This window comes from Streptomyces sp. SAJ15 (assembly GCF_007595705.1).
Classification (GTDB): Bacteria; Actinomycetota; Actinomycetes; order Streptomycetales; family Streptomycetaceae; genus Streptomyces.
The window spans coordinates 1-57671 of record NZ_NISY01000018.1; the positions used below are offsets into that span (position 1 = coordinate 1).

42 protein-coding genes and 2 pseudogenes (1 of these 44 running past the window's edge) are annotated in these 57671 nt (G+C 71.5%); 23 read left to right on the forward strand and 21 right to left on the reverse strand.

Translation table 11 applies throughout. From position 1 onward, the window contains the following. The coding region (locus CD790_RS30415; RefSeq protein ID WP_144385609.1) for an integrase core domain-containing protein at nucleotides 1-196 on the forward strand (196 nt) is incomplete at its 5' end. On the opposite strand, the gene CD790_RS30420 is transcribed toward CD790_RS30415, so the two are convergent. Further along, entirely contained in the window at nucleotides 197-2152 is a 1956-nt protein-coding gene (locus tag CD790_RS30420; RefSeq protein WP_144386612.1) for an APC family permease, read from the reverse strand. 365 nt (nucleotides 2153-2517) lie between these two features. On the opposite strand from CD790_RS30420, the gene CD790_RS30425 reads away from it, so the two are divergent. The 3 genes from CD790_RS30425 (at nucleotide 2518) to CD790_RS30435 (ending at nucleotide 8315) form a co-directional block, all read left to right on the forward strand. Then, complete coding sequence (locus tag CD790_RS30425; protein ID WP_144386613.1) at nucleotides 2518-3654, forward strand: hypothetical protein; 1137 nt, start codon at nucleotides 2518-2520, stop codon at nucleotides 3652-3654. Nucleotides 3655-3847: 193 nt separating this feature from the next. Next, nucleotides 3848-4981: a hypothetical protein gene (locus CD790_RS30430; RefSeq protein ID WP_144386614.1), complete on the forward strand. Its 1134-nt coding sequence runs from the start codon at nucleotides 3848-3850 to the stop codon at nucleotides 4979-4981. A 160-nt stretch (nucleotides 4982-5141) separates the two neighbouring features. Continuing rightward, nucleotides 5142-8315, forward strand: coding sequence for an ABC transporter substrate-binding protein (locus CD790_RS30435; protein WP_144386615.1), 3174 nt, complete (start codon nucleotides 5142-5144; stop codon nucleotides 8313-8315). A 30-nt stretch (nucleotides 8316-8345) separates the two neighbouring features. On the opposite strand, the gene CD790_RS30440 is transcribed toward CD790_RS30435, so the two are convergent. Beyond that, nucleotides 8346-9392, reverse strand: coding sequence for an LLM class flavin-dependent oxidoreductase (locus tag CD790_RS30440; RefSeq protein WP_144386616.1), 1047 nt, complete (start codon nucleotides 9390-9392; stop codon nucleotides 8346-8348). Nucleotides 9393-9770: 378 nt separating this feature from the next. Further along, nucleotides 9771-11249: a PLP-dependent aminotransferase family protein gene (locus CD790_RS30445; RefSeq protein WP_144386617.1), complete on the reverse strand. Its 1479-nt coding sequence runs from the start codon at nucleotides 11247-11249 to the stop codon at nucleotides 9771-9773. 95 nt (nucleotides 11250-11344) lie between these two features. Between CD790_RS30445 and CD790_RS30450 the strand changes: the two genes are divergently transcribed. After that, complete coding sequence (locus CD790_RS30450) at nucleotides 11345-12889, forward strand: DUF885 family protein (protein WP_186319311.1); 1545 nt, start codon at nucleotides 11345-11347, stop codon at nucleotides 12887-12889. Between the two features lie 2 nt (nucleotides 12890-12891). Further along, nucleotides 12892-13527: a LysE family translocator gene (locus CD790_RS30455; RefSeq protein ID WP_260868020.1), complete on the forward strand. Its 636-nt coding sequence runs from the start codon at nucleotides 12892-12894 to the stop codon at nucleotides 13525-13527. Between the two features lie 180 nt (nucleotides 13528-13707). Here the strand turns inward: CD790_RS30455 and CD790_RS30460 are convergent, their stop codons facing one another. The 6 genes from CD790_RS30460 to CD790_RS30480 form a co-directional block, all read right to left on the reverse strand. Next, nucleotides 13708-14157 (reverse strand): DUF523 domain-containing protein, encoded by a 450-nt coding sequence (locus CD790_RS30460; RefSeq protein WP_144386620.1) that lies wholly within the window; start codon nucleotides 14155-14157, stop codon nucleotides 13708-13710. Nucleotides 14158-14250: 93 nt separating this feature from the next. Further along, a complete protein-coding gene (locus CD790_RS30465; protein WP_186319313.1) occupies nucleotides 14251-15207 on the reverse strand; it encodes a sigma-70 family RNA polymerase sigma factor in 957 nt (318 codons plus the stop codon). Nucleotides 15208-15229: 22 nt separating this feature from the next. Further along, complete coding sequence (locus CD790_RS34975; RefSeq protein WP_186319314.1) at nucleotides 15230-15391, reverse strand: hypothetical protein; 162 nt, start codon at nucleotides 15389-15391, stop codon at nucleotides 15230-15232. A gap of 46 nt (nucleotides 15392-15437) precedes the next feature. Continuing rightward, nucleotides 15438-16658, reverse strand: coding sequence for an NAD(P)/FAD-dependent oxidoreductase (locus tag CD790_RS30470; RefSeq protein WP_144386622.1), 1221 nt, complete (start codon nucleotides 16656-16658; stop codon nucleotides 15438-15440). 380 nt (nucleotides 16659-17038) lie between these two features. Continuing rightward, nucleotides 17039-18463: an RtcB family protein gene (locus CD790_RS30475; RefSeq protein ID WP_144386623.1), complete on the reverse strand. Its 1425-nt coding sequence runs from the start codon at nucleotides 18461-18463 to the stop codon at nucleotides 17039-17041. A gap of 72 nt (nucleotides 18464-18535) precedes the next feature. Beyond that, on the reverse strand, nucleotides 18536-18904 hold the full coding sequence (locus tag CD790_RS30480) for an archease (protein ID WP_399218499.1): 369 nt from the start codon (nucleotides 18902-18904) through the stop codon (nucleotides 18536-18538). A gap of 388 nt (nucleotides 18905-19292) precedes the next feature. Here CD790_RS30480 and CD790_RS30485 point away from each other — a divergent pair, with 388 nt between their 5' ends. Continuing rightward, nucleotides 19293-20162, forward strand: coding sequence for a universal stress protein (locus tag CD790_RS30485; protein WP_144386625.1), 870 nt, complete (start codon nucleotides 19293-19295; stop codon nucleotides 20160-20162). Between the two features lie 174 nt (nucleotides 20163-20336). Here the strand turns inward: CD790_RS30485 and CD790_RS30490 are convergent, their stop codons facing one another. Next, entirely contained in the window at nucleotides 20337-21056 is a 720-nt protein-coding gene (locus CD790_RS30490) for a TrkA family potassium uptake protein (protein ID WP_260868015.1), read from the reverse strand. Beyond that, nucleotides 21049-22419 (reverse strand): TrkH family potassium uptake protein, encoded by a 1371-nt coding sequence (locus CD790_RS30495; RefSeq protein WP_144386626.1) that lies wholly within the window; start codon nucleotides 22417-22419, stop codon nucleotides 21049-21051. Before CD790_RS30495 ends, CD790_RS30490 begins: the two co-directional genes overlap by 8 nt. Nucleotides 22420-22738: 319 nt before the next feature. Between CD790_RS30495 and CD790_RS30500 the strand changes: the two genes are divergently transcribed. From CD790_RS30500 to CD790_RS30510, 3 genes are read left to right on the forward strand one after another with little or no spacing between them, the layout of a single operon-like run. Next, nucleotides 22739-23092: a hypothetical protein gene (locus tag CD790_RS30500; protein ID WP_144386627.1), complete on the forward strand. Its 354-nt coding sequence runs from the start codon at nucleotides 22739-22741 to the stop codon at nucleotides 23090-23092. Nucleotides 23093-23108: 16 nt separating this feature from the next. Continuing rightward, complete coding sequence (locus tag CD790_RS30505) at nucleotides 23109-25262, forward strand: hypothetical protein (protein ID WP_144386628.1); 2154 nt, start codon at nucleotides 23109-23111, stop codon at nucleotides 25260-25262. A 28-nt stretch (nucleotides 25263-25290) separates the two neighbouring features. Beyond that, nucleotides 25291-26472 carry a hypothetical protein gene (locus CD790_RS30510; RefSeq protein ID WP_144386629.1) on the forward strand — a complete coding sequence of 394 codons (1182 nt, stop codon included), beginning with the start codon at nucleotides 25291-25293 and terminating at the stop codon, nucleotides 26470-26472. A 49-nt stretch (nucleotides 26473-26521) separates the two neighbouring features. On the opposite strand, the gene CD790_RS30515 is transcribed toward CD790_RS30510, so the two are convergent. Continuing rightward, on the reverse strand, nucleotides 26522-27811 hold the full coding sequence (locus tag CD790_RS30515; protein WP_144386630.1) for an erythromycin esterase family protein: 1290 nt from the start codon (nucleotides 27809-27811) through the stop codon (nucleotides 26522-26524). Between the two features lie 52 nt (nucleotides 27812-27863). Beyond that, nucleotides 27864-28217 (reverse strand): annotated as a pseudogene (locus CD790_RS30520) (CatB-related O-acetyltransferase); the annotation flags it as partial. A gap of 16 nt (nucleotides 28218-28233) precedes the next feature. Here CD790_RS30520 and CD790_RS30525 point away from each other — a divergent pair. Continuing rightward, the gene (locus CD790_RS30525; RefSeq protein WP_260868016.1) at nucleotides 28234-28593 is read left to right on the forward strand and encodes a TetR-like C-terminal domain-containing protein; all 360 of its coding nucleotides are present in this window, start codon (nucleotides 28234-28236) and stop codon (nucleotides 28591-28593) included. A 77-nt stretch (nucleotides 28594-28670) separates the two neighbouring features. Here the strand turns inward: CD790_RS30525 and CD790_RS37030 are convergent. After that, nucleotides 28671-28787: pseudogene (locus CD790_RS37030) on the reverse strand (translocation protein TolB); the annotation flags it as partial. 222 nt (nucleotides 28788-29009) lie between these two features. On the opposite strand from CD790_RS37030, the gene CD790_RS30530 reads away from it, so the two are divergent. After that, entirely contained in the window at nucleotides 29010-29708 is a 699-nt protein-coding gene (locus CD790_RS30530; protein ID WP_260868017.1) for a hypothetical protein, read from the forward strand. 60 nt (nucleotides 29709-29768) lie between these two features. Here the strand turns inward: CD790_RS30530 and CD790_RS30535 are convergent, their stop codons facing one another. After that, nucleotides 29769-33242: an ATP-binding domain-containing protein gene (locus CD790_RS30535; RefSeq protein WP_144386632.1), complete on the reverse strand. Its 3474-nt coding sequence runs from the start codon at nucleotides 33240-33242 to the stop codon at nucleotides 29769-29771. A 263-nt stretch (nucleotides 33243-33505) separates the two neighbouring features. Between CD790_RS30535 and CD790_RS30540 the strand changes: the two genes are divergently transcribed. Together CD790_RS30540 and CD790_RS30545 are read left to right on the forward strand one after the other, a co-directional pair. Next, nucleotides 33506-34381, forward strand: a complete 876-nt coding sequence (locus tag CD790_RS30540; RefSeq protein WP_144386633.1) for a DUF4231 domain-containing protein — start codon at nucleotides 33506-33508, stop codon at nucleotides 34379-34381. Between the two features lie 9 nt (nucleotides 34382-34390). Continuing rightward, a complete protein-coding gene (locus tag CD790_RS30545) occupies nucleotides 34391-37288 on the forward strand; it encodes a TIR domain-containing protein (protein WP_144386634.1) in 2898 nt (965 codons plus the stop codon). Between the two features lie 46 nt (nucleotides 37289-37334). Here CD790_RS30545 and CD790_RS30550 read toward each other — a convergent pair whose 3' ends face one another. Next, nucleotides 37335-37760: a hypothetical protein gene (locus CD790_RS30550; protein ID WP_144386635.1), complete on the reverse strand. Its 426-nt coding sequence runs from the start codon at nucleotides 37758-37760 to the stop codon at nucleotides 37335-37337. Nucleotides 37761-37902: 142 nt separating this feature from the next. Further along, nucleotides 37903-39117 carry a hypothetical protein gene (locus CD790_RS30555; RefSeq protein WP_144386636.1) on the reverse strand — a complete coding sequence of 405 codons (1215 nt, stop codon included), beginning with the start codon at nucleotides 39115-39117 and terminating at the stop codon, nucleotides 37903-37905. A gap of 147 nt (nucleotides 39118-39264) precedes the next feature. Here CD790_RS30555 and CD790_RS30560 point away from each other — a divergent pair, with 147 nt between their 5' ends. Both CD790_RS30560 and CD790_RS37035 read left to right on the forward strand, forming a co-directional pair. Beyond that, on the forward strand, nucleotides 39265-43218 hold the full coding sequence (locus CD790_RS30560) for a helix-turn-helix domain-containing protein (RefSeq protein ID WP_144386637.1): 3954 nt from the start codon (nucleotides 39265-39267) through the stop codon (nucleotides 43216-43218). Between the two features lie 101 nt (nucleotides 43219-43319). Further along, complete coding sequence (locus tag CD790_RS37035) at nucleotides 43320-43751, forward strand: hypothetical protein (protein WP_399218506.1); 432 nt, start codon at nucleotides 43320-43322, stop codon at nucleotides 43749-43751. Nucleotides 43752-43862: 111 nt separating this feature from the next. Here CD790_RS37035 and CD790_RS30570 read toward each other — a convergent pair whose 3' ends face one another. Further along, nucleotides 43863-44297 carry a hypothetical protein gene (locus CD790_RS30570; RefSeq protein ID WP_144386638.1) on the reverse strand — a complete coding sequence of 145 codons (435 nt, stop codon included), beginning with the start codon at nucleotides 44295-44297 and terminating at the stop codon, nucleotides 43863-43865. 231 nt (nucleotides 44298-44528) lie between these two features. Continuing rightward, nucleotides 44529-45005 (reverse strand): hypothetical protein, encoded by a 477-nt coding sequence (locus CD790_RS30575; RefSeq protein ID WP_144386639.1) that lies wholly within the window; start codon nucleotides 45003-45005, stop codon nucleotides 44529-44531. Nucleotides 45006-45070: 65 nt separating this feature from the next. Between CD790_RS30575 and CD790_RS30580 the strand changes: the two genes are divergently transcribed. The 3 genes from CD790_RS30580 to CD790_RS30600 all read left to right on the forward strand — a co-directional run bounded on the left by CD790_RS30580 (nucleotide 45071) and on the right by CD790_RS30600 (nucleotide 50761). Continuing rightward, nucleotides 45071-46042, forward strand: coding sequence for a YafY family protein (locus tag CD790_RS30580; RefSeq protein WP_144386640.1), 972 nt, complete (start codon nucleotides 45071-45073; stop codon nucleotides 46040-46042). A gap of 181 nt (nucleotides 46043-46223) precedes the next feature. Continuing rightward, nucleotides 46224-46646 carry a hypothetical protein gene (locus CD790_RS34980; RefSeq protein WP_186319315.1) on the forward strand — a complete coding sequence of 141 codons (423 nt, stop codon included), beginning with the start codon at nucleotides 46224-46226 and terminating at the stop codon, nucleotides 46644-46646. Beyond that, complete coding sequence (locus tag CD790_RS30600; RefSeq protein WP_186319316.1) at nucleotides 46643-50761, forward strand: tetratricopeptide repeat protein; 4119 nt, start codon at nucleotides 46643-46645, stop codon at nucleotides 50759-50761. The genes CD790_RS34980 and CD790_RS30600 overlap by 4 nt, the downstream gene beginning before the upstream one ends. 69 nt (nucleotides 50762-50830) lie before the next feature. Here the strand turns inward: CD790_RS30600 and CD790_RS30605 are convergent, their stop codons facing one another. Then, a complete protein-coding gene (locus CD790_RS30605; protein ID WP_144386645.1) occupies nucleotides 50831-51253 on the reverse strand; it encodes a MarR family winged helix-turn-helix transcriptional regulator in 423 nt (140 codons plus the stop codon). 176 nt (nucleotides 51254-51429) lie between these two features. On the opposite strand from CD790_RS30605, the gene eno reads away from it, so the two are divergent. From eno to CD790_RS30620, 3 genes are all read left to right on the forward strand, one after another. Then, a complete protein-coding gene (gene eno, locus CD790_RS30610; protein ID WP_144386646.1) occupies nucleotides 51430-52746 on the forward strand; it encodes a phosphopyruvate hydratase in 1317 nt (438 codons plus the stop codon). Between the two features lie 260 nt (nucleotides 52747-53006). Continuing rightward, the gene (locus tag CD790_RS30615) at nucleotides 53007-54917 is read left to right on the forward strand and encodes a glycoside hydrolase family 5 protein (protein ID WP_144386647.1); all 1911 of its coding nucleotides are present in this window, start codon (nucleotides 53007-53009) and stop codon (nucleotides 54915-54917) included. 336 nt (nucleotides 54918-55253) lie between these two features. Continuing rightward, complete coding sequence (locus tag CD790_RS30620) at nucleotides 55254-56285, forward strand: endonuclease/exonuclease/phosphatase family protein (protein WP_222108325.1); 1032 nt, start codon at nucleotides 55254-55256, stop codon at nucleotides 56283-56285. A gap of 9 nt (nucleotides 56286-56294) precedes the next feature. Here CD790_RS30620 and CD790_RS30625 read toward each other — a convergent pair whose 3' ends face one another. Beyond that, entirely contained in the window at nucleotides 56295-57278 is a 984-nt protein-coding gene (locus tag CD790_RS30625; protein WP_144386649.1) for a LysR family transcriptional regulator, read from the reverse strand. A gap of 140 nt (nucleotides 57279-57418) precedes the next feature. Between CD790_RS30625 and CD790_RS30630 the strand changes: the two genes are divergently transcribed. Further along, nucleotides 57419-57671 carry the 5' portion of a M6 family metalloprotease domain-containing protein gene (locus CD790_RS30630; protein WP_144386650.1) on the forward strand. The gene runs 992 nt beyond the window's last position, so 253 of the gene's 1245 nt are visible here — the first part of the coding sequence; the start codon lies at nucleotides 57419-57421; the stop codon falls past the right edge of the window.

A 57671-nucleotide genomic window follows, 5' to 3' on the forward strand; every position in this document is an offset into this window, starting at 1 on the left:
CAACGGCAAGGTCGAACGCTTCAACCGCACCCTGCTGGAGGAGTGGGCCTACGCCCGCCCCTACCACTCAGAGCAAGAACGACGCGCGGCTTTCGGCGAATGGCTGCACACCTACAATCACCACCGCGGACACACCGCGCTGAAAGGCCAACCACCCGCCAGCCGCGTCCCCAACCTCACAGGGCAATACAGCTAGCTAGCCGACGTGGACGCGGGGGCGGCGGTCCCGGTCGGACTCCGCCTCGCGCAGTATCTCGCGGGTGACCGGGGCGATCTCGCCCTGGCCGAAGAGGAAGAAGCGGAGGAAGTTCACGAACGGGTTGCCCTCGGTCCACTCGAAGTAGACGTGCGGGCGGGTGCCGGTCATGTCGCGGGCGTGGATGAGAAGGGCGGCCAGCGCGTTGGGGACGGAGGAGCTCTCCACGGTGAGGACGCGGTAGCGGTCGTGGAGGACCTCGCCGCGGACGGTCAGCCCGGCCTCGAACTCGGACGGGTCCGTCACGGTGACCTCGATGAAGACGAAGTCCTCGGTGGTCGGGAGGTCGTTGTCGGTGCGGATCTGGTCGATCTTCTCTCGGTACTCGGTGATGTCCCGCTGGTCCGGCTCGTTGGCGATGAACCGCGGGGTGCGGCTGGAGATGTCGCGGATGAACCGCTCGGCCATGTCGTCGAGCTCGACATGCGTCACCCGCAGCTCGAACGCCCGGCCGAGCCGGGAAAGCAGGGAGATCAGGATGATGCCGGCGATGAAGCAGGCACCGATCTTCACGCCGTCCGGGCGCTCGATGATGTTGACGACCGTGGTGTAGAGGAAGACGGCGGAGATCACGCCGAACCCGATCGTCCAGCCGCGCTGCCCGGCCTTGCGGGCGGCGATGGTCACGGCGATGGCCGCGGAGCAGATCAGGACCAGGACACCGGTCGCGTAGGCCCCGCCCTGGGCGTCCACGTCCGCGTCGAAGATCCAGGTCACGAGGAACGCGACCAGCGTGAAGACGATCACCATGGGGCGCACCGCGCGGGCCCAGTGCGGCGCCATGCCGTACTTGGGCAGGTAGCGGGGCATCAGGTTGAGCAGGCCGGCCATGGCGGACGCGCCCGCGAACCACAGGATCAGGATGGTCGACACGTCGTAGACCGTGCCGAAGCCGCTGCCCAGGTACTCGTGGGCGAGGTAGGCGAGAGCGCGGCCGTTGGCGCTGCCGCCCGACTCGAACTCCTCGTGCGGGATGAGAACGGTCGTGATGAAGCTCGTGCAGATCAGGAACACGCTCATGATCAGCGCGGCCGTGGTCAGCAGCTTCTTCGTGTCGCGGATACGGCCCGCGGGCTTCGCCTCCGTGTCACCCGGGTCGCCCTGCACGTGCGGCATGACCGCCACACCCGTCTCGAAGCCTGACAGGCCGAGCGCCAGCTTCGGGAAGACGATCAGCGCCACGCCGATCATGACGAAGACGTTGCCGTGCTCCTGGGTCAGAGCGGCGGTCCAGTCGGTGACGACATGGCCCTCGGTCAAGACGTGCCACACGCCGGTGACCACCACGACCGCGTTCAACGCGAGATAGACCCCGACGAGCGCCACGGCGACGCCGATCGCCTCCAGGAAGCCCTTGAGGAACACCGCCCCGAGCAGCGCGATCAGGACCATGGTGATCAGCACCTGCTTGTCGTGCAGGGCCGACTCCAGGTGCGGGTTCTCCACCAGATGGGTCGAGGCGTCCGCCGCCGACAGCGTGATGGTGATGAGGAAGTCGGTCGCGGCGAAACCCAGAAGGGTCAGGACGAAGAGCTTGCCCTTCCAGAACGACAGCAGCCGCGACAGCATCGCGATCGATCCCTCGCCGCGCGGGCTCTCCTCCGCCACCCGCCGATAGACCGGCAGCGCGCCCGCCAGCGTCACGATCACGAGCACGATCGTCGCGATGGGGGAGAGCAGGCCGGCGGCCAGAGCGGCGATACCCGGCTGGTAACCGAGGGTCGAGAAGTAGTCGACACCGGTCAGGCACATGACCCGCCACCACCGCTGCCCCTGGTGCGCGGCCTCCGGGGCGCTCTCCACGGGGCGCGAGGGTTTGCCCTTGCCCATGTCGGACAGGCCCTCCAGCATCCACGCCCGCAATCGGGTGGTACGAGAGTTGTTCGTGGTGCCCATCGGATGTCCTGGGTGTTCGTAGGCGATCGTTTCCGGCCATCACGCGGACGGCCGGGCAAGCCTAAGCAGAGCACCCGTCGCAGACCTCAGGTCCGGCGTCAGGAAAGCGTCAAGATGGCTCGGACGGGCGTCGGATACGTCACACCATCGGTTCGGCGTTCATCTGTCCGTGCGCTCGACGGTCCCGCGAGCGAAGGGGCGGCGGGCCGGTGTCCGGGTTCGGGAACTGTCGGGTGGTCTGCCTGTCCCGTACTGTGCGGTAGCAAGGGGGGTGCCGTCGCTGTCGGCAGCGCGTCACGAGGCGTGGGGTCCGTTGGCGGCGGCAGCCACGAACACGACCACAGGGGGGTCTGGTGTTACGTGCGATGGCGAGTGCGGCTCTGGCGGGAGCGCTGGTGCTGGTTCCTGGTCCGGCCGCCCAGGCGGACGCGGGCGCCGTGGTGGGGAAGGTGATGCACCAGCTGAAGGGGCCCGAGGGCTATCCGACAACAGGAGCGCATTTGCTGAACAACGCCGGCCAGGTCGTCGGCACCGCTCAGGGCGCTCAGGGCCCGATCCTCAACCTCCGGTGGGAGGCCGACGGGTCGTTCACACGGCTGGCTGACCTCGGGGGCCTCGCACACGGCACGGCTATGCACGCCGAAGCTCTCAACGATCACGGGGTCATCGCGGGCCACGCTTACACCCCCGATCTGAGACAGCATGCCGCGACCTGGGACGCGACCGGCGCGATCCGGCGTCTGGAGGAGCCGGCCGACTTCCTGGAGAGCGCGGCCACGGACATCAACGACAGTGGTGTCGCCGTGGGGTACGTCGGCAGGTACAGCACGAACCGCGCGGTCCGCTGGGACCGTGACGGACGGGCGACTTTCCTGGAGGAGCTGCCCGACGCCCTGCGCAGCCACGTCTATCGCATCAACGACAACGGCGAGGCCATCGGCGAGATCGCCTTTTCCATGTACCACTCGGTCGGGGTGCGCTGGGACGCCGAGGGCAAGCTCAAGGTCCTCAAGAGCAAGGACGGACCGGCTGGCGGGTCGGACATCAACAACCGCGGCACGATCGCCGGCGTGTCGTTCGACCCGGCCACCCACACGTACGTGGCCGCCCGGGCACTGCGGTGCTGCGACTTCCGCCCGATGCAGGGCGCGAGCCCCGACAGCCGGATCATCGACGTCAACAACCGCGACGTCTTCCTCGGCAGCAACAAGATCGACGGCAAGGTCGAGACCGTACGCTGGGACAACACCGGCGGTATGACCGTCCTGCGACCCGCCCCGGGTACCACGGACAAGTCCGTGTATCAGCTGAACGACGCCGGTGTCGCGGTCGGGAGCTCGGACCGTCATGCCGCCTACTGGGATGCCAGCGGCGTGGGACAGCACCTGCCGGTCGAGTCCGACATCCGGCAGTCCTATGGCACCGCGATCAACAACAGTGGTCACGTCCTCGGTATGACCGTGGACTGGGACGGGATACGCCTCGCCACAGTGTGGAAATAGGGCGCCCGGGCACTACTGATGCCGTGACGAGCAGCGCCCGGCCGGAGTAAGGCCCATGGCCGCCGGATCGGCCTTCCCACAGTCCACGGCCCGGTAACGGACCTCCGGCCCGTGCGAGCGCAGCCGCGAAGGTGTTTCGTGAAACTTGAGTCACATGCTGTCGGAGAAGAGGCGGAGTTCAGTGTTACGTGCTGTGACGAAGGCAGGGCTGGCGGCTGTCCTGGTGGTCTCATCGGGGACCGCGGGGCAGGCTGCGGAGAGCGGCGCGTCGGCCGGCCGGGTGATGTACGAGCTGCCGGTGCCCGACGGGTACGGGGATTCCCACGCCGAGCTGTTCGGCAACTCCGGCCACGCTGCCGGGTGGGCCCGTGACAGTCAGGGAGAGCTCAGACACATACGCTGGAACCCCGACGGATCCTCGGTCGCCCTGGTAGGTCTCGGCGGGAACTGGGACATGTTGAAGGCCGTGAACGACGACGGGATCGTCGCTGGTGTCTCCAGCACGAGCGACACCGTCAGCCACGCCGTAACCTGGGACGCCTCGGGCGTACCGAAGCGCCTTCGGGAGCCGGAAGGCTACCTGGCGAGCAACGCCGAGGACATCAACAACGCCCACGTCGCAGTCGGTTTCGCTTCGATCGACAACACCGCCTGGGCGGTGCGATGGGAGCGGGACGGCGCGCCGGCCTTCCTGGAGAAACTGCCGCACTCGAGCGGCAGCTCCGCCTCCCGTATCAACGACAACGGCGAAGTCATCGGCAAGGCGTGGTTCAGGGGCGGCACTGAGGTGGCGGTGCGCTGGGACGCCGCTGGCAAGGCCATGAACCTCGGCATCAAGGGACAGGCCGCTGTGGCCGCCGACATCAACAACCGCGGCACCGTGGCGGGCCAGGCCTTCGACCTGGCTTCCGAAAAGCACTACGCCGCGCGTGCGCTGCGCTGCTGCGTCTTTCGCGCCATGGATGGCCCGAGTGAGAACGGCTGGCTGTTCGATGTGAACAATCGCGATGTCTTCCTCGGCAGCGCCACCGTCGACGGCCGTCCCGAGAACGTGCGATGGGATGGCAACGGCCTCGTCGTCCTGCGGCCCGTTCCCGGGACCACAGAGTCCACGGTGACCTCACTCAACGACACAGGCCTCTCCGTGGGCAGTTCAGGCCGCCGCGCGGCGATCTGGGACGCGAGCGGGCAGGGCACCCACCTTCCGGACGAGAAACCCGGCGACATCACAACGAGCTCCCATGCCCTTCTGATCAACAACGCGGGCCAGATCCTCGGTGATCGGAACACGATGAACGGACCGCGTCGCGCTGTGGTCTGGCGCTGAACGGCCGGCGGCACTCTGGCCGCCCCCCTTCGCTGGCATCAATCCGTTCGTCCAGGTGATGGAGGAGTTCGTGAGCGGGGCACCGGGGTCTGATGTAATCGTCCCCGGGTGATCCCCGGAGCTGGGATCACCGGAGGCAGGATCACCGGCTGGGGGGACGTTGGAAGAGCTGGGCGCCGCAGACCCGCGGCAGGTGGGGCGCTACCGGATCCTCGCGCGCCTCGGCGCGGGCGGCATGGGCCGGGTGTATCTGGGCCGTTCCACCAGCGGCCGCATGGTCGCCGTGAAGGTGGTGCGCGCCGAACTCGCGGAGGACCCCGACTTCCGGCGCCGGTTCGCCCGGGAGGTCGAGGCGGCCCGACGGGTGACCGGGTTCTTCACCGCGGCGGTCGTCGACGCCGACCCCGAGGGCTCCCCCGCCTGGCTCGCCACCGCCTACGTCCCCGGCCTGCCGCTCGACGCGGCGATCCGTGCTCACGGGGCGTGGCCCCGACGGTCGTTACTCGTCCTGGGGGCCGGCCTGGTCGAGGCGCTGGAGGCCATTCACGCCACGGGGCTGATCCACCGGGACCTGAAGCCGTCGAACGTGCTGATCGCCGCCGACGGTCCGCGTGTCATCGACTTCGGCATCTCCATCGCCACGGAGGCGAGCGTCCTCACCCGGACGGGCATGGTGATCGGCACGCCCGGCTTCATGTCGCCCGAGCAGGTGACGGGGCGACAGATAGGCCCCGCCAGCGATGTGTTCTCGCTCGGCGCGGTCCTCGCCTTCGCCGGAACGGGTGCGCCGCCGTTCGGTATCGGATCGCCGCACTCGGTGAACTTCCGCGCCGTGTACGAGGCCCCCGACCTCCAAAGGCTGCCCGCAGACACCGACTTCATCGGCCGGTGTCTGGAGAAGGACCCCCGCGATCGGCCCACGGTGCCGGAACTCCTCGCGGAGTACGCCCGGTTGCTCGGCGAGTCGGATGGACAGACCTACGGGGGCGGGCTGCCCAAGGAGACCGCCTGGCTGCCGGAGGCGGTGGCCTTGGCGGTCACCCGCCCGGCCGGTTCCGGTGCCTCGCCTGCGGACGCGCCGGCGGGCGCGCCGGCGGACACCCCGGGCGGTGCGGACGGTGCCGAGGCTGCCGGCGCGGAGGGCGGTGCCGGGTCGGCCCCCACTCCGCCCGACCCCCGGGACGCCCTGGCCAAGAAGCCCACGCCGGCCCCGGCCATGCCCGCCACGCCGGCCCCCGTCACGCCCGCCATGCCGGTCCCGACCAGGCCCGCCGTGACGCCGGCCGCACCGCTGCCGCCTCCGCCGCTGCCCTCGACCTCACCGCCCGTACCGACGCGGCCACCGGACCGGACGCCGGACCTGGCACCGGAGCGGAGTCCGGCCCCGGCCTTCCGCCCGGCGGCCGCCGCGACGCCCCCGCAGCACCTCGTTGGTGAGTCGGCCCTCGCCTCCCCGTGGACGCCCGCCTCTCCCGCCGCCACCCCCGGCCGTCCCGCCGCCCGCCCGGGCGGCCGGGCCCGGGCTCACCGCATCGTCGCGATCGCCGTCGCGGCGGTGCTGGTCGGCGGCGGCATCAGCGCCCTCGTCGTCAACCTGGGCAAGGACAAGAACAACAACACCGGTACCGGGAAAAGCAGAGGGTCGAGCTCGCCCTCCGGCGACACCACCCCCGCCGCCGGCTTCGACGCCGCCGTCGACACGGTGGTCAACCCCTCCTCGAAGAAGGGCGGCACGCTCCGCCTCGCGACCGCCATCGACGCCGACTCCTGGGACCCGGCCCGCGCCTACTACGGCTGGGTCTGGAACATGCAGCGGCTCTACAGCCGCACGCTGCTCACCTACGACGCCAAGCCCGGCGCGAAGGGCCTCGAGCTCGTCCCGGACCTGGCCGAGGCGCAGCCCGACGTGTCGCCCGACGGAAAGACGTACACCGTCAGGATCAAGTCCGGGCTGACGTTCGAGGACGGCACGCCCATCACCTCCCAGGACGTCAAGTACGCGATCGAACGGACCTTCGCGCTGGACGTCATCGACGGTGGACCCACCTATCTCATGGAGCTTCTGGACCAGGGCCAGAACTACCGGGGCCCGTACAAGGACAGCGGCGGCACCGGTCTGAAGTCGGTCGAGGCGCCGGACGAGCGGACACTCGTCTTCCGTCTCGACGCGCCCGACTCGCGGTTCCCGCACCTGCTGGCCATGGGCGCGACCGCCCCGGTGCCCAAGTCCAAGGACACCGGCGCCCGTTACGGCTTGAAGCCGGTCGCGTCGGGGCCGTACCGGTTCGACTCGTACAGCCCGGGCAAGTCGCTCGTCCTGGTGCGCAACCCCCGCTGGAACCCAGCGACCGACCCGGTGCGCAAGGCGCTGCCCGACCGCATCGAGCTGACCGTCTCCGCCGCCCCGGAGCAGGTGGCCGCGCACCTCATGGCGGGCACCGCCGACTTGGACGCGTCACAGGCCGGCCTGCCCCCGGCCGCCTCCGCCAAGCTCATGGCCGACCCGAAACTGAAGGCCAACGCGGACGCCCCCTTCTCGGGCGTGATCCGAACCGTCGCGATGGTGTCCAACACGGCACCCTTCGACAACAAGCACTGCCGCAAGGCCGTCCTGTACGCGGCCGACACCACCGCCCTCCAGACCGCGCAGGGCGGTCCGACCACGGGCACCCGCCACGGCAACATGCTGCCCCCGACCGTTCCGGGCAGCGATGCCTACGACCCCTTCGACCTCACCACGGGCAAGCCCCGGCTCGCGAAGGCCAAGGAGGAGCTCGTCGCCTGCGGACGCCCGAACGGCTTCACCACCAAGCTCGTCGTACGCAACAACAGGCCCAAGGACGTGGCCTCCGCCGAGGTGCTCCAGCAGGCTCTGAAGGCCGCGGGCATCCAGGTCGAGATCGAACAGCTGGAGTTCAGGACGTACCTCGACACCGTCGGCAACCCCAGCGCGGTCGAGAAGAAGGGCTACGGCCTCATCATGACCAACTGGGGCTCCGACTTCCCCCACGGATCCGGCTTCCTGCCGCCGCTGGCCGACGGCCGCCTGATCCTCCCGAGTGGCAACACCAACCACGCCCAGGTCGACGAGCCGGCGATCAACACCCTGTTCGACCAGGCGACGGCGGAGACCGACCCCGACAAGGTGACCGAGCTCTACCGCAACCTCAACCACAAACTCACCGACGGCGCCCATTACCTCCCGGTCGTCGCCGTGAGATCCCTCAACTACCGCAACCCCCGCCTCACCAATGTGTACGTCAGCCGGGCCTACGGCATGGTCGACGTCCAGGCGGTCGGGGTCGACGGGGGCGACGGGGGCGACGCGGGCTGAGCCCTGCCGACGGCCGTCCTTCGCCGCGTGTCAGGCCAGCAGCCGTGCGAACTCCGCCATTTCGGTCTCCGGGTCCACCACGGGCTGGATCACCAGCTCATCGACTCCCGACTCCTCCAGCACGTTGATCCGCTCGGTGACCTCGCCCCTGGTACCGACCAGGCCGAATCTGTCCACCAGGGAGGGCACGATGAGCTCGCGGTCCTCGGGGGACAGCCGACCCAGGTAGTTGCGGTAGAGCGCCTGGTGAAGCTTGGGATCGGTGGGGGTGGTGCCGCGCGACTGGAGCAGACGGTCGACAGCCGCGGCCTCTTCTGGAGGGAGGGCCGCGCGGAAGGCGGGGTCCTCCGCGCCGAGGATCAGTGCGCTCAGCGCGATGTGCCCCATCGAGTCCTTGACCGGATCGCCGTAGCGGTCCTCGCCGTCGGCGAGGACATGCAGGGAGGACATGAGATACGAACGCGTCTTCTCGGCGCTGCCCGCCTCCCGCGCCGCCGCCCGCCGGGCCTGGCCGAGGGCGGACCACGCCGCGGGATCGTGCATCCCGAAGGAGATCACTCCCGCGCCGAGCCGGCCGGCGACCGCGGCAGCCTTCAGGCCGAACGCGGCCACGACGAACTCCACGGGCGCCTCGGTGTTGACGTACGGCCCGACGTGCAGGAATCGCACCCTGCTGGACCGGGTCCCCTCGCGGTAGTCCGACTCGCGGCCCGCCGTGAGATCCTGTAGGGCGGCCGTGAACGACTCCAGTTCCGCCATCTTCGCAGGCCGCATGCCGAGCGTACGGCGCGCCGTGTTGCCGGTGCCGACCCCGCAGACGATACGACCGGGGGCGAGGGCGTTGAGGCTGCTGACGGCCGCCGCCGCGGCGGGCGCGGAACGCAGTGCCGGTGAGGTGACGCCGATGCCGAGCCTGATCCGGTGGGTGGACTTGGCGCAGAGTGCGAGACTCACGAACGGATCGCCGTGGAGCATCGGCGTGTCGTACACCCAGAAACTGTCGAAGCCGAGTTCCTCCGCGCGGGCGGCCAGGTGTTCCACACCCGGCCCTGCTGTCATGACGATGCCGGTCCGCATGGCGACTCTCCTCGCCGTCGAGTGAGGTGGCTGAACCACTCCCGTTGCAGTGCGCTGTCGTCCACGGTCAAGAGCACGCTCCCCAGTGCGCCGGTGGGCCTACCGCAGCGGTTTCAGGATCGGGGAGGTGCCGCGCGCACACGGGGGCTTTCGTGCGGAGGACCCGCGGGTGGCGCAACGAGCGGGCACCGGTGAGGAGTTGTCGAGTCGGCTGATCATCACCGGCGAAACGGTCGACGGGGTGCCGACCGAGTCCGGGGGTGGACGACGAACCTGGCCTTCCCGCCCCGGCCCGTTTCCACACATCGGGGCGTCGACGGCGCTCTCGTTGTCCCAGCGAAGCCCCGTGGTGTTCGCCCGACCAGCGCCCCGGTCACCTCACACCAGCAGTTCGGAACCGCCCGGGGTGGGGCCGTGGCGGCGTAGGTCGGCCCAGGCGCGGGCGAGCCGGCCCACGGCTTCGGTGAGGACGTCGACCGGATAGGTGAAGGGCAGGCGGATGTAGGTGTCGTGGCGGCCGCTGGGGTCGGTGGCGCGCCCCGGCACCACCTCCACCCCGTGGCGCAGGGCGACCTGCGCGAACACGCGGGCGTCGACGCCCGGCAGCTCGATCCACAGCGCCGACCCGCCGTCGGGCGGATCCCATCGCCAGTCCGGGACCGACCCCGCCAGCAGCCCGGTCAGATGACGCAGCCGGCGGGCGGCGGACTGCGCGCGGGTGTGTTCCAGTTCCGCCAGCCGAGGCAGCAGCCGGGCCGCGATCGCCTGGTCCAGGGCGGGGGTGCCGAGGTCGGCCAGCGCCTTGTGCCGAGCCAGTCGGGCGGCGACGGGCACGTCCGCGCGGACCCAGCCCACCCGAAGTCCTCCCCAGACCGACTTGGACAACGAGCCGATCGTCAACACCTCGTCGTCCGGGGCGGCGAACGCGGACATCGGGGGCGGGAGTTCGGCGGCCGGGCCGAGCCGCCCCGAATAGGCAAGGTCCTCGATGACGACCACACCGTGCCGCCCGGCCAGTTCGACGATCCGGCGGCGGCGTGCCGCGCTCATCAGACGGCCGGTGGGGTTGTGGTAGCAGGGCATGACGAACAGCAGATCCGGCCGGCACTCGTCGAGCGTGGCGGCGAGCAGGTCCGGCCGCATCCCCTCCTCGTCGAGCGGTACGCCGACGACGCGGGCGCCGAGTCCGGAGAACAGGTCGAAGCAGCCGGGCCAGCTGGGGGACTCGACCACGACCGTGCTGCCTGCCCGTAGGTACATCCGGGCGGCCAGCGCGATCGCCTGGTGCGCGCCGGTGGTCACCACCACCGCCTCCGGCGCGGTGGGCAGGCCCAGGCCCGTGAGGTGGGCGGCGATCCGCTCACGCAACCCGGGGAGTCCGCGTGGGTGGTAGCCGGCGCCCTCCAGCAGATGGGGGAGATCCTGTGCCATCACCTCCTGGAGCGCGTCGACGAGTTCGGGTGCCCCCGCGTCCGCGGCGTACGCCAGGGAGATGACGCTTCCGGGACCCTGGGACAGCCGCGCGAAGACGGAGTCCGCCGCTCCCCGAAGGAGTCGGTGATCGGGTCGGGAACGGCCTCCGCCCGCCTGCCGCACGACCCGGGTCCCACTGCCCCGACGGCTGACGAGGACCCCGGCGGCGCGCAGCTCGTCGTAGGCGGCGACGACGGTCGAGCGGCTCACCGACAGCGCCGCCGCGAGCCCGCGCTCCGACGGCAACCGGGCGTCGGGCACCAGGTCGTCCTCGTCGATCAGACGGGCCAGCGCGTCCGCGAGACCCCGGTACAGGGCTCCGTGGTGCGCCCAGTTGTCGGGCAGCAGCTCGACCAGCCGTGCCGGCTCCCGCGAAAGGTCCACTTCGGCTCCTATTGGCCCGGGTGGTCCGCGCCCACCTCGGATTGGCTTGGTCACAGACCTACCACATGGCCATCCAACAGCAGGGAGAACTCCCGATGCCTCTCGCCGTCCCGGCCCGTCTGCGTGCCGTCCTGGACGCGTCCGTACCGGCCGCCCGGCACGAAGCCGGACGACATGAGTACGACGGCTGTCCACAGGACCTCTCCGAGGCGGGCGTCGGACGCGCGCTGCGGAACATCGACGCCGCCGGCCGCCTGGCGCCGATGGAGCCAGACCCGCTCGATGAGGGGACGCTCGCGGCGTTCGAACGGGCGGCGCGCGTCCGTTTCGGCGACCTGGCGATGCACCGCCGCGACGCGTCTCTGCACATCGACAACCTGGACCTGAGCGGCTACGACCATCCGTATGCCCCCGCCGACCTGCGGGCCCGGGCCCGGCGGGCCCATCTGGACGCCTGGCCCGACCTGGTGGCCAACGCCGTGGCCACGCTCGACCGGGTGCCCGCGGAGCAGGCTCGCGCGGCCCTGCCCGCGGTCGAGGGCCTGCGCCACCTGCTGCGTCCCGCCGGAGAGGACCCCGCACCGGAGCAGCCGGCCGCCCGGGCGCTCGATCGGCTGCGGCACCATCTGCGGCGGGCGGCAGAGACGGAGGGCGAGTCGCCGGTCCTGGGGGAGGAGGGGCTCACCCGGATGTTGATGGCCACCGAAGGCACCGAGGTGGACCTCCAGCGGCTGGCCGAGCGCGCCGACACCGAGCGTCTCCGCCTCCGGGAGCTGTTGGAGGAGAGCTGCCGCCGCATCCGCGCCGACGCCACCGTGGCCGACACGCTGAGCACATTGGACGAGGACCACCCCACCGCCGACGGCCTGCTCGCCGCCACCCGCGAGGCGGTGCGAACAGTGCGGGCCTGGGCGGCCGGTGCCGGGCTGGTGCCGGGCGAGGTGGGCGAGTGCACGGTCGGCCTGCTCCCGGAGTCGCAGGGGCACCAGGTCGCCACCATGACGGCTGCGGCGCCCGAGGAGCCGGACCGGCCCGGCCGGTTCCTGGTCCGGTGCCCGCCCGCCACGTGGTCGGCCGCCGACCGCGACCGCTGGCTGCGCACCTACAGCCGCTTCCAGCTGCTGAACATCGCCGTTCACGAGGTCGCCCCCGGTCACCTGACGCACGGCCGTGTCCTGCGGCGCAATCCCAGCGTGGTGCGCCGCGGCCTGCGGTCGTACGCGACGAGCGAGGGATGGGCGCACTATTGCGAGGAGATGGCGCTGGAAGCCGGATTCGGTGACGGCGACCCCCGGTACGCGGCGGCCGTCGCCCGCGACGCACTGCTCCGGCTCACCCGTCTGAGATGCGTCATCGGGATGCACACCGGGGAGCTCACCCGGGCGGAGGCGGCCGGGTGCTTCCGGACCGACGCGTTCTCCCCGCCCGGGCTCGCCGCCCAGCAGGCCCTTCGCTGCCTGCTCGATCCGCAGGCGGGCGACTACGCCCGCGGGAAGTTCGCAATCCTCGACCTGCGGGACGAGGCCCGCCGGCGCTGGGGCTCCGGCTTCTCCCCGAAGCGCTTCCACACCGCTCTGCTCGGCCTCGGAGCACCGCCGCTCGGCCTGCTCCCGGCGCTGCTCGGGGAGGCGGGGCGTTGAAGGTGCTCACCGACCCCGGGCACCTGCTGCTCTTCGTCGCCGCATCCGTCGCGCTCATCGGGCTGCCCGGGCCGAACGTCCTCTACATCTGCACCCGCAGCATGACCCAGGGAACCGCCGCCGGGCTGGTCTCCGCGCTCGGCGTGGAGACCGGCACACTGGTGCACGTCCTGGCCACCGCCTTCGGGGTCGCGGCACTGGTCTCCGCCCAACCGTGGGCGCTGGAGGCCCTCACCCTCCTCGGTGCCGGCTACCTCGCCCACCTGGGAGCCCGGTCACTGGCCGAGGCACGCTCCACCGACCGCGCGGACGGCACAGCCGCCCCGACCCACCGGCTGCCGCGCGTGTACGGCCAGGGAGTCCTCGTCAACGTGCTCAACCCGAAGGTCATGCTGTTCTTCCTCGCCTTCCTCCCCCAGTGGGTGAGCGAGGGGGCCACCGGCACCCAAGCCCGTACGGAGATGCTCGTCCTGGGCGCCATCACCTTCCTCCTCGGTCTGGTCATGGACCTGGCGTACGCGTCGGCCGCCGGTGTGCTGGGACATCGGCTGCCCACCCGGGCCCTCACCGGTCGCTCCGCCAAGTACACCGTGGCCGCCGTGTACTTCGGCCTCGCGATCACCACTGTACTCACCTGACATCGCCCACGCGCGTGGCGCGGCGCCGCCGGCCGCTCTCCGCGGGCGGTGTCCGGGCGAAGTACGCCGCGGGCGACACCGACGCGGCCGAGCTCTGTCAGCAGGGCGTGCCCCGCGGATTTCGTGGCGGCTACCCGACCCTCACCCGCTGCCACCGGCTGACCGCCAGGACAGGCGACTTCACACGCCGGGTGCGGGCCGCACGGCGACCCCGTTGCGCTCAAGCAGCGCCGCCGTCACCCCGTCACCCGGCACCAGCTCCCCGGCGAATGACCCGTCGTACACCACACCCCGGCCGCACGAGGGACTGCGTGGCATCAACAGGGCCTCCGTGCAGCCCGCGTGCCGCGCCGCCGCGAGTGCGCGCCGTGCTCCGTCCACGAACTCCGCTGTCACGTCACGCCCGGTGTCTTCAACGACCCGCGCCGTCCCGTCGAGCACGTCGTGCCCGTCGCCGCCCACCAACTCCGCCGGCCGCCGCGGTGTCGCGAGCCCGCCCGCGACCTCCGGGCAGAAGGAGACGACTTCGCGACCGGCCACCGCCTCCTCGATCTCCGAGGACGCCTTGTGACGCCCGTCGAACCGGCACGGCACTCCGCGCAGACACGCGCTGACCAGGATTGCTTCCATACCGCCAGGCTAGCCATGCGGTGGGCTGGCGCGGTCGTCGGCCTACGGGGCGAACAACCCGCTGAGCGGGCGCTGCGCCCGGCCCCGGTCGGGTCACCACTGAGCGATGAGCGGAGTGTCCGGTCCGTGCTGCCGCCAGGCTTCGGTGAGGCGGACGAGGCGCGCGGGGGCGGAGATGCCGCGCACGGTCGCGATCTTGCCCCCTGCGACGTCGAACGTCACGGCGCCGACAACCTGGTCACCGAGCACGAAGAGGATGGCGGGGGCGCCGTTGACGAGCGCGTAGTGGATCGCCGGTGTGCCGCCGGCCAGTCGCCGCTTCGCGGGTGTGGGTTTGAAGCCGGCCCGTACGACGGCGGCGACGCGCTGCGGAGTGTCGTACCGCAGCAGCTTCTCGGCCAGGCCGCCAGCGCCGTCGGAGATCGCGATCACGTCGTCGGTGAGCAGCGCCACCAGCCGTTCGGTGCGGCCCGAGGAGGCAGCGGCGAGGAATTCCTCGACGATCCTGCGGGCGGATGCCGGGTCTGCTTCGCCGCCGCCGCGGCGAGCGGCGGTGATGCGGCGCCGGGCCCGGTGGAGGTGCTGCTGGCTTGCGGACTCGGTGATGTCGAGGATCTCGGCGATCTCGGCATGGTGGTAGGCGAACGCTTCGCGCAGCACATAGACGGCCCGTTCAAGGGGGGAGAGGCGCTCCATGAGCGTCAGCACGGCCAGGGAGACCGACTCACGCTGCTCGAAGGTGTCGGCCGGGCCGAGCAACGCATCGCCGTCAAGGAGCGGTTCGGGCAGCCAGGCGCCGACGGCGCGCTCGCGGCGGGCCTGTGCCGAGCGGAGCCGGTCCAGGCACAGGTTGGTGACGACCTTGGTCAGCCATGCTTCGGGCACCTTGAGCCGCTGCCGGTCCGCGGCCTGCCAGTGCAGAAACGCGTCCTGCACCGCGTCTTCGGCGTCGGTGGCGGAGCCCAGCAGCCGGTACGCCAGCGAGGCCAGCCGGGTCCGGCTGGCCTCGAACCGACCGGTGTCGAAGCGATCGATGGCGGTGCTGTCCACGCGGACCACCCTAAGCATGTTTTCAGAAGCGGATCGAGGGGTCGGCTGTTCTGGATGTGCGGACGTGACAGAGGCCGCTCAGGCGGGCCGTCTCGGCACGCGCTGCCGGGACGCCGTCGAGTTCGCCGGTCAGGGGGATGAGCGACGGGTTGCCGTTTGCGACGATGGATTCACCGGTGACCACGGGGTCGAGTGACTCAAGGTCGTGAAGCACGGCCTGGGTGCACGGCTCAGTGCGGTTGGGGACGCGACCACGCGACTGCCTTCTCGGCGGATGCGTCCTGCGCGTCGGCCAGGCGGTGCTTGCGCTTGGGCAGGCCGAAGGTCGGGTGCGAGGTGGCCCACAGCGACATCCTGAGGATGCCCGCCTTGATCCGCGCGGCCTTCCGGCCACCCACGTACTTCGGCTTCGCCTGCCCTTCGTCGTCGACCATCTGCAGGATCCCGTCCCGCCGCCCGAGGCTGATGTGGTTGCCCACGTACTCAAGCCTGGTGTTCGCGATCTTACGGCCGGTCAGAGGTCCCACGATCGCGTCCACGGCCTGCCGGCCGGTGTAGCCGGCCGAAGCGCAGGACATCGGCAACGGCCGGCCGTTGTCGCCGATGGCGTAGGCGCTGTCGCCGACGGCGTAGACATTCGGGTGCGAGACCGACCGCATCATGCGGTCGACGACGATCCGCCCGTTCTCCGTGACCTCAAGACCGCCGGCGGCGGCGATGGGACTGACTGCGAACCCGCCCGCCCACACGGTCGCGTCGGAGGCCAGGGCGGTGCCGTCGGCGCAGAGCACCCGCGCGGCTTCCACGGCCTCGACGGTGGTGTGCTCCCAGACGGTGATGCCCATCCGCTCGCAGGCCCGGTGCAGGTGGCCGCGGGCTCCAGCGGAGAGCGGGGCGCCCAGCTCGCCGCGGGCGACCAGCGTCACCGACAGGCCGGGCCGGGATTCGGCGATCTCGGTGGCGGTCTCGATGCCGGTCAGCCCGTCGCCGACGACCAGCACACTCCGGCCTCCGTCCCGCCTGCTCAGGCTGTCCAGGCGCTCCCGCAGACGCAGCGCGGAGGGCCGGCCGGCGACGTCGAAGGCGTGCTCGGCCACGCCGGGGACGCCGTGGTCGGCACCGTGACTGCCGAGCGCGTGGACAAGCGTGTCGTACTCGATCTCGCCACCGCCGGCGGCGTCGGCCACGGCGACCACCCGGCGCTCGGGGTCGACGGCGGTGACACGGGCCAGGCGCAGCCGTATCCCCGTGCCCGCGAAGACGTCGGCGAGCTTCGGAGCCTCGATCTCCTGGCCGGCCGCGAGCTGGTGCAGCCGCAGCCGCTGGACGAAGTCCGGCTCGGCGTTGACCACGGTGATCTCGGTGTCCGCCGGGGACAGCCGGCGGGCCAGGGTGCCGGCCACGTAGGCGCCGGCATAGCCGGCGCCGAGGACGACGACGCGGTGCTTCATGTGATGCTCCTGTCGGTTCGCTTCGCTCTTCGTGAGTTGAGCGGGACAGCGCCCCGATTCCTGACAGGGATCGCATATGGCGTGCGTCACAGAACGGCGGCCGCGGAAACGCGAGAGGACCCCGGCGCCTCGCCGGAGTCCTCTCGCCGTTCGTGTGCGTGTCAGTGACTGCCGGCGAGTTCGCCGGTGAGCTTGCCGTGGATGTCGGCACTCGGCTCGTTCAGCCCGCTCTTGCCTGCACCTTCGGCCGCGACCAGCGCCCCAAGCGGGTCCGGCCGCGGACCCGCCGCAGCAGGGGCCGGGCAGGCTCGCGAGGCGAACCCGACGGCGATTCACGCAGGTGCCGGGGTGCGACTCAGGACGTGTACGCCCGACGGTGTTCACCCTTTGACGACGCCGAGCGGAACCAGGCGGACGACCAGCCGGGCCAGCCCGGCCCCCTCGGCGGCGACGGCCACGGCGTCGACGTCCTTGTAGGCGGCGGGGGCTTCCTCGGCGAGCCCGCGCCAGGAGGACGACCGGACGGCGATGCCGTGGGCCTCCAACTCGTCGCACAGTTGCTCGCCGCGGACCTGGTGCAACGCATGGTGGCGGCTCCACACGCGTCCGGCGCCGTGGCAGGCGGAGCGGAACGCGTCGTTCTCCGGGGTGCCGACCATCACGTAGGAGGCGGTGCCCATGGTGCCCGGCACCAGTACGGGCTGCCCGGCCTCGGTGAGGTCGGCCGGCAGGTCCGGATGGCCGGGCGGGAGGGCCAGGGTGGCGCCCTTGCGGTGGACGCACAGCCGGCGCGGGACGCCGTCCACCTCATGGGTCTCGATCTTGGCCATGTTGTGCGAGACGTCGAACACCAGGTCCAGGCCCACCCCGGACGCGACGGCGAACGCGTGCCGCGTGGCCTGGGTGAGAAGTTGCCGGTTGGCTCGGCCGTAGTTGGCGGCGGCGGCCATCGCGCCGAGGTATTCGCGGCCCGACGGGGACACGACCGGGGCGCACGCCAGCTGTCGGTCGGGGACGCGGATGCCGTAGGCACGCAGCGAGTGGTCCATGGCCCGGACATGGTCGGTGCACACCTGGTGCCCCAGGCCGCGTGAACCGCAGTGGATCATCACGCACACCTGACCGGCACGCAGTCCGAAGGCGGCAGCGGTGGTCGTGTCGTACACCTCCTCCACAGCCTGCACCTCCAGGAAGTGGTTGCCCGCGCCCAGACTCCCCACCTGCTGGAGGCCCCGGTCCACGGCCCGCTGCCCGACCTGTGAGGGGTCGGCCTCCGCCAGCGCGCCGTGGTCCTCGCAGCGCGCCAGATCCCGTGGCACCCCGTGACCACATTCGACCGCGTACTCGGCCCCGCCCATGAGCAGCTTCTCCATCTGCGGGCGTCCGGACAGCTTCCACAGGCCGCCGCGGCCCACGCCGCGCGGGATCGTGTCGCCGAGAACGTCCATGAGCGTGCGCAGTCGGGGCGCGAGCTGGCCTCGGTCGGTGTCGGCGGCGAGCAGTCGGACGCCGCAGGATATGTCGAACCCCACTCCGCCGGGCGAGACGACACCGCCGTCCTCGATGTCCGTGGCGGCCACCCCGCCGATCGGGAAGCCGTACCCCCAGTGCACGTCGGGCATGGCGAAGGAGGCGCGGACGATGCCGGGGAGCGTGGCCACGTTCGCCACCTGCTCCAGCGCCTTGTCCCCGGCGGCCTGCGGCAGCAGCTCCCGCGTCGCGAAGACGACCCCCGGCACGCGCATCGGGCTCCGTCGCTCGATACGGAACCGGAACGGACCCTCTTCCACCAGCGCGATGTCCATGTCCGTCACCTTCCACGCCTCGGCCGCGCACGCGCCCGGGAAAAGCGGCCAGGGTCCCTGCTCAGCCGGGGCTCACACGTCGAGCGTCACCGAGCAGGTCCAGCCGTCCGGCCCGCGGGTGAACTCCAGCTCGTGCAGCGTGACCGCCTTCGGCGCGGCGCCGGTCACCGGAAGCGAACCGGCATCAGCCATGTGCAGACCGGCGCGCAAGCCGCCGGGTACGGTGGTCAGCTCCATGTCGACGGGGACTTCGCCCTCGGTGTCGAGCCAGTACACGACCTCCTCCAGCAGGCCGACCAGCACGTCCTCGTCCCTGTCCGCCCGCACCACGACGTCCCGCGTGCGGACGCCGACGGCCCCCGTCAGGTTCAGGAACGACTCGCCGACACCCCGCACCGCCTGCGCCAGGCATTCCTCACGGGTCGGTGCCCAGGCCTCCACCCGCAGGTCCGCGGTATGCGGAACGCCACGGTGCCCGGCGCGCTGCGCGGAACCTTCCGGCCGCATCACCCTCCAGGTTTCCCCTCACGAGTTCGTATGCACGAACCATGCCTCCATCGTCGCCCCGCCCGGGCGGGCACGCGCGTCGAACCTCCTCAGGACCGTGCCAGAGGCGACCGGTCCAGCGGCGCGCCAGATCGAGCACCAGACGCGGCGACTGCCAGGTGGGTGCCCCGCTCGCAGCGGAGGCCGGCGGCGCGTCGCGGGGCTGGTGCACATCCGCGCGACCTGCGTAGCGTGCTGAGACGTAGGTGGTCGCAGCCGAGGCTGACGTAGGTGGTCGCAGCGGAGGCTGCCGCCACCCGGGACGCAGACCGGTGGAGGAGTGATGACAGACACCCGTGTACTCCCGGTCGTCTTCGGCGTCGACGCCGCGAACCAGGACGCCGCCCTGGACTGGGCGACCGACGAGGCCGCCCGCCGCGGGGTGCCTCTGCAGTTGGTCCACGCGGTGCTGCCGGCGACCCATCACGTGCGCGGCGTCGAGGAGACCGCCCGACACAAGGCCCTGCGACAGCTGGGGGACGTGGCGGTCGACAGGGCCACGGTCCGTGCCCGTGCTCGGCGGCCGGAGCTTGAGGTGACCACGTTCATCGAGGACGCCAACCCCGCGCAGGCGCTGGTTCGGCGGTCCGCACAGGCGGGACTGGTGGTCCTCGGCTCGCGTCGGCTGGGACGGCTGGCGGAGGTGCTCAGTGCGGCGTCCACGACCGTTCCCGTCAGCGCGAACGCCGCCTGCCCGGTGGTCGTCGTACCGGAAGCCGAGCGCACGGTGGAGGAGCCGGCGTACCTCGTGGTCGGGGTGGACGGCAGCCCGTCGGCCGGCGCGGCCCTGGATTACGCCCTGGAAGACGCCTCCTCGCGAGGTGTCTCAGTGCGTGCGGTGTGGGTGTGGCAGCGCCCCCTGCTGGGATCCCTCGACGAGCATGCCGCTCTCGAGGTCTGCCGTGGGCAGCTCCATGAAGCGACTGCGGGGCCGTCCGCCGCCCACCAGGACGTGCCGCTGAGCCACACGGTGCTGCGGGGACATCCGGTCGAGACGCTGGCCGGGGCCGCCGAGCACGCCCTCGTCGTGGTCGTCGGCCGCGGTGGCAGGGAGGGCTTCACCGGCATGCGACTCGGCTCCGTACCGCACGGCCTGCTACACAGGGCCGTATGCCCCGTGGCCACCGTGCCCCCTTCCGCCCCACCGGAGTGAGCAGCGGACAGAGGCCGAGCGTGAGAGCGCCTCGGCCGGGGCGGCGCGGGGAGGAGGGGGGCGGGGCGGTCCCTCGCGTCGTGCCCGGTCGGGGGGCGTTAGGAAGCGCACGGCGGCGGCGGAAGCCGAGGCCGACCCGGCCACGCTGAACGTGATGGTCGGCGTCGGCCGGGCTCAGTCGAGCGCGCAGAACGACTCCACGGCCGTGGTCTTCCCGGTGAGGACGATGACATCGCCCTTCTGTACCACCGTCTCCGCCGTGGCGTGGGTGAAGTCCTCTCCCATGCGTTTGATGCCGACCACGGTGACGCCGTAGGTGCTGCGCAGTCGGCTCTCTCCGAGCGGAATGCCGCGTACGACGCTGGGCGCGATGGTCTTGACCAGGGCGTAGTCGCTGTCGAACTGGATGAAGTCCAGCATGCGCCCGGTCACGAGGTGGGCGACGCGTTCGCCCATCTCGTGCTCGGGGAGCACCACGTGGTGAGCGCCGAGTCGCTCCAGGATCTGGCCGTGCTGTCGGCTGACGGCCTTCGCCCAGATGTTGGAGACGCCGGCGTCCAGCAGGTTGGCGGTGACCAGCATGCTGGCCTCGATGTCCGTGCCGATGGAGACGACGGCGCTGGTGAACTCGTTGACGCCGAGCTGGACGAGCGCTTCGGGGTCGGTGCAGTCGGCGACCGCCGTGTGGGTGAGGGTGTCGCTGTACTTCTGGACGAGACGGTCGTCGCTGTCGACGCCGAGGACGTCCCAGCCACGCCGCATGAGCTCACCGGCCAGGGAGTGGCCGAACCGGCCGAGTCCGATCACCGCGAGGCGCTGGTCGCGGTGGAGTGGCGGCTGCTCCATCAGTCGCTTGCGCCGCCGTCGGCGCAGGGATTGCAGGTAGTTACCCAATGACAGGTCGCTCCTCGGGAAGGCGGTAGCGGCGGGTCCGCTCGCGCAGGGCGAGCGCGGAGACCAACGTGACCGGGCCGAGACGGCCGACGAACATCAGCAGGATCAGGATGAGCTGTCCGATGGTGGGCATGTCGGTGGTGATGCCGGTCGACAGGCCCACCGTGCCGAAGGCCGAGACGGCTTCGAAGAGCACCGCCTCCGGCTGCTCGTCCGTCACGGTCAGCAGGGCCATGGTGGAAGAGATCACCAGTCCCACACCCAGCAGCGCGACGGTCAGCGCCTGGCGGAGGACGTGGGGTGGGAGCCGCCGCCCCAGGATGACCGCATGGGGCTCCCCGCGCGACTCGGCCACGATGGCGGCCGCGAGGACGGCGAACGTCGTCACTTTGACGCCGCCCGCCGTGCCCGCGCTGCCGCCGCCGATGAACATCAGCATGCACATGAAGAGCAGTGTCGCGGGGTGCAGTGCGCCGGTGTCGATGCTGTTGAAGCCCGCCGTACGGGTCATCGCCGAGGTGAAGAACCCGTTCAGCAGCTTCTGGGCACTGTCGAACGGGCCCAGCGTGCCGGGGTTGGTCCACTCCAGCAGACAGATCATCACGGTGCCGGCGGTCAGCAGCACGACGGTCGTGATCAGAGTCAGCCGGGTGTGCAGCGACCAGTGGCGCCGGCCGGTCAGCCGACGGCGCCCGCGGTGGCGGAGCAGCTCCAGCAGTACGGGGAAGCCGATGCCGCCCAGGATGACGGCCGCGGCGATGGGCAGCGTCACCCACGGGTCCTGCCGGTACTGCGACAGGTTGTCGACATGCAGTCCGAAGCCGGCGTTGTTGAAGGCCGACACGGAGTGGAAGAGGCCCTGGTACGCGGCATCCCACGGAGCCCGGTCGTAGCCGAAGCGGAAGCGCAGGGCGAGGGCGGTGGCCAGGATCAGCTCCACGACCACGGTCGTTCCGGCGACACCGAGCAGCACCCGGCGCACGTTCCCGATGCCCAGACTCTTCGTCTCCGCCTGCGCGGTGAGCTGCATGCGCAGCCGCAGCCTGCCGGAGACCAGAAGGGCGAGCAGTGAGGCCATCGTCATGATGCCGAAACCGCCGAGCTGGACCAGGCCGAGGATGACGCCCTCACCGAAGCCGCTCCAGTACGAACCGGTGTCCACGACCGCGAGCCCGGTGACACAGACCGCCGACGTCGAGGTGAACAGGGAGGTCACGAAGCCGGCCCCGCTCCCGCCCTCGCTGGCGAGGGGCAGCGAGAGCAACGCCGTGCCGACCAGGACCACCACGCCGAACGCGAAGACGACCGTACGCGCGGGATGGGAGGTGAAGGCCCGGGGCAGCAGCCTCACGCGTTCGTCCACCGACGGATCTCCTCGTCGCCACCCTTCCGATGCGCTGTGTACGCGACCTTAACGGCATCGTGACCGCTCACCTAGGCACGTCGGCCTCGTGGCGAGTCCATATCGCGGCGAGCGGTGTGCACACCGTTCTGGACGCCTTCGTCGAGGACGCGGAGGGGCCGGGCACCGGCCGCGCGCGGCGGATCTGCTGGTCTTCCGCCGGGCTGGCATATCGGATCCGTTAAGACCAGCCGTCGTCTCAACTCCCTCCCCGACCAGGCGGTTTAGGGTGGCGACCGGCTTGATCACGAAGGCCGGGATACGGGGGAAGGCGGGTCACATGTCCGACGGGGGACCACAGGGTCCGGGCGTACTCAAGACGAACAATCCGGGGAAGGCGGCAGCGGTCAAGGCGCTCACGGAAGACATCCAGCCGGACACCGGGACGGCCGGCACCGTGGCGGACGAGGCGACCACCAAGGCCGTGACCACGTTCACCGACTGGGCCACCGGCTCGGGGCTCAAGGACGTGGCGACCGAGTGGGACAAGCAGGTGAAGGCCCTCCAGGGCCGGCTCGCCGCCGACAAGACCGCGCTGCAGGGCGCCCGCCTCGGCTTCCAGAACCACGACATCCAGACCGGCGGCACGCTCAATCGGTTCCTGCTGCCCCCGACCAGCCGACACGGCGACTGAGGGGGCGGGGACCACCATGACGCTCACGTACCAGGACGTCGTCACCATCGATCTGGGTCCGCTGACCACGGCGGCCGGCAAGTGGGACGAGATGGCCGGGAAGTTCAAGTCCGTCGAGGACCTCTACCAGCAGAAGGTCCAGACGGTCTCCGACGACGGCGGCTGGCTCGGCGTCGCGGCCGGCGGCGCGTCCGCGCGGTTCAAGGCCACCCAGGACCAGCTCGCCGCCGCCCAGACCCAGGCCAAGGCGGTCGCCTCGCTGCTGCGGGACGCCCACACGCAGCTCACCACGCTGGTCAAGGCGGTCAAGGACTTGGTCGCCGACGCCAAGAAAGAGCACTTCCTGATCGACTCCCAGGGCAAGGTCACCTATGACTGGAGCCTGATCGACGAGAGCGACAAGAAGGACACCGACTACGAGAGCTGGCGCCAGAAGACCGTGGCGGCCGAGACCAAGTGGACCGACGCGATCAAGAAGGCCGTCCAGAACGTCGACGACGCCGACCAGGGCGTCAAGCTCGCCCTGCGCGAGGCCGCCGGCATCCGGGCCTTGGACGACATCACTGTGGGCGGGCACGACTTCAACGCGCGGGCTCAGGGCGACATCGAGAAGTACGAGGCCGAGCGCGCAGCCGACCTCAGGACCAAGCTCGACTCCGACGACAGGCTCAGCGCCTCCGAGCTGGCCGAGATGCGGCGCCTCTTCCGCGACAACAAGAGCGACGAGGCGTTCACCCAGACCTTCCTCAACGGCGTCGGCGGCCCCAGGGGCAGCATCGAGTTCAACAAGCAGCTCCGCGACCTCATCGGCGACGACGAGAACAAGGGCGCGTACGAGGACATCCGCAACGGGCTCGCGGCCAGCATCTCGACCGCCACCCGCAACCCCGAGTCCTCCTTCTACGCCTCCTGGCGCGAGGACCTTCGCAAGGCGGGCACGGAGAACTTCGGCGACAAGACCAACCCGTTGCGCGGCTATCAGTTGTTCGTCGACCTGATGAAGCACGGGGACAACTACGGCACCCGGTTCCTGCACGACACCGGCGACGACATCATCGCCGCGGAGAAGGAGCAGCCCGGGTTCTTCACCAAGTGGGGCGGCGGCCACCCCGGCATCGCCGCCGACGCACTCGACGGCCTGCTCGGCATCATGGGCAAGCAGCCCGACGCCTCCACCTCCTTCTTCGACCCGGGGTCGGACGGCAAGAACGAGCGCCTCGAATACCTCCTCAAGGACCGCGACTGGCCCACGACGACCTACGTCGGCCCCGCCGGCGTGCACGACGACAAGGTCCTCGCCCAGTTCACCGGCCGGGAGGGGCTCGGTGCCGCGCTCGAAGCCGCCGCCACCGGCCACCAGCCGCTGGGCCGGGGCGATCACCCGAACCCCAGCGCCACCCACAACGAGGCACAGGCGCGCGTCATGCACGAGATCGTCGAGAACCTCGACGGCGACGACATCCACACCAATCTCCAGCGCCCCGTCGCCAACGCGCTGGCCGAGTACTCCGGTGACACCCACCAGATCCTGGGCGGCATCAGCGGCGACTACGTGCGGCACGCGAACGGCGACGGCGCCTGGACGGCGGACGGCAGGACGCACATGTCCGTCTCGGCGGACAAGCTCATGCAGGTCATGCGAGGGATCTCCGCGGACCCGGACGCCTACGCCACCCTGCACAAGGCCGAGTCGCAGTACATCAGCGAGGAGCTCGGCAGGCTGCCCAAGGGGGCCGAGGGCTACGACCGGAGCAACCCACTCGACAAGGCCGGCGCGGTGCTCGGCGCCTACAGCGCGATCCGCGAGGACGTCATCAACGACGACAAGGCGTCCGCCTACACCGACGCCGACTGGAAGGCGAAGGTCGCCTACCACATCGTCGGTGGCGGGGTGAACTACCTGCCCGGCGGTGACTGGCTGCAGCGCGGCGTCGACACCTGGACCTTCGCCTGGGCCAACGAGAACAAGGCCACGGCCGACGCCGAGGCGGCCGCCAAGATCACGGACGAGTATGTGAAGGCCAACAACCAGATGGCCCTCATGGTCGAGGGCTGGGCCGAGGGTCGGGGCATCAAGGACAAGAACCTCGTGGAAGGTCTCACCGGCGACATCGTGAACGGCTACGACCGGGGCAACAACTGGGGCCGGCATCTCCTCGGGAACACCTGACGCCCCACCGAAGGAGGCCACCACCGCCATGAGCACACCACCGCCCGACACCTCCTCCATGCAGGAGGACGCCCCCGCCGGCGCCGACCGGAAGCGTCGACGCCGGCGCCCGGTCCTCCTCGTCCCCGCCGCCGTACTGCTGGTCGCCGGCGCCTTGTACGCGGTCCTCGACGGCGACGGTCGGCAGCGGGACGAGGGGGCGCTGGCGACGTCCTGCCGGGGAGCACTGGCCGGAGGCGAGCTCGCAACGCTGTTGGACTCTGACCGGCTCCGCGCCGAACCGCGCACGGACGCGGCACGGGAGACGGGCTGGGTGGACCGGTGTGTCATCGAGGGGCGCGGCGGGGACTCGGGCGTCGTCGAGCTGAACATCGGATGGGCGGGCAAGGCCCACGGCGCCCTCTCAGGGCTGGGACGGGCAGGCTACGCGGGGGACGCCGTCGCGGCCGTCCCCCTCGGGCACGGCTGGTCGGGCGCCGTCCTCGCGGGCGGACCGACGGCCGACGCCGCGGTCCTGCTCCCCTGCCGTGGCAGCGACAGAAGCCTGCTCATCGGCGTCAGCGCGGCCCTCCCCGACCGGGGCTCGCCGTTCCGCGACCCGGATACGATCGGCGCCCTCGCCCGGGTGACCACCGGCACCGCCGAGCGCGCGGCGAAGAAACTGGGGTGTGAGGCCAGCCCGGGCGGGACGGTGACATCGCTGGCCCCGCCGCCCCTGGACCGCGCTGACTCCGTGCCACTCGGACGGGCCACGGGGACGTGCCGCGCCCTGGCCCCGACCGCCTCGGCTAGGGGCCGGGCCGCACTGGAGACGGAACTCGGCGACGCCCCCATCGAGGACTGCTTCGTCACCGACACGCGCGGCAAGCGCCTCTACCACCTGGGCGCCTTCTACGGTCCCTACGCCCGGGATCTCCGCGCCGATCCGCCGGGGGAGCAACGGTTCACCTCGCCCTCGGGGATCGACGGAAGAACGGGCGACGCCTGGGCCACGGCCCAGTGCCGCGGCTTCTTCGGGACCGCCCGCTTCACCCTGACGGCCGCCACCGACCGGGAGCGCCCGAAGGCGACGGGCGATACCGAACGCCGCGAGCGACAGGAGATGCTCAAGGCGTTCGCCCGGGACGCCGCGCGGAGGCACGGCTGTTCGGGCCTCAACACGCCGTCACAGGAGGGGAGTGGTGGTCACGGTATGGAAGAGCATCTATGAGCACCACTGACTGTGGTCGGTCGACGGTGGTTGACAGCGGCTGCTCTCTTCAGATGTGGATATCGTCGGCGACGGTGGAGGTGGGGGTGTTGAGGATGCCGTCGAACGCCTTGAGGACGGGGGTGTGCAGGTAGGCGCCTTGCATCCGGATGCGGTCGGGGCCGGCGTCGTCCCGGGTCTGTGCCTCCGGGCGGGCCGGGTGAAGGTCGGCGATGCTGAGCCCGAGTTCGGCGTCGGCGAAGGCGGCTTCGATGCTTCCCGGCTCGGGCAGCTCCAGCCTGGTGGTGTCGATGGTGAAGCCGAAGCGCGTGTTCTCGTCGCGCCGCATGTCCGCGGTGTGTCCGGTGGTGCTCGTCAGACCGAGGGCGAAGTACTCATCGCCGAGCATGTTGTGCAGGTGCTGTCCCATCGGGAGCGTGGTGAGGTGGCCGTTGAAGGAGATCGGTGATTTCTGGATGTGGGCGTTGTGAGCCGCCAGCACCACGCGGGTCCCGGGTTCGAAGCGTTCCAGATGCCATAGGACCGACTCGGCCATGTAGAGGTCCCGGGCGGAGGTGTCGGCGGTCAGCCCCTTTCCGGCGAAGAGGTCGGCCATGGCGCGGAAGGTGTAGTCGGCGTGGCAGGCGCCTTCAAGGCGTCGCAAGGCGATGTCGTAGCTGTGCTGGTTGCCGCGGGAGACGTACAACGGTTCGATGGAGCGGAACCGGATGAGCAGGCGCGCCAGGATCGCGCTGAGGGCGTCCTGTTCGGCCGCGGGCAGACGTGCCCAGGCGGGCGCGGCGGCGGCCCCCGAGCCACCGGCGAACGATTCGGCGATCCGCGTCGCCGTCTGGACCGCCGGCAGGGTTTCGGGATCGATGTGGCGCACATAGTCGGCGACCGGGGCCAGGGAGGGAAGCAGGGACCCACCGGCCGCTGGGATGTCGATGCCGGCGAAACGCACCGGTGGTGAGGCTGTGCGGTTGTGCTGGCGGATCCAGCGCAGTGGCTCGTGGAGTCCCATGGGGATCGCCGCGGCGAGGTGGGCCGAGAGGTCGTCGTCGACGCCCTCCCCCTGGGCCCAGGCGTCCAGGGGGAAGCCTTCGCTGAAGCCGTATTCGAAGGCCAGGGCGGTGAAACCACAGCGTTCGACCAGGAATCGCAAGAGGCGCTGGCGCAGAAGTGCGAACTCTTCGATGAAGTGGGAGTGCTCGCCGATCGCGACGACCGTCGCGTTGCCGATGATGTCGCGTAGCGGCTCCAGGTCATCGAGCGGCGCCGCCGGGTCGAGGTGGGTGAGCGGGACGGCATGGCCGTGAAGCCAGTCGGCGAACGGGTTGTGGCGAGACGAAGCAGGCATGCTGATGACTCGATTCGCAAGCTCTGGAAGTCTGACGTGCTGGAATGCGGGATCACCGTTGCGAGGGCGCGGGCGCGGCGTTCTCCAGGTCGTCGATGCTGCCGGACATGATCGTGCGGATGTGTTCGGTGATGTGCTGGAGCGGCCAGTCCCACCAGGCCAGGGCCAGGAGGCGGTCGATGTCGGCATCGCTGTAGCGGCGGCGGATGAGGCGGGCGGGGTTGCCGCCGACGATGCCGTAGTCGGGGACGTCGTCGACGACGACGGAGCCGGAGGCGATGATCGCTCCGTGGCCGATGCGGACGCCGGGCATCACCATGGCCCGGTAACCGAGCCAGACGTCATGACCCACCACGGTGTCCCCGCGTCCGGGCAGGCCGGTGATGAGGTCGAAGTGCGCGGCCCAAGGGACCGGAGACGTCGTGGCTGACCTGCGTGAGGTGATGACCAAGGCTGTCGACCTGCTGGGTCGGCCCCCATGGGGCCCGCTGTACCAGGCCCTCATCGGCGAAGCGCAGCACGATCCCGAGGTTGCCGCCGCGCTCAACCGGCGGTTCATCGAGCCACAGGCCGCCGACACCCTGACCCGCCTCAAGGCCGCCAAGGATCGGGGGGAACTCGCGGGTGACTTCGACATCGACCTTGCGTTCGACATCCTGTCCGGCCCCCTGTACTACAGACTCCTGATCACGCAGCAGCCGATCACGTACGACTACATCGACCGTGTCCTGCGAGCGGTCTTCGCCGGGATGAGTCCCCGTTCAGGTATGTCCACGACCTGAGCATGAACGACGTGCGCGACAGCCGCTTCCGTGTCCGCACCGTCGGCACGAGGGCTGCGGCGCGTTGTTCGGTTTCTCCAACCTTCCCTCGCTCCCGCGGCGGCGGCCTCGTGGTTGAACCGGCCCCTGGCGGTACGCCGGACGGCGGGGTTCACGCCCCACGGGTCCGTCTCGTAGACGTAGCCGCTGCTGACCCCTGGTCACCGTGGAGATTAGGGTTGCCGCACCCGGTCGATAAGACTCTGGAAAATGAACTGTTCCGGTCCAGCCGGTAAGTGAAAACCATGCAGAAACGCTGAGCCGGCCAAGGCCGCTCGGCCCGGCCCCGCCCCTACCGCGTCCCGAAACGCAGCGCCCCCGCCGGCCGCTGCGATGGACCATGACCAGCTGTCACAGGGTGCTATTACGCTGAGCGGATGTTCGAACGCAATACGAGGAGGATGCGGACGGTGCTGCCTGCTTACGCGGTCGAGGTGGGAACCGAACCGCTGGTCCGCCCGGCGCGGAACTCGGTGGGAGGCTGGCCCTTCCTCGATGAGGCTCAGGACTGGCCCGAGTGCTTCTGTGGTGAGCGGATGGCACTGTTCTTCCAGTTCGACATCCCCTGGAACGTGGAGCCTTTCGGCGGAGACCACCTCCTGGTCTTTCACTGCCGTGCGCACAACGACGCGTCCGACCCCCAGCTTGCTGATGGCCGGCTCGTACCGCAGTACTGGGACGCTCCGCAGCCGCCCTACCCGGCTCCGTTCTGGCGGGTACTGATGCAGAGTCGCGCGGCGCTGCCGGCCCCGGAAGCCGAACCGTCCGTGTGCGCGCTGCCGCTGACTCTGCGGCCCTTCGTGGACACCCCCGTCGGGGTCCTGACGTTCAAGGTGGGCGGCACCCCGTCCTGGGCGCACGATCCCGAGTACTACACGTGCGCGTGCGGCGCGGACTTGGTGTATGTCTGCCAGGTTACCGAGGGTATGGACTTCGCCGTCCACCCCGGTCAGCCAGAACAGCCCTACAGCGTCAGGGCCGACACCTACTGGCTGTTCCTGGGCAACGAGGTCTACCTGCTGGCGTGCCCGGCCCGCTGCGATCCGGCGGCCGTCTGGCCGGTCAACCAGCACTGACGCCTCAGCACCACCGCCCAACGTATACCGACGCCTGAGGTACTTCCGGATGCGCGGGGATCACTCGGCCGCGGAGCCCAACGCGATGTCCGTGCCGTCACCACCCCAACCGGCCGGGCTGTGCCAGATGACGGTGACACGGAAGATGTCGCGGATCACGTCCGCGGACCAGTCCTCAGAGGGCGGTTCGGAGAGAACGAGATAGAGGCCGTCGGCAGGCGTGGGCAGCGTGTGGTTGATCTCGAGCAGTCGGGTCGCACCCGAGCGGAGGTCCGCATAGGTCGAGCGGCCGGCGCCCAGGGCCTCGTAGAGGAAGAGACCGCGCTCGGTGACGCAGCTGACGTCGACGACCGGTGAGTCGGCCGGTTCGAGGTCCGCCCAGAGGAGCGACGCCTTCAGCGCGTGGCGGACCGCCTCGTGCTTCTTGCACATGCGGTCGGCCCCGGCAGCCGCCTCCAGTGCGCGAAGGAAGCCCTCCCTCGTGGTCGGGACCGGTGTGGCGGAGATGGTGTCCGCAGTGGTCATCTGCGCTTCTTCCTTCTGGTCTTCGGGTTGCTGCGGGGCAAGGGGCGCCGAGTCGGCAGGGGCAGCGTCGACAGGGGCCGCCTCGTCGGGGGCGGCTTCGTCGGGCGTCGCGTCGTCGGAGTCCGGCTCCGTCGCGGTGGGGAAGCGTGCCCGAAGCTCTCGTCGCGCTTCGGCGAGGGGCCCTGCCCAACCGGAAGCCGCCAGCTCCTCCGCGAGCCGGCCCCTGTCCAGGGTTCCGTCCTTGAGCGCGCGGTTGGTCGTCGCGGTGAGGTCGCGCAGCACACCCAGCTTCTCCCTGCCCGGGTCGCCGAACAGGTGGAGTACGTCGACCCAGTCGGCCTGATCCCGCCGGAGGATGCGGTTGGCCATGCCCTGGAGCTCTGAGAGACGGCCGCGGGCGTCGGGAACGTCGCCGTCGCTCTCGGCCAGTTCCCCGAGCACGTCCAGCGCCGCGATGTAGCGTCCCGCCATCCGCTCCGAGACGGGCGATCGGCCGCGCTGGTCGGCGGTGAGCACGATCTGGCTCGTCTCGTTGGCGAACACCCAGCAGGTCAGCTTCTCACCCCGCCGCGGGGGAACCGATCCGTGGCGAACGGTGAGGACGAGCGGTCGGTCTATCCCGGGGGACAGCGGCCTGACCTTGTAGCGACCGCCCGGGGCACGGTCCACGACCTCGACCCTGACATCGGTGCCGACCCGGGGAAGCCGTCCCGCCGTGCCCTCCGCCTGGGCATCGGACGCCGCCGGTGCCTCGTCGCCGCTCCTGGAACCGGTGAGCGCCTCCGGCAGCGGGGCGGTGTGCAGGACGGTCAGGCTCTGGGTGCTGCGGGTGAGGGCCACGTACAGCTGGCGCAGTCCGGCGGGGCCGCGGTCGGCGATCGTGGTGGGTTCGACGACCAGGACGTGGTCGTACTCCATGCCCTTGGCCTGTTCGGCGGCCAGCACGGACACGGCTTCGCGGTTCGGCTCGTCGATGTCGCCGCCCTCGTCGATCCTGCGGCTGATCGCCTCCAACCAGTCCGAGTCGTCGGGGACGACGACGGCCACGGATCGGGGGGTCTTCCCGTCGCTGGTGCGCACGAGCCGGGCCACGTGGGCGACGGTGTCGTCGAGGAGTTTCCACGGCTCGGTCGCCACGGTCCGCACGGCGTCCGCTCCCGCCTCGCGGACGGCCTGCGGGTACGGCAGGGACGGCGCGATCGCCCGTGCGAGAGGCGCGACGAACTCCATGATCTCGGCGGGAACGCGATAGCTGGTGTCGAGCTTGGCCACGCTCCAGTCGCCGTGGTCGGAGAGGAGCGCGCCGAGCAGGTCCCAGCTCGTCGGGATATGGGCTCCCGTCGCCTGCGCGAGGTCGCCCAGGACGGTCATGGAACCGCCCACGGCACAGCGCCGTCGCAGGGCGCGCGCCTGCATGGGCGTGAGGTCCTGGGCCTCGTCGACGACGATGTGCCCGTACCGCCTCGGGGTGTCACCGCTGATCAGCACCTGGAGCTCTTCGAGACAGACGCGGTCGTCGTGGGTCCATGGGTCGGCGTCGGCGTTGGCGGCGCGGGCCCGCGCCAGGGCCGCACGCTCGTCCTCGTCGAGGATGCCATCGGCGCAGACGCGCAGCAGCTCGGCCGAGTCGTAGAGGCTGCGCAGGGCCTCCCGGGGGCCCGGCGAAGGCCAGACGCGTTCTACGAGCCGCTCGACCCGGCGGTTGCGTTCCAGGTCGCGGCGGATCGTGCCGGCCTGCCCCCGGCGCGACGCGATGTCGGCCAGCTCCTGCAGGAGCCGGTCGACGAACAGGCCGCGGAAGCGGTCGCGCCGCTCCCGGAAGGGCCCGCCGCCACCGTGGGCCCGGGCGAGGAGGGCGAGAACCTCGGACTTCGGCACGCGCAGGGTCGTACTGCCCGCGGTGATGACGACCGCGGGCTCGTCGCCCTCGAAGGAGGGCTCGACGGTGAGTGCGTCGAGGGCCTCGGGACGGTAGTCGCTCTCGACACGGCGTCTCAGCACGGCCGCCATGCGTTCGTCCGACTTCACGAGGCGCGCCCGCGGGGAGTCGGTGCCGAGGACTTCGCCCTCCCACAGGCGGTCCAGCTGGACGGCGTTGACGTCCCGGGTGCCGAGGGTGGGGAGGACGTGGCCGACGTAGTCGAGGAACCGCTGGTGGGGGCCGATGACGAGGATGTCCTGGGCCTTGAAGTGCTCGTTGTTGACGAGCCAGGTCACGCGGTGGAGGCCGACCGCCGACTTGCCGGTACCGGGGCCGCCCTGCACGACGAGGATGTCCGAGGGAGAACCGGTGACCAGCTCCATCTGGTCACGGCGGATGGTCTCGACGATGTCCCGCATCCGACCGCCGCGCGACCGCTGGAGCTCCCGCAGGAGGAAGTCGTCCGGCTGGAGCGCCTTCCGGCGCTCGCGTCGCACGACGTCGCCGGGGGACGGCGAGCGTCCCGCCCGCGGCGTGGCGGGGGGTGTGTCCGGCTCCTCCGCCTTGCTGTCGTCGGTGGCCTGCCGGGGCTCCGGTACGGCGGCGGGCTCGGGTTCCAGGCCGGCCGGAGGCACGGAGCTGGGTGTCACCAGGGAGATCTCGTCGAAGTAGCCCTCGACGACCCGCCGCACGCAACGCAACCGCCGACGCAGGACCACCTCGCCCGGGTTCTCGGGCCTGGCCTCGATCCACTTCTTCGCCAGCGGGCTGGTCCACAGGAGGACCACCGGCTCGTGCGAGGCGTCCTGCACGCCGCGGCGCCCGATGTACCAGGGACGAGGGTCCCCTCCCGGGTCCTCCGGCGCGTCGACGCGGGCGAAGACCAGGGCTTCGTCGCCGAGCCCTCCGTAAGCCTCCGCACGGGCCTTTGCCTCGGCCCGGTTGGCGATCCCGTCCTTGCCGCTCGCCGACGCGCTGGCCGCCGAACCGCCGCTCAGCTCGGCCAGTTTCGTGGTGTAGCAGTCGTACGCGTGGTCCACCGCCCGCTGCTCGCCGGCGAGGATCTCGTCCCGAGTGGTGGTGCTCATGTGCGTCCTCCCTGCGGTGCCGGGGGACACCGCCACGGGCGTGTGCCCGTACCCCACTCAAACAACTATCAGAAACGGGACGGTGACGAACAGTCAATGGATCAACGCCCGGACGAGCCCGCCGACCTCGATCCGTCAGGCGGGCATCTCACTGCGGCTGGCTGAAGTCACCCTCTTTCCAGGCGACTTCACGGGATGCCCGGATCGCCGTCTGCGATCGTGTGGCTTCAGTAGCCGAGCGGGTGAGGCCATCGGACGGGGCGATGCCTGCATACGAGGACTTTCCGGCGCTCTTCAGAGCGGCCGACACCAACTCCTTGAAAGGCCAGCGGCACTATCTGTGGGCGACCAAGTGCCAGTTGGGCGCGCTGATCGCCGCTGCGGCACTGGGCGTGTTCAGCTGGCAGGTCAACGGCGCGGACGTCGCCGCCGCCGGGTCGGTGGTGGCGTTCTGCACGGCCGTGGTCACAGAGGTGTACTTGCTCAAGGAACGCCCGGAGCGCATGTGGTACGAGGGGCGCGCGGTCGCCGAGTCGGCGAAGACGCTCACCTGGCGCTACATGGTCGGCGGCAGCCCGATGGGCAGGGAGGAGACCTCGACCGAAACCGCCGCCGAGTTGCTGCTGACCCGGTTCACGGAGATCGAGACCGATGTCGAGGCCGTCTGGCTCGTCCCCGACGGCGGCACTCCGGAGCAGGTCACCGCCGAGATGACACGGGTGCGTCAGCTGTCCCTGGACGAACGGCGGGCGATCTACCTGCGGGAGCGCATCGGGAACCAGCGTGAGTGGTACGGCGCCAAGTCGCGCTGGAACGAGCGCAGAAGCACCATGTGGTCGCTCACCCTCACGGTGCTCGAACTGCTCGGCGTCAGCGCGGGCGTCATGAAGGTGACGGGCATCGTCGACGTGGACCTCCTCGGCGTGTGCGCGGCCCTCGCCGCGGGAGGCACCGCGTGGGTGCAGACCAAGCAGCACAAGACCCTCGCCACCGCGTACGCCGTCGCCCGGCACGAGTTGGCGACGATCGCCTTCCGCGCCCAACAGCCGGTCACCGAGGCGGAATGGGCGACCTTCGTGGCGAACGCGGAGGACGCCGTCTCGCGTGAGCACACCCTCTGGCGCGCTTCCCACATGTGAGGCAGCACGATGCCGTCGACCAACACCACGACCCGGTACGTCTACGACGCCTTCCTCTCCTACAGTCACGGGGCCGACGCCAAGATGGCCCCGGCTGTACACAGAGCACTGAGCCGCCTGGCCAAGCCCTGGAACCGGCCGCGCGCCCTGCGGATCTTCCGCGACCAGGCATCCCTGGAAGCCGGTGCGGACCTCTGGGCCACCATCGAGGCCAAGCTGAGCGCGAGCCGCCATCTCGTCCTGCTCGCCTCGCCGCAGGCCGCCCGCTCCCCCTGGGTGGGCCGCGAGATCGCTCACTGGAAGCAGCACCGCGAGCCCGCCACCTTCCTCATCGTGCTCACGGACGGCGAGATGCACTGGGACCACAGTGCGCGGGACTTCGACCGGACACGCACCACCGCCCTGCCGCCCGAGGTGTTCGGATGGTTTGAGGCCGAACCCCTGTGGGTCGACCTGACCTGGGCCCGCAGCGAGACCACACTGTCCCTGGGCCACGCCCGGTTCCGCCAGAACATCGGAACCCTGGCGGCGGCCCTGCACGGAGTGAGCAAGGACGAACTCGACAGCGAGGAGGCCCGCCAACACGCCAGATCAGTCGGCGTGCGGCGCGGGCTGACCTGGGGCCTGGCCTTCTTCCTCGTCGTCTCACTCGTCTTCGGTGTCATGGCGCAGATGCGTGGTGACGAGGCCGAGCGCCGGCGCAAAGAGGCGGACGGGCAACGACGGGTGGCCGCGGTGCGCGCGCTGCTCGCTGAATCGCGGAGCCGGCTGGCGGACGACCCGCGGACCGCCGTCCGCCTCGGCCTGACCGCGTACGGCTTGCTCCCCACCACGGAGACCCGCGCCGCCCTGGTCGACGTACTGCGGCGTACGCCGTACGCGGGCGCGTCACACGGACCGGACGAGACCGGCCCGTTCGTCAGGCGGCTTTCGGACGACGCCGGCGTCCTGGCCACCGCGGGCAAGGGCACGCTCAAGCTCTGGGACATCTCACAGCCCGGCCGGCGCCGGCTGCTGCACCGCCTCACATCGCCACGCGGGACCGTCGAGGACATCGCGTTCAGCCGAGACGGACGCACGCTCTTCGTGGCGACCACCAAGGGCCACGCCCTGTGGGACATCGCCACGCCGGACAGGCCGCGGCCGTTACCGGGCCTTCCCGGCGCGACGGGCCTGGACGGCGGCGGATTCGGCGACGGCGACCGGACGCTGGCCACCGTGCGCGACGGCAAGGGCAGTAGCGGCCGAATGGACCTGTGGGATGTGGCAGACCCGGACCGGCCACGCCGACTCGGCTCGGTGACCGGTGTCTACGACGCTACCGAAGTCCAGATGAGCCCCGACGGCAAGACCGTCGTGAGCGCCACCGGCAAGGTCATTCTCAACGAGGCGGACACGGGGAAGACCACCATTGAACACGGCAGCGGAATGACCGCGTGGGACACCTCCGACCCGGCCCGTCCGCGCCGCCTGGGGCGCAACGACGCCTGGGGCGGGGCCCTCGCCTTCAGCCCCGACGGCCGCACCCTGATCAGCAGCCACAGCAGGACCGCCTACGTCTGGCGCATCCGCCCCTCCCGCGCACCGCGGCTGCTCAGCAGACTCCGCGGCCACCGGGGCGCCGTCACCGCCGCCGCCTTCGGGTCCGACGGCAAGGCGGCGATCACGCTCGACGAGCAAGGAAGCGCGGTGCGCTGGGACCTGGCACGCCCCGACAAGCCGCGTTCCCGGGGAAAGCTGCTCGCCACCGAGCGGCGCGGGGGCCAGGACGTCGCCTTCACGCCGGACGGACGGCACATCCGAGAAGTCGACTCTCGCGATGCGGTCGCCAGCTGGCGCATGGACTCCGAGCCCGGTCCGTGGCAACGCGCCCAGGCGGCCGCGGACCCGGTGGCCGTGGCGGCCGTGGCGATCCGCCCGGACGGGCGGACGGCGGCGACCGCGGGCACGCGCGGCCTGGTGCTGTGGGACATCACCGACCACGACAAGCCCCGCCGGCTTGCCGTCCTGCACGGATTCTCCGGGAACATGACGGACGTGGCCTTCTCGGCGGACGGCCGCTACCTGGCCGGAGGCGACGGCGCGAGCCGGGTCATCCTGTGGGACACGTCGAACCGGCGACACCCCCGCAAGACCGCCACCCTGCGCACCCGGGGCCCGGTGGCCTCACTGGCCTTCAGCCCACGCGCCCCGCTTCTGGTCACCTCCGGAAACCACCCCCGGTTCACCGGGCGTATCGACGGCTGGGCGACGCTGTGGAACCTCAAGGGCGGACGGCCCGTGGAGACCCGCTCGTACACCCTCAAGAGCTATACCGACGCGAGCGTGGCGTCGTTCAGTCCGGACGGTCGGCTGCTCGCGCTTCCGGGCGCGGGCAGCGGCCTGTTCGACATGGGCGACCCGAACCGGCCCCGTCACCTCAAGTGGGACTCGGTGGCGGTGATCCAGCAGGACACGGCGTTCAGCACGAAGCGCAAGCTGCTGGCTGTCGGCGAACGTGTCTACCGGGTCAACGGTACGTCCCTGCACAAGCCTGCCGTCGAGCTCCCCGACGCGCCCGACCGCGGAGGACGTGTGGCCTTTCACCCCGACGGCAACCTGCTGGCCACGGCGGACGACGAGGGTACGGCGGTGCTGTGGGACATCGGCGATCTGCGATATCCCCACGTGGCCGCAGAGTTGCCGGCTCTCGACGACAGTGTCGACGATGTGGCGTTCACCCCCGACGGCCGTACGCTGCTGACGGGCGGCGGTGACGGGACGCTGCGCCTGTGGGACCTGGGCCCGCTCCCCGCCGCCGCCCACGACCCGAAGCGCCTGGCCTGCCAGGTCGCCGGCGGCGGTCTCGATCACACACAGTGGCTACGGCACGCGCCAGGACTGGCTTATCGAGACCTGTGCCGTTGACGCCCCGGGCTGTGGCCATGTGGGGTGGCTCGGATCGAGACGGCTCTTATTTCAAGTAGTCGCGCACGGCATCGAGGAACGCCCGGCGGCTTGGACGGATGTACTCCCAGACCTTCTCGTCCTGCGGTTGCCCCGGGTCACCCGGGCCATCCCGAATCACGTCCTGAACATCGAACGCGAGCCGACGTGCCGCCTCGTTGACCTCGGACGCGCACAACATGTGAATCGTCTTCTGGGTGACCCACACCCTGTCGATGACCTGTTTGGCCCGCGCTTGCCACTGTTCATCGGCCAAGTCGTGGTGGTAGTGGTCCACGGCGACCCGTTCCGCTTCCTGCACGGCGGACAGGAAATCGATGAGGTGGGTGAGGCGTTCGGTACGGCGTGCCCCCCGCTCCGACACGCGTCCCTGCCAGTACTGGGCCACGACCGAGATAAGCCCGCCGAGTGCGACGCCGATGATTGTCCACACACACTCATTCTGGCAACGACGAGACTCATCTCACCGGAGTTTTGATACTTCCAGCGGCATTTCGTCTCCTGGTGACGCACCGCGCGTCCTCCGTCGCGGAAGGAGATGGGCCTCCACCAGCCCATCCCCTTCTCGCGCGCGGCTACCGGCGCGCGGTCAGCACCGTGCCGGGGCCCGTCTCCTGGGAGCCCCCCGTGCCCGAGTACGTGCCGGTGACGTCGATGGTCCGGCCCGAGGCCGAAATGTGGGTCGCCCAATACGGCATGGCGCCGTCGACGGGCAGGTTCATCGAAACCCACTTTCCGCCGGACTGGCGGAGCGCGACGCGGGTGTCCTCCGTCTTCGCCGCCAGGACGACGGGGTCGCCCTGGCTGATCGCGACCGAGTCAAGCTCCCCGGTCCCCTTCGGCAGCGGGGCCTTGACCCACTTCTTGCCGTCGTAGCGCAGCGCCAGCCCCTGCCAACGGGTTTCAGCCGTCCAGGCACCACCCACCGCCCACAGTCGCCGGTCCGGCCCGGCGGCGACCGCGTGCAGCTGTGCGCGCGTGACACCGAGGTCGGGAGCGGCCACCTCGCTCCAGCGTGTGCCGTCGTAGTGCAGCAGCACCGGCTTTCCGCCGTCGTGGCGGAACTTAGAGCCCACCGCCCACACGTCATCGGCGGCGAGCGCGGTGACGTCGTTCAGGGCCCAGCCCTTGTACCCCTTGGCGACGTCCGGGAGCTTCTGCGCCTTCCAGCGGGTGCCGTCCCAGTGCTGGAGCAGCCCCACAACACGGGTGCCGTCTCCGGTGGCGAGCGCCGCCGCGCCCACTCCCCAGGCATCGTCGGGGGCGCGGGTGTCGACGCCGTCGAACTGGCCTTCCTTGGTCGTTCGGGGCACCGGAGCGACAGCGGACTTCCACGTCTTGCCGTTCCAGTGCTGCGTCACCACACCGCCGACCTGCTTGGCGTAGTCACCGACCACTATGGCGTTGCGCCGCGAAGAAGCGTCGATGTCGTTGAGCCGGACGAAGTAGTTCCGGGGTACGGGCACCGTCTTCATCGGCTTCCAGCCGGAACCCTTGCGTTCGTCACGCTCCCACACGGTGGGCACGAAGTAGGGCGTCTCCATCTCCCCCCTGGGGATGAGCTGCATGCCCGCCACCCATGTGGTCTGCGCATCAGGTCGAGTGGAGGCTGTGAGCGTGTAGTTGCCCGGCGTCACCCTCGACTCGCTCCACCCGATGGCACGTGGTGAGGCCGCGGACGGAGTGGACTCGGCCTCGGCGGCAGCGGCCATCGCCGGCATGGTGCTCGCGGCCAGCGTGAGCACGGCACACGCCACCATCGCACCGCGGACACCGCGGGTACTGGTCATCTTTTTCACGTTGCTGCCTTTCACGTAGACGTCAGCGGACGGGCCCGTGCGCTCCCTCCGTCGCCGGGGGGGGGGGGCGAAAGCGCTGGTGGTCGGGGGTGCGAGGGGGAGCAGGACAACAAGTGGTGGACAAAAAGGGGGGGACGGGTGGGCCGCCGCGAGAGGCCGGTGGACCCGAGCGCGGGTCCGGTTCAGCGTTTCGCCTACGAGCTGCGCAAGCTGCGTGAGGAGGCCGGGGGGCTGACCTACCGGGCGATGGCGCAGCGGGCGCGGTACTCGGTCACGGCCCTGTCCCAGGCGGCGGCGGGCGAGCAGTTGCCCTCGCTGCCGGTGGCGTTGGCGTACGTCGAGGTCTGCGGCGGGGACCGGGCGGAGTGGGAGGCGCGCTGGCGGGAGGCGGCCGCGGAGGCGGCGGAGGCGGCGGTCGTGGAGCGGGCCGAGGACGACGCCGCCGCCGAGCCGCCCTATCGTGGCCTGGCCCGCTTCGAACCGGGCGACCACGAGCGCTTCTTCGGCCGGGACGGTCTCGTCGCCGATGTCGTGGAGCTGGCGCGGAGCAACCGCTTCACCGCCGTCTTCGGCCCCTCCGGAAGTGGTAAGTCCTCGCTGCTGCGGGCGGGCCTGATCCCCGTGCTCCGGGACCCCGCGCTCCGGGATCCCGGGAACGGCGGTGGCGCCCCGTCCGCGGCACCGGCACCCGCCGTCATCCGGGTCCTGACGCCGGGCGAGCACCCGGCCCGTACCCACCGCGCGGCGCTGACCCCGAAGGCGGGGGACGGCGACACCTGGCTGATCGTCGATCAGTTCGAGGAGGTGTTCACGCTCTGCCAGGGGCCGGCCGAGCGGAGGGAGTTCATCGACGCGCTGCTCGCCGCGCGCCAACCGGAGAGCCGGCTGCGCGTCGTCGTCGCCGTTCGGGCCGACTTCTTCGGCCGCTGCGCCGGACACCGCGGGCTGACGGCCGCGCTGCGTGGCGCCACGCTGCTCGTCGGCCCGATGGGACCGGCCGAGCTGCGCGAGGCGATCGTGAAGCCGGCCGCCGCGGCGGGCCTGATCGTGGAGCGGTCGCTGACCGCCCGGATCGTGGCCGAGGTCGCCGACGAACCGGGCGGTCTGCCGCTGATGTCCCACGCCCTGCTGGAGACCTGGCGCCGGCGTCGCGGACGGACGCTGACGGAGGAGGCGTACGAGTCCGTGGGCGGGGTCCACGGCGCGATCGCCGCGACGGCGGAGCGGGTCCACGGCGAGCTGTCCGCGCACCAGGCGGAGCTGGCCCGCCGGATCCTGCTGCGGCTGATCACCCCGGGCGAGGGCGCGCAGGACACCAGGCGCCCGGCGGACCGGGCGGAGCTGGAGACGGGTTCGGCCGACGCGACGGGCGGCACGCCGAGCGATACGCCCGGCGACGCGCCCGGCGACTCCCCGGTCGTCACGTCGGACGACACGTCGCTGGTGCTGGAGCGCCTGGTCCGGGCTCGCCTGGTGACGGTGGACGACGGGGTGGTCGACCTCGCCCACGAGGCGCTGATCACCGCCTGGCCGCGGCTGCGGGGCTGGATCGAGGAGGACCGTGGACGGCTGCGCGTCCACCGGAAGCTGACGGAGGCCGCGCGGTCGTGGCAGGAGCTGCACCGCGATCCGGGCGCGCTGTACCGCGGGGCGCGCCTGGCGGAGGCGGAGGAGGCGTTCGGCTCGGACCGGGAGCGCGCCGCCCTCACTCCCCTGGAGCGGGCGTTCCTCACCGCGAGCAGCGGCGGGCGGCGGCGCTCGCGCCGCCGGGTCCGGGCCGTGGCCGGCACGCTGTCCCTGCTGCTCGTCCTGGCGGTGCTGGCGGGCACGGTGGCCTGGCAGCAGAACCGCGAGAGCGACCAGCGCCGCGCGGAGGCCACCTCCCGCCGCGTCGCGTCGATCGCGGAGACCATGCGCTACGCCGACCCGGTGACGGCGCTGCGGCTGAGCGCCGCCGCGTGGCGGATCAGCCACACGGACGAGGCGCGGGCGGCGCTGCTGGGGGCGGTGACGCAGCAGGAGCAGGACTCCTTCACTGTGCCCGGCACGGGCGCCGACGGGATCGCCGGCGGGGGCGCGTACTTCAGCGCGGACGGGCGGACGATGGTGCGGGTCACGGCCGGCCGGGTGCAGCGCTGGGATGTGGCCGGCCACCGTCGGACCGGCGCGCTCCGTCTGGCCGACGAGGAGCGGGTGGTGGACCTGTCCCGGGACGGGCGGCGGTTGCTGGTGGCGGCGGGCGGTCGGTTGACGAGCCGTGACCTCGACACGGGGAAGCCCGTCGGCCCGCGCCTTGCTCCCGACCCCGGGGACACCTTGGACACCTTGAGCGCCGAGTACGCCCCGAGCGGGCGCATGGTGCTCCTTGCCGACGACCGCTCGGTCAGGTTGTGGGATGTGCGGCGCGGGCGCTTGGTGTTCCAGCGCGAGGGCGAGGACATCTACCAACCCGTCGTCAGTCCGGACGACCGGCTCGTGACGCTGTGCGCGGGGACCTCCCTGGAGCTCTGGGACATCGCCGCGCGGCGTCGGGTGCGCCCGCCCCGCGCGGCGGCGCTGTCGCGCGCCGCCTGCAGTGCCGCTCCGACCCCCGACGGCGGCAGGGCGTGGGAGTTCGATCCGCGGGGCCGTGGGCTGGCGGTCGGCAGGAAGGAGTTGGCCGTCTGGGACCTGGGGTCCGGGAAGACGGTGCCCGTCCCCTACGACGCCGACACGCTGGACGACGTCCGTTTCAGCCGCGACGGACGGTTCGTCTCCACGGTGGGCGACCGGAAGGTCACGCTGTGGCGGATCTCCGCGGACTCCGCTGACTCCGCGGACTCCGCCGAGGCGGTCTACTCGCACGAGCTGGCCAGCGAGTTCGCTGTGGGCCACTGGTTGGATCTGGACCGGGGCGTGATCCGGTACCAGGAGGGGATCGGCGACGGCACCGGCGCCGTGCGGACGCTGTTCGTGGGCGGTGCCACCGCCTCCCCCCGGCGCCGGGAACCGACTCAGAAGGCCGCGTTCAGCCCCGACGGGCGGCTGGTCGTCACGGCCCGCCTCCACGGGGATCAGATGTGGTTCGAGGCGCTGCCCACCGACGGCGGTCGGGCGACCCCGCTGCCGCCGGTCGACTGCGGAACGGCGGACCGGCCGCTGCGGAAGAGCGAGCAGTGCTGGGCGCACCTGGCGTTCAGCGGTGACGGGCGGACCCTGGCCTACGGGGTCGGTGCGACGAAGGTGCACGACGACCCGGAAGTCCAGCACCGGGAAGGGGCCGGGGCTCGCCCGGAGCGGATCGCGGTGTGGGATCTACGGGAGAACCGCAAGCGGGCGGAGCTCGTGCTCGCGACGGGCGTCGACGACGCGGAGAGCGCCGATGCCATCGCGCTCAGCCCGGACGGCTCCTCCCTCTTCGCCCTCCGCCAGCGTCCCGGAGCCGCGCTGGAGCGGTGGGACGCACGGCGCCGCACAGAAGCGCCGCGCCATACCGAGCAGGCCACCGGCAGAACCGGCACCTGGTCGGTCCCTCCGGCCGGCGCCATGGCGGTGCGCCCCGACGGGCAGCGGCTGGCCACCACGCACGGGATCGGCTTCACCCTGCCCTCGGGCCGCCAGTCCTCGGACGCCACCGGGCAGCTGAACGCCCAGGCGCTCGCCTACAGCCCCGACGGCGAACGGCTGGCCCTGGGCAGCCACTCCGGCCGGGTGACCGTGTACGACGGCGACGGGAGGCGCCCCCTGGGCCTGCTCTCCGGGACGGAGTCGAGCCACGTCCGGAAGGGGGAGTCGGTGGCCGCCCTCGCCTACGCGCACGACGGCGCGACCTTGGCCGTGGCGGGCACGAAAGGCACGGTACGGCTGTGGGACGCCGCCTCGGGGCGCCCGCTGGGGACCACGCTCAGCACCGCTGCCGACCCCGTCCTGGCGATCGCGTTCAGCCCCGACGACCGGACCCTGCTCGTGGCCGGGGCCCGCACCCCCCTCAGGGCCTACCCCGTCGACCCGGCCCGCGCCACCGCCGCCGTCTGCGAACGCGCGGGCGGCGGCCTGTCGCGCGCCGACTGGTCCACGTACATCCCGGAGGTCCCGTACCGCGACATCTGCTGATCCGGCCGCGAGGAGGTTTCGGAGAGGGGCGGGACGGGGGAGCGGTGTTCTGGTGCGCCGCGTGGCCGCCCCATGGGCGGAAGACATCGCGGCGGTCCTTCGTGAGCGCCGCGCTCCTCGTGGACTTCGCCGCGCCCCAGATGCCCGCCGTGGCCGCGGCGGCGGAGCGGGCCCCCGGGCCGGCGGCACCCGGAACCCCGGCCGAGGTGGAGGACCTCGCCGGCGTCCGTACGAACGCGACCCTGGGCGCCGAGCCGGCCCGCAAGGCCCGGCCGCTGGTGGTCCTTTCGCCGGGCTTCGGGATGAGCCGGCTGACACTCACCGCGCTCGGCGAGGACCTCGCGTCGCGCGGGTACGCGGTGGCGGCGGTCGACCACACCTACGAGGCCCCGGTCGAGTTCCCCGGCGGGCGCATCGAGACCTGTGAGATCTACGTGAACGCGTTCGTCGACCGGCACCTGCGCGGCACCCCGAGCCCGCTCCTCGACCGGCCGTCCGCGGCCTACCCGGAAGTCAACGTCCTGAAGAAGTAGCGCACATCACCGGCGGGCCCGGGGGTGGCACCAGTGCCACCCCCGCACGGATCGACGCTCGACCGGCGGTGCCGGCTCTGATCAGCCGGCCTCCGCCCGGGTCTGGGGCGGTCAGCCGGCCAGGGGCAGGGCCGCCGCTACCGCGTTCCGCTCCTTGCGGCCGACCAGCGGAAATATGATCTTCAAGCCCTGCTCGCTGTCCGGTGAGGAGACGACGAAGGACGAGTTGAGCACACGTTCCTTGATCTCCGAGCGGACGAGACCGGCGCGCGGGATCGTCATCAGGTGCTCCTCCGGCCGGGCGAACGTCGGGTTCGCCCGGAAGATGAAGATGCGACGGTCGGTCATGGCCAGGTACATGGGGGTCGGCGCCGGGATCACGGCCATGGCACCGGCGCTCATGAGTGCCGAGGCTGCCGCGAACGCTGCCGTCCGGCGTACGGAGACGGAACTGAGGTTGACGATGGTCGCCACCTCGACCCGCTCGCCGGGCTCGAGCAGGGGGTCGACGGCGGCCAACAGCAGTCGGCGGCGCTTTCCGTTCACGGGTGGTGCTCCTGAAGAAGATGGGGCGGGGGCCGTCGGGAACTCCCGTCCGGCGTGCGACGGCCCGGCTCCCGGCGCCGGCGCGGTTTCCGCTGCCCGGAAAGCAGCCGGGGACCGGACTCCCTCGCGAGGCCGTTCGGCGTGAGTCGTCGGCATACCTTAAGCCCGTCTGGCGAGTCGAGGTCGCGGTAGTGACCGGAGCCCGTTTCCCGGCCAGCGCGTTCGCCTCGGTCACCCGGTCCGGCGGGTCATGCGCATGTGCCAGTTGGTGAGCCAGGTCCGCCCCTCGTCCACGGAGAACGCCTGCTCCCAGTGGGCGGTGGTCTCAGTGATCTCCGACCAGACGAAACGGACCTTCACCTTGCGACCGTCGTGCTCGTCATCGCCGTGGAAGACTCCCGTGCCGTCCGGCTGGAAGCGGCCGGTCACGGGAGGGAAGAGCGTGCCGGTGCGCTTGCTCGCCCAGTACAGGGACCACGCGTCGGCGGCCGGGTCGTACAGCCGCAGGGTCAGTCCGGCGAAACTCTTCGTCGGGAACTCGATCTCGTCGAAGCTGGCCCGGCCGTCGAAGTGCGCGGAGGCACGGGTGATGCCCGGGAACTCCTCCCAGCGGTCGTCGCCCTCGGCGGGGTCGAGGAAGTTCTTACGCCAACGGTTGACGACGTCGTAGGTACCGGTGAAGAAGGCGAAGCCAGTGCTGTTGTCCATGCGCAGGAGGCTAAGCCCGTTCCACTGACACCGACTGTCAGTGGATCAGGATAGATTTCCTCGACGTGCGCGCCAGCAGACTCGTCTCCCTCCTCCTCCTGTTGCAGAACCGTGGTCGGATGACCGCCGCGGAGCTGGCGGTGGAGCTGGACGTGTCGGTCCGCACCGTCTACCGCGACGTGGAATCGCTCGCCGCGGCGGGTGTACCGGTGTACGGGGAGCCGGGCCACGACGGCGGCTACGCGCTCGTCGACGGCTACCGCACTCGCCTGACCGGGCTCACCGCCCAGGAAGCGGAGGCGTTGTTCCTGGCCGGGCTGCCCGGGCCCGCGGCTGAGCTGGGGCTCGGCTCGGTGCTGACGGCGGCCGAGCTCAAGCTCGAGGCCGCCCTGCCGGACGAGCTGCGACGGCAGGCCGGCCGCATCCGCGAGCGGTTCCACCTTGACGCACCCGGCTGGTACCGGGAAGCGGACGACGTCCCACACCTGCCGGCGGTCGCAGCGGCGGTGTGGCGGCAGCGGGCACTCCGGGTGCGCTACCAGCGCTGGTATGCCCCCGAGGTCGTGGAACGGCGGCTCGAACCCTACGGGATCGTGCTCAAGGGAGGCCGGTGGTACGTGGTGGCGAACGCCGGCGGCGACTCCCCCCGCACGTACCGGATCAGCCAGATCCTGGAGCTCCACCCGCTCGACGAGGAGTTCACGGCGCCCTCGGACTTCGAACTGGCCACGTACTGGCGATCCCACACCGAACGACTTCAGGAGCGGCTCTGGCAGGGCCGTGCGCAGATCCGGATCTCCCCGACGGGGGTCGAGCGGCTGCGGGAATTCGGGGTGCCGGCGGTGATCGACGCCGTCGAGGCGGGCGAGGAGGAACACCCCGGCGGCTGGCGCCGCGTCCTGATCCCGATCGAGAGCCTGACACACGCGGAGGGCGAACTGCTGAGGCTGGGCGCGCAGGTGGAGGTCGTGGCCCCACCCGAGCTACGGGAGCGGATCACGGCGACGGCGCGAGCGATGGCGGCGCTCTACGGCTGAAGGCGGTGGGCCGGCCTGGTCCCGTGCCGGGAAAGTGAGACGTCGTCGCGATCATCGGGGCCACGATGGGGTGTGGCTGGGCTTCGCGTCTGATTTCCGGCGTATTTCCGTCCGTTCGGAGCGCGTTGGTCGCCGGTGCGCGTTACGGTCGCCCGTCGGTACGGCGCGAAGGGGGAGGCTGATGGGGCCGGAGGAGTTGGTGGCGCTCACCGCGGCGGCGGGGGCGGCGCTGGTGCAGGCGGCGGGGACCGATGCCTGGGCCGGGATGCGGACGTGGACGAGCCGGTGGTGGGGGCGCCTGGGCGAACAGCCGCAACGCGCGGAGCTGGAGCGTCTCGACGCGGCCCGGACGGCCCTGTCCGCCGCCGCTGAGACGGAAGCGGCACACCAGGCGGGGTACTGGAGCGGCCGCTTCGAGATGCTTCTGGAGCTGCTGCCTCCGGAGGCGCGCGAAGAGGCGGTGGCCGAGCTGCGGGCGCTGGTCGGTCAGCGGCCGTCGGCCCGGTACGGGCCCACGACCGTGAACGTGTCAGGCGACGGCCCGGTCTCGGTCCAGAGCGGTGACCACAACCACATGGTGAACAACTTCGGGTCGGGCGCATGACCGATGGCGTCGTCCCCGTCTCCGTGCAGATCGGGAACGACAACACCATCGTCAACAACCTGCCGCCGGAGCACCGCGCGGCGGTGTTGCGGCGGAAGCTGTTGGAGTGGGACGACCTCGTCACGAAGACCCGGTCGGCGCCGACAAGTCCGGCGGCCCTGCTGGACGCGCACCGCGCGGTGGTGCCCTTCCGGGGGCGTGCCGAGGAGCTGGAGGGGCTGCGGGCCTGGTGCGGGGCTCCGGGGCTGGGGATCCAGCTGGTGTACGCGCCGGGCGGGCAGGGCAAGACCCGCCTCGCGCGCCGCCTCGTCGACCGGCTCGGTGAGATGCCGGGCGACGAGCCCTGGAGCGTCCTGTGGCTGAGCCGCGACGCCCCGGCCGGCGAGCTGCCGGTCCTCCGGTACACGCGGTCGCCGCTGCTGGTGGTGGTCGACAACGCCGAGACCCGCACGGACCAGCTGCCCACGCTGCTGAGGGCGGCGGCCGCCGCGCCCAGGACCGTGCGCGTCAAGGTCCTGCTGCTGGCCCGCACCGACGGCGACTGGTGGTACGACCTGCCCGCGGCCACCGAACTGGAAGAGCTGTACGACGCTCCTGTCACGCCCCTGCGCCCGCTGGAGCCCGATCCGGGCCGTCACGCCGAGGCGTACCGTGACGCCGTGGAGGGCCTGGCCCGCGCCCTGCCCCAGGTGCCCGGGCAGCGGCTCATCAAATGGGGGCGCCAGGTCGGGCGCCTCACGCGCCCCGCCGCGTACCGCGTCCGGACGCCGGACATGGATGTGGCGCTCACGCTGCACATGACCGCGCTCGTCGATCTGCTGGACGCGGCCCACAAGCCCGGGGAAGACGCGAGCCGCTCCCGGCCCATGGAGGAACGGCTGCTGGACTACGAGCGTCGCTACTGGATCGCCGTCGAGGCCGACCTGGGCCTGAAGAGGCGCAGGGGCATCGACGCCGTCCTCGCCGCCGCGTTCCTGTGCGGTGCCGCCGACCGCGAGGAGGCCGACGCGCTCCTGGACCGGGTGCCGGTACTCCACGGCCAGACCGCGGACGTCCGCTGGGCCGTGTGCGACTGGATCGGCGCCCTCTACCCCCCGCCCGCCCCGTCGCAGTTCTGGGGGACCCTGCGCCCGGACCGTCTCGCCGAGTACTTCGTGGGCAGCCGGCTCCGTGCCGATCCGCGGCTGGCCGACCGCCTCCTCGCCGGGGCGTCCGAAGCCCAGGCCGCCCGGCTGCTGGTCCTCCACACCCGGGCGGCAGCGCATCCGGCGCACCGCGAGCACCTCGACGCGCAGCTCACCGATCTGTGCTGCCGACACCCCGAGGTGCTCGGCGCCCTCGCCGTCGACGTCGCCACCCAGGTGGAGCGACCGGAGCCGCTGGTGTCGGCCCTGTACCGGCTCACCGACGACCCCGGCACGGATCTCGCCGATCTCATGCGACTGCTGGACCGCCTGCCCTCCTCCTCCCACAACCTGGCCCCCTGGGCGTTGGACCTCACCGAGCGGCTGACCGACATCCACCGCGAGCGAGCCGAGACGAGCTCCGCTCACCTGCCGGCCCTGGCCGGGCTCCTGCGCGTGCTCTGCCGGCGGCACCTCGACATGGGGCACCGGCAGCGCGCGTACGAGGTGACGGAGGAAGCCGTCGGCCGGCTGAGACCGCTGGCGGAGACGGACCCCCCGACCTTCCGGCCGCACCTCGCCGCGTCCCTGCACAACCTGTCGATCGGCCTCGGCGCCGTGGGACGGCGAGCCGACGCCGTGGGACCCGCCTACGAGGCCGTCGGTCTCTACCGCGAACTCGTCGCCGAGTCCGCCTCACCCTCCGACACCCGGGTGTACCGCTCGGAGCTGGCACACGCCCTCAACGCCGTCGCCAACTGCGAGGGGGAGCTCGGCCGCCCCGACAAGGCGCTCACGGCGATCGAGGAGACCGTCGGGATCCGGCGCGAGCTGGTCGGGGAGCGGCGCGAGCGGGCGGAAATGGCCGACGGCCTGAACAACCTGTCCATCTGGCAGAAGGAGTGCGGCCGGCACAAGGAGGCGCTGGTTTCGAGCCGCGAGTCCGTGGAGCGGTACCGGTCCCTGGCCGAGGAGCACCCCGACGCCTTCCGGAAGGGCTTCGCCATGAGCCTCGGCACGTACTCAAACTGCCTACGGGACGCGGGCCGGTACGCGGAAGCCGTGCGAGTGGCCGAGGAGGCGCTCGACATCCGTCGCCACCTGGCCCGGGCGCGGCCCGGCGCCAACCTTCCCGACCTGGCGCGCGCCCTGAACTCCTTCGCCATCGATGCGGACGAGATGGGACGGAGGCGGGAATCCGTCGCGGCGAGCGCCGAGTCCGTGAACCTCTACCGGCGGCTGTACGAAAGGGAACCGGCCGCGTTCGCGGAACGGCTGGCCATGAGCCTCAACACGTACGCCAACCAACTGAACGGCGTCGATGCGCGGGAGGAGGCGCTGAACGCCGCCCGCGAGGCCGTCGCCCTCTACCGCTCCCTGGAGCAGGCGAGTCCCGGGGTGTTCACAGGGGATCTCGCGATGAGCCTGAACACGTACGCCGACCAACTGGAGGCTGCCGGACAGGTTAGGGAAGCGCTGGGCGCCGCCCGTGAGGCCGTCGCCCTCTACCGGCTCGCGGCCGAGGAGCGGCCCGAGGTCTTCCGCCAGGCACTCGTCGTGGGGCTCAACAACCTCGCCCATCAGCTGAGCAACGCGGGCGGGTACGAGGAAGCCCTCGCGACGGCTGAGGAGGGTGTCGCCGTCGCCCGCCGTCTCAGCGCGGCGGACGGGACGCCACCGGCGCTGTCCGCCGTCGCGACGATGCTCGTGACCAGGGCGTCCCGGCTGTACGCGGTGGGCCGGCCGGCCGAGGCCGTACAGGACGCGCGGGAGGCGAAGGCCCTGTTCCGGGAGCTCGTACGGGGGGACCGGGGGGAGGACGCGGCGCCGCATGTGCCGCAGCTGGGGAAGACGCTGTTGCTGCTGGGCGTCGTCCTTCCCGAGGTGGGCCTTCAGGACGAGGCGCTTGAGGCGCTGGCCGAGGCTGCCGGCCTCTTCCGCCGTTCGGTCGAGGACAGTCAGGAGGACATGGCGCTCCACACCCCGCAGCTGTCCGCCGCCCTCACGGAGCTCGGGAGGCTGCTGTCCGCGGCGCGCCGCCACGAGGAGGCGGCCGACGCGTTGCTGGAAGCCGTGCCGCTCGGTCGGAAGACGGCGCGGAAGGACCCCGCGCGTCATCTCGCCGAGTTCGTCGCCCTGCTGGCCGCCACCGTCGAGCTCCTGGTGACGGTCGGGCGCCGCAGTCAGGCCCTGCCGCTCGCGGTCGAGGCTGTCGGTCTGCTGGACGGCCCCCTGCGGGACGCTCCCGCCCGACAGGGGAGCCTCGGGCCGCTGCTGCCCGTTCTCGGCGTTCTCCAGCACGGTGCCGGGTCGGCGGAGGCGGATCGCACGCTACGGCGGGGTGTGGAGGTGGCCGAGGATCTGGCCCGTACCGAGCCGGCGTACCAACCGGTGCTCCAGATGGCGGTCTACGGCCTGGGCACCTACCTCGTCGAACGCCGGCGATGCGAGGAGGGACGGGCCCTCCTCGTCCGCGCCACGGACATCGCCCGCCGACTGGCCGCGGCGGACGCCACGTACGACTCCGCCCTGGCCTGGACGCTGGCGTCTCTCGGCCACTATCCGGCGGAGGACGAGGCACCGCTTCCGGACGCTCTGGAGACCACCAAGGAGGCGGTCACCCTCGCCCGCCGTCTCGCCCGGGCCGATCCGGCCGTCCACGAACCCCTGCTGGCGTGGGCGCTGGCCGTTCACGGTCTGCGCCTCGCCGAGGCCACGCGGCACGACGAGGCGGTGCGAACCGCCGTGGAGGCCGTCACCGTCGCCCGCCGCGCGGCGCACCAGCCGCACCTGGGCTTCGCCCTCTACGCGTCCGCCACGGTACGGCTCCTGGCGAACGCCGAGCCGGAAGGGGCGGCGGCACGGGAGGACATCACCGAAGCCCTCGCCGTCTACCGCGGCCTGGCCCGCGAGGAACCCGGTCTCGTCGCCGGCTATCTCGAGGCCGCGGAGAAGACGCGTCGGGGCCTTTCCCGCGCGTCGGGGCCGTGAAGGGCCGAAGCCGAGGGCCTGGGGGCGCGTGCCGGGCGTCGCGACGGGCCAACGCCGCCTGTTCGGGCGCTAGCGTGTGGCGAGCCGCTCCAGCAGGGCGGCGCTCCGTGCCAACAACGCCCGCTCCTCATCGGTGAGTTCGGCCTCGATGGCCTGTGCGAGCCAACCGACCCTGCGGCCGCGCTCCGCTTCGAGCGCGGCCCGGCCCGCGTCCGACAGCTCGACCAGCGACTTGCGGCCGTCCGTGGGGTGCGCCCGGCGCGTGATCAGGTTCTGTTCCATGAGCAGCCCCACCGCCCGGGCCATCGACTGGGGGCGTACGCGCTGATCGGCGGCGAGGTCGCTGGTGGTCATGGCGCCGTTGCGGTCGAGTGCGCCGAGCACGGCGACCTGGCCCAGCGGGATGCGGTCCTCATGGGTGACGCGTCGGGTGAGTTTGCCCATCGCGGTGCGCAGTTCTGCGGCGATGGCGGCGGCTTCCGAGGTGGGCATAAGGCACTTTACCCCGTTGGTCGGCGAAGCCGTGCACCTGACCTGCACAGCAATGCTGTACAGCAAAGCTGTGCAGCAAAACTGAGCAGCATTGCTGTATGGTTTGCCCTTGTCGGGCTCAGCGCCAGTGCTGTCGCAGCCGGGGCCACGGCACACGACAACGGGAAGGACCTCCCATGTCCGCGAAGGCAGTCGAACCCGCCGAGAACACCGACGCCGCCATCGAGACCGTCACCGCCCGCCGGATCATCGACAGCCGGGGCAACCCCACGGTCGAGGTCGACGTCGTCCTGGCGGATGGATCCCTGGGACGCGCGGCAGTCCCCTCCGGCGCCTCCACCGGTGTGCGGGAGGCCGTGGAACTGCGCGACGGAGACTCCGCGCGCTGGCACGGCAAGGGCGTCGACCGCGCGGTGGCCCACGTCAACGGGGAGATCGCGGCACACGTGCGCGGCCGGGACGCGGCGGACCAGGCGGCTCTCGACGCGGCGCTGGTCGCCCTCGACGGCACCGCCACGAAGTCCCGGCTCGGCGCCAACGCGATCCTCGGCGTCTCCCTCGCCACCGCCAAGGCCGCCGCGGCGGCCCACCGCCAGCCCCTCTACCGCTACCTCGGCGGCGCCGACGCCCACCTCCTGCCGCTGCCGATGATGAACATCGTCAACGGCGGCGCCCACGCCGACAATCCGCTGGACTTCCAGGAGTTCATGATCGTGCCCGTGGGCGCGGACACCTTCGCCGAAGCCGTCCGCATGGGCAGCGAGGTCTTCCACACCCTGCGCCGCGATCTGCTGGCCGCCGGGCACTCCACGGGCGTCGGCGACGAGGGTGGCTTCGCGCCCGCGCTGCGTACCGCTGAGGAGGCGCTCGACTTCGTGATGGCCGCCATCGAGCGCACCGGCTACCGCCCCGGCGCGGACATCGGCCTGGTCATGGACCCGGCGTCGTCGGAGTTCTTCCGCGACGGGGTGTACGACTACGCGGGCGAGGGGGTGCGCCGCACCCCCTCCGAGAACGCCGACTACCTGGCCAGGCTCATCGACGCCTACCCGGTCGTCTCCATCGAGGACCCGATGGCGGAGAACGACCTGGACGGCTGGCGCGAGCTGACCGCCCGCGTCGGCGACCGCTGTCAGCTCACCGGCGACGACGTGTTCTGCACCAACGAGACGCTGCTGCGCGAGGGCATCCGCACCGGCGTCGGCAACTCGGTCCTGGTCAAGGTCAACCAGATCGGGACCCTGACCGAGGCGCTGGCCGCGGTGGCCACGGCCCACCAGGCGGGCTGGACGGCTGTCATGTCGCACCGCTCGGGCGAGACGGAGGACACCACCATCGCGGATCTGGCGGTGGCGACCGGCTGCGGCCAGATCAAGACAGGCTCGCTCTCCCGCTCCGACCGCACGGCGAAGTACAACCAACTGATCCGGATCGAGGAGGAGCTGGGCGACTCGGCGCGCTTCGCGGGCCGCTCCGCACTCCGTCGGGCGTGAACAGCGGGCAGAGCCAGAGACCACGCGGGCCCCCGGATCGGTCGGGGGCCCGCTCGCGTGCCGGGAGGACACATCCTCCTGGGCCGTTCCGCGAGGGGACGCGCCGATCCGAAGAACGAGTAAGGCCCATGCTGTTGTATCCGGCGGTAACAGGGCCTCATTCTGCTGTCGGGTGGCGGAGGTCCTGGACATCCACACACCCGGTCGCCAGGTCGAAATCCTTGACCGCGTACAACTGAATCCGTATCGGGGAGGCATGTATGAGGCGGCTTCCGACCCGCCGCGCGCTCACCCTGGCCGCGCTCTCGGCTCTGCTCACCGGCTTCCTGCCGGCAGCGCCGGGAGGCGTGCACGCTTCGGCCACCACGGCGGCGACAGCCACGGGCACGGCCTCGTGGGCGGGGCCGCTGTCGACCCGTGGCCGTTACATCGTCGACGCGGCCGGCAACCGCTTCAAGCTCAAGTCAGCCAACTGGGGCGGAGCCCAGGGCAGCTGGACCGGATCGGGCGACCGCGCCGACGCCGCGAACCATCACGCGGGCGAGAACTCACACCAGACGCCTCTCGGCCTGGACCGGACCCCGCTGTCCACACTGCTGGCCGACTTCCACCGTCTCGGCCTCAACAGCGTACGGCTGCCGTTCTCCAACGAGATGATCCACACCACGGCACCGGTCCCCGATTCGGCGGTCGCCGCCAATCCGCGGCTGCGCGGCAAGACCCCCCTCGAGGTGTACGACGCGGTCGTCGCGGCCCTGACCGGCGACGGCTTCGCGGTGATCCTCAACAACCACACCATCACCGCGCGCTGGTGCTGCGGCCTGGACGGCAACGAACGCTGGAACACCTCCCAGACGACCGCGCGGTGGGTGGACGACTGGGCCTTCATGGCGGCCCGCTACCGGGACGACAAGCGGGTGGTCGCCGCCGACCTGTACAACGAGGTGCGCCGCGACATCCTGGACGACCCCAACTGGGGAGGCGGTGACCGCCACGACTGGTTCGCCGCCGCGCAGCAGGCAGCGGACCGCATCCTCACCCGGGCCAACCCGGACCTGCTGATCGTCGTCGAAGGCATCAACTGGACCGGCATACCGGCCGACGGGCTGCCCCACGACCGGCCGACCCTGACCCCGGCGCGGACCCTCTCGCACACCCTGACGCGGTCCGGAAAGCTGGTGTACTCCGCGCACTTCTACGGCTTCACCGGGCCGAGGCACTCCGGCGCGACCGGCATCGGGGAGACCCATGACCCGCGCTATCAGGACCTGTCCCGGGCCGAGCTGTACCAGGTACTGCGTGAGCAGGCGTTCTTCGTGACGGACGACGGGACGCATCACACCGCCCCGCTGTGGGTAAGCGAGTTCGGCACCGGAGCCGGAGAGACCGGCGCCAAGGCGCGGGCCTGGTTCACCCACTTCACCGACCATCTCGCGGCCCAGGACACCGACTTCGCGTACTGGCCGCTGGTCGGCTGGAGCGGCGACGGGAAGGGCGACGACTTCGCGCTGCTGCGCTACGACACCACCGGGCGCCGGTCCGGGATCCTCGACGACGGAGACTGGCGGACGAAGGACTGGCGGAAGCTGGTCGACGCCCCCGCCCGCGGCGGACCGATCACCGCCGGGGCCCGCTGGAACATGCTCACCCTGGACCACGCGGACGCCGTGCGCTCGCTGCGCACCCTGGCCCAGGGCGACTGGGACCCGGGTGCCCGCAAGGGGGTCTGCCCCGACGGCCAGCGGCTCATCGGCCTGGCCCACACCGGGGGCCGCGGGCTGTGCACCGACACCGGCACCGGTGATCTGCGGGCGGCGGGCGATACGCACACCGTGGTGCGCGACGAGCGGTATGTCACCGGCGGGGACTGGGCGACCGGCTACACCAAGCTGGAATGCCCGGCCGGGCAGTTCCTCATCGGCTACAGCCTGCGCGGGGCCGCGGTCTCCGCTGCCCTGTGCGTCCCGGCCCGCGAACGGCTCGCCCTCACCGGCCACACCGTCTGGTTCGACCGGGGCGACAACCGGCCGGACGGCGACCCCGGCGGCGAATTCGCCCATGGCCGCTCCAAGGGGCAGTGCGCGAGCGGTGAGTACGCGGCCGGAATCGCCTACACCCGCCGGATCGGCTCCCTCGCGTCACCGGACGCGCTCCTCTGCCGCCCGCTGTAGCGGTCTGAGGCCCGGCCTCCGGCGCCCCGCTGTAGCGGTCTGGGGACCGGCCTCCGGCGTCCGCCGGGGCGCGCCCCGGGATGTTCTTCGGCAGCGGGTCGTGGTCGAGGGCCTCGCGGCTACGCGCTTCGGCCGCCCGGCCTACACCTGGATCGCCGCCTTCCCGAGGTCGTCATAGGTTCGGTGAGCATGCCGGCATTTGACCGCTTTTCACCGAAAGGCCGCCACATGGCTCGTCGATGGTTCACCTCCACTCTGTGCGTGCTGGCACTCCTGGTGCCAGGGTCACTCGGCGCGGCCTCCGCCGCCGAGGGTGGTCGAACTCCCTTGCGAGTCATGACCCGCAACCTCTACCTGGGCGCCGACCTGGCGCCCGTCCTCGCAGCCACCAGCCCACAGGCGCTCGTCGCCGCGGTGACCGCGGCGTACGCGAACGTCCAGGCGACGAACTTCCCCGAGCGCGCCGAGGCGCTGGCCGAGGAGATCGCCGACAGCGACCCCCACCTCGTGGGCCTCCAGGAAGCCGTCCTCTGGCGCAGTCAGACCCCCGCCGGACCGGGCAGCGCCACCCACGTCGAATACGACTTCCTACAGATCCTTCTCGACAAGCTCGCCGCCCGCGGCAAGCACTACGCGGCCGTGGCCACCGTCACCGTGGGCAGCGACTTCGAGGCCCCGCGCTCCACGCCCGCCGGCCTACAGGACATCCGCCTCACCGACCGTGACGTACTCCTGGCCCGCACCGACCTGCCCGCACGGGAATTCTCCGTGGCCAACGCGCAGGCCGCCCAGTTCCAGAACCTCGTGCCCATCTGCCGCCCGGCGCTCGGCTGCCCGCCCAACCCTCCGATCCAGATCCGACGTGGCTGGGTCGCCGCCGACGCCATCCTGCGCGGCCGCACCGTCCGGGTGGTCACCACCCATCTCGAACCCCTCGCCCCCGCCGTCCAGGAAGCACAGACCGGCGAACTGCTCGCGGGCCCGCTGAACACCACGCTCCCGACCGTGCTTCTCGGCGACCTCAACTCGGCCGCCGGCGGGGTCGGCGCGACACCGGGAACCAACACCGAGAGCTACGACCTCCTCCTGGCCGCCGGCTTCACCGACGCCTGGACGGCCACCCACCCCCGCAAACCCGGCTTCACCTGCTGCCAAGCCGCCGACCTGCGCAACCCCACCTCCAACCTCACTCAACGCATCGACTACGTGCTCTTCCGCGGCAAGATCAAAGCCCTGGCGACCCATCTGGTGGGCGAGGCACCGGCCGACCGCACCCCCTCAGGACTGTGGCCCTCGGACCACGCGGGTGTCAGCAGCGTGCTCCAGCTGCGTCGGAGTGACACCCACACAGGAGTGGGACACCGGTGAGAGGGCGGTCTACGGGCCCGTGGGTGAGGTGTCCGTCGGCTGGGCCTCGTGGGGATGGCGGCTGCGCCAGCGGGCGTACGCGGGTAGCTCGGCGCAGAGCTCCAGATAGCCGGTGCCGACGTCGCGCAGGATCGCCGTTCCGTGCGCGGTGAGCGGGCCGTCGCGATGCCAGGCCAGAACATGGCGGTACCACAGAGGGTTTCCGGCCAGCGGGCGGACGGTGGTGCCCGGGACCTCGATGAAGGTGGCCTGGCAGAGGCTGACGGCCAGTCCCGCCCGGACGAGTTCGATCAGCTGCCGCCCTTCGGCCTCATACGGGGTGTGGGGGCGGCGGTCTGTCAGGGCGGCGGCTGAGGCCCAGTATTCGCCGGTCCGATCGGGGTCGGGGCGCGGCACGGCCCAGTCCTCGTCCGCGAGTTGCGCCAGGGTCACCTCCTCCCGTGCCGCGAGCGGGTGCGTCGCCGGGAGCAGTGCGAAGACCGGCTCGGTGACCAGCGGGGTGAGGATCACGTCGGCGCGCGGCGGCAGCCGCTGGTCGGGGTGGTCGCCGAGGATCGCCGCCTCCAGGCGCCCCGCGGCCACGTCGTCCAGGAGCGGGGCGGGCGAGTACTGGCAGCGCGCGGTCACCTCGGCGCCGGGCAGGGCCTGGCGGACGGCCAGCACGAGTCGGCCCAGCAGCGGGGCGCCCACCGAGCCGAGCCGGATCCGCTCCACGGTCGCGGCGCGGCGGGTGGCGCGCGCGGCGTCGTCCAGGAGCGCGTCGATGCCGGGGAGGATGGCTCGGGCCCGCTGGATCACCAGGTCGCCGAAGGGCGTGGGCGCCGCCCCCGCCTTCCCGCGGTCGAAGAGCGCCCCGCCCAACATCGCCTCGATGCGCCTCAGCTGGGCACTGAGCCCGGGCTGGGTCATCCCCAAGCGGGCGGCGGCGCGGGTGAGGCTCCCGGCCTCGGCGACCGCGCACACCACGCGCAGATGCCGTACCTCCAGATCCATGGGCACCTCCCGATCCGCCAGCGCGTCGTCCGGCCATGGCGCGGATGTTATGGACCGGTGACAGCTTTCGGACAGGGCCTGGATCCCCGAAGAATTATGTGAAATGTCACACACCACAACGCATGGAGGTCCCTGAGGCCATGAGGCAGTCCCCTCCCCCGGCGACGGCGCACCGGGTGGCCCTCGTCGCCCTGCTCGCCGCCCTGCTCCTGACGCTCCACGGCACCCCGCCCGCCCACGCGGCGACGCCGTCGGAAGCCTCACCCGAATCCGCGTCGAAGTCCGTGTCGAAGTCCGCGTCCGCCCCCGCTTCGGCCTGCGCCCTGCGCGGCACCACCGGATGGACCGACGAGGGCCACGGCACCGACTACTCCGTGTTCCAGCGCCCCAAGG

Excerpts from the sequence above, each read along its gene's own strand:
- CD790_RS30475 (WP_144386623.1), bottom strand. The coding sequence starts at position 18,463 with ATGGACATCGCGCTGGTGGAAGAGGGTCCGTTCCGGTTCCGTATCGAG.
- CD790_RS30535 (WP_144386632.1), bottom strand. The coding sequence starts at position 33,242 with ATGAGCACCACCACTCGGGACGAGATCCTCGCCGGCGAGCAGCGGGCG.
- CD790_RS30620 (WP_222108325.1), top strand. The coding sequence starts at position 55,254 with ATGACCCGCAACCTCTACCTGGGCGCCGACCTGGCGCCCGTCCTCGCA.
- CD790_RS30530 (WP_260868017.1), top strand. The coding sequence starts at position 29,010 with ATGTTCGAACGCAATACGAGGAGGATGCGGACGGTGCTGCCTGCTTAC.
- CD790_RS30420 (WP_144386612.1), bottom strand. The coding sequence starts at position 2,152 with ATGGGCACCACGAACAACTCTCGTACCACCCGATTGCGGGCGTGGATG.
- CD790_RS30515 (WP_144386630.1), bottom strand. The coding sequence starts at position 27,811 with ATGCCTGCTTCGTCTCGCCACAACCCGTTCGCCGACTGGCTTCACGGC.
- CD790_RS30540 (WP_144386633.1), top strand. The coding sequence starts at position 33,506 with ATGCCTGCATACGAGGACTTTCCGGCGCTCTTCAGAGCGGCCGACACC.
- CD790_RS30555 (WP_144386636.1), bottom strand. The coding sequence starts at position 39,117 with ATGACCAGTACCCGCGGTGTCCGCGGTGCGATGGTGGCGTGTGCCGTG.
- CD790_RS30440 (WP_144386616.1), bottom strand. The coding sequence starts at position 9,392 with ATGCGGACCGGCATCGTCATGACAGCAGGGCCGGGTGTGGAACACCTG.
- CD790_RS30425 (WP_144386613.1), top strand. The coding sequence starts at position 2,518 with ATGGCGAGTGCGGCTCTGGCGGGAGCGCTGGTGCTGGTTCCTGGTCCG.
- CD790_RS30575 (WP_144386639.1), bottom strand. The coding sequence starts at position 45,005 with ATGGACAACAGCACTGGCTTCGCCTTCTTCACCGGTACCTACGACGTC.
- CD790_RS30485 (WP_144386625.1), top strand. The coding sequence starts at position 19,293 with ATGACAGACACCCGTGTACTCCCGGTCGTCTTCGGCGTCGACGCCGCG.
- CD790_RS30450 (WP_186319311.1), top strand. The coding sequence starts at position 11,345 with ATGCCTCTCGCCGTCCCGGCCCGTCTGCGTGCCGTCCTGGACGCGTCC.
- CD790_RS30460 (WP_144386620.1), bottom strand. The coding sequence starts at position 14,157 with ATGGAAGCAATCCTGGTCAGCGCGTGTCTGCGCGGAGTGCCGTGCCGG.
- CD790_RS30625 (WP_144386649.1), bottom strand. The coding sequence starts at position 57,278 with ATGGATCTGGAGGTACGGCATCTGCGCGTGGTGTGCGCGGTCGCCGAG.
- CD790_RS30605 (WP_144386645.1), bottom strand. The coding sequence starts at position 51,253 with ATGCCCACCTCGGAAGCCGCCGCCATCGCCGCAGAACTGCGCACCGCG.
- CD790_RS30615 (WP_144386647.1), top strand. The coding sequence starts at position 53,007 with ATGAGGCGGCTTCCGACCCGCCGCGCGCTCACCCTGGCCGCGCTCTCG.
- CD790_RS34980 (WP_186319315.1), top strand. The coding sequence starts at position 46,224 with ATGGGGCCGGAGGAGTTGGTGGCGCTCACCGCGGCGGCGGGGGCGGCG.
- CD790_RS30600 (WP_186319316.1), top strand. The coding sequence starts at position 46,643 with ATGACCGATGGCGTCGTCCCCGTCTCCGTGCAGATCGGGAACGACAAC.
- eno (WP_144386646.1), top strand. The coding sequence starts at position 51,430 with ATGTCCGCGAAGGCAGTCGAACCCGCCGAGAACACCGACGCCGCCATC.
- CD790_RS30505 (WP_144386628.1), top strand. The coding sequence starts at position 23,109 with ATGACGCTCACGTACCAGGACGTCGTCACCATCGATCTGGGTCCGCTG.
- CD790_RS30545 (WP_144386634.1), top strand. The coding sequence starts at position 34,391 with ATGCCGTCGACCAACACCACGACCCGGTACGTCTACGACGCCTTCCTC.
- CD790_RS30510 (WP_144386629.1), top strand. The coding sequence starts at position 25,291 with ATGAGCACACCACCGCCCGACACCTCCTCCATGCAGGAGGACGCCCCC.
- CD790_RS30500 (WP_144386627.1), top strand. The coding sequence starts at position 22,739 with ATGTCCGACGGGGGACCACAGGGTCCGGGCGTACTCAAGACGAACAAT.
- CD790_RS30470 (WP_144386622.1), bottom strand. The coding sequence starts at position 16,658 with ATGAAGCACCGCGTCGTCGTCCTCGGCGCCGGCTATGCCGGCGCCTAC.